Origin of the sequence: Pseudomonas palleroniana, assembly GCF_003031675.1 — a bacterium.
GTDB classification, from domain to species: Bacteria; Pseudomonadota; Gammaproteobacteria; order Pseudomonadales; family Pseudomonadaceae; genus Aquipseudomonas; species Aquipseudomonas palleroniana.
Window position 1 is genome coordinate 111498 of record NZ_PYWX01000071.1, and the last position, 56208, is coordinate 167705.

Below are 56208 nucleotides of genomic sequence, written 5' to 3' on the forward strand. Positions count from 1 at the left end.
TGAGCAGGAACACTGCCTGGCTTTCCTGCTCGCTGAAAATCGCCACAAGCACATTGGCGCCTGTGACTTCACGCTTACCGGAGCTCTGTACGTGGAAAACAGCACGCTGCAATACCCGCTGAAAGCCCAGGGTCGGCTGGGTTTCACGGTCCTCGTCATGCACGGGGATCAGTGGCGTGGTGGAGTCGATAAACTCCTGCAGGTCATGCTTGAGTTTGTCGAGGTTGGCGCCGCACGCACGCAGAACGGTGGCGGCAGCTTCATTATCCAAAAGTGCCAGCAGCAGGTGCTCGACGGTCATGAACTCATGACGTTTCGAGCGAGCCTCCTTGAAGGCAAGATTGAGGGTGACTTCGAGCTCGCGGTTTAACATAGCTTCACCTCATACCCAAGTGGTCGGCGTTAACCGTCCTTCTCGATTTCACAGAGTAGCGGATGCTGGCTTTCCCTGGCGTACTGGTTGACCTGCATGGCCTTTGTCTCGGCGATGTCGCGGGTAAACACTCCACATACTGCCCGTCCTTCTGTGTGAACGGCCAGCATTACCTTGGTCGCCAACTCGCGGTTCAGGTTAAAAAACACCTCGAGCACTTCGACGACGAAATCCATCGGTGTGTAGTCATCATTAAACAAAACCACCTTGTACATGGGCGGCGCCTGTAGAGCAGGCTTGGCCTCCTGAACAGCAATGCCTGCAGAGCCGTCCTCGTCATGTTCCTGATCCGGGCGATCCTGATTGAATGTTAGTCGAATCTGGCTATTTGCATGCATGGAAAGAAAGGTTCGTCAGTGGTTCAAATACAGTGGTGGGGGCGCCCTGCCAGAATTTCAACTCTGACCGATTGGTCGCCTTGACTATCGGAAAATCGGTGATACAACCAATAGAACCCACATTGGGTAAAAAAGGTCCGCGCAGTCAACCTTATTTATTCGGGTTAGGACGGATAAACTGGATGATACTCCAGTGATGGAGTCTGGTGCAGAGGGATATGGGCATGACTAGCGGTAAGGTCAAGTGGTTCAACAATGCCAAGGGTTTCGGCTTCATCATTGAAGACGACAAGGACGAAGACCTTTTTGCGCATTACTCGGCAATTAAAATGGATGGTTATAAAACACTGAAAGCGGGCCAAGCGGTGAGCTTTGAGATCATTCAGGGACCGAAAGGGCTGCACGCCGTGAACATCTGTGCAGTTGCGGCTGACGCCAGCACAAAAACCGCCACCCCCACCGCTCAAAAAGAAAAGAAATTAACGGTCTGAACGACCACGAGCGTGTGAGCAGCGATAAAAAACGGCCATCCCAATCAATTTGGAGTGGCCGTTTTTTTACCTCTTCTTACATATGCGAAATCAGCGCCTCACCAAAACCCGATGACGATACGAGTTTTGCGCCGCCCATCAGCCGCTCGAAGTCGTAGGTCACGGTCTTCGCCGAAATGGCGCCGTTGGTGCCCTTGATGATCAGGTCAGCCGCTTCGGTCCAGCCCATGTGGCGCAGCATCATCTCTGCCGAGAGGATCAGCGAGCCCGGGTTGACCTGGTCCTTGCCCGCATACTTGGGCGCCGTACCGTGGGTCGCCTCGAACATCGCCACGGTGTCGGACAGGTTGGCCCCCGGGGCAATGCCGATACCACCCACTTCGGCCGCCAATGCGTCGGAGAGGTAGTCGCCGTTCAGGTTGAGCGTGGCGATCACGTCATATTCAGCCGGGCGCAACAGGATCTGCTGGAGCATGGCGTCGGCAATGGCATCCTTGACCACTACATTCTTGCCGGTCTTGGGGTTCTTGAACTGCATCCAGGGACCACCATCCAGCAAGGTTGCGCCGAATTCTTCAGCCGCCACTTCGTAGGCCCACTCCTTGAAGGCCCCCTCAGTGAATTTCATGATGTTGCCTTTGTGCACGATGGTCAGCGAATCGCGGTCGTTATCCACCACATATTGCAGGGCCTTGCGCGCCAGGCGCCGGGTGCCTTCCCTGGAGACCGGCTTGACGCCAATCCCACAATCCTGATCGAAACGAATCTTGGTGACGCCCATTTCTTCCTTCAGGAACTTGATCACCTTGATCGCTTCCGGGGAACCGGCTTTCCACTCGATCCCCGCGTAAATGTCTTCGGAGTTTTCGCGGAAGATGGTCATGTCCACATCTCCCGGCTTCTTGACCGGGCTCGGTACACCCTCAAACCAGCGCACCGGACGCAGGCATACATAGAGGTCAAGTTGCTGACGCAGGGCCACGTTCAACGAACGGATGCCGCCACCGACCGGCGTGGTGAGCGGGCCTTTGATGGACACCACGTAATCCTTGACTGCATCCAGGGTTTCCTGGGGCAGCCAGGTGTCCTGGTCGTAGACTTGAGTTGCTTTTTCGCCGGCATAAACCTCCATCCAGGAGATTTTGCGCTTGCCGCCGTACGCCTTTTGAACAGCTGCATCGACAACCTTGATCATCACCGGGCTGATATCGACACCAATGCCGTCGCCTTCGATGTAGGGGATGATCGGGTTATCAGGAACATTGAGAGAATGGTCTGCATTGACGGTGATTTTGTCGCCGGCTGCCGGAACCTGAATCTTCTTGTATCCCATGCTGAACTCCATCTTTGGATTGAACATCTGGCTGCGTTCGAGCCTACTCCAGATAAATGACGACTGAAACCTCACGCCACGCTCATTTGCATCGAAAACAGCATATTTAGTCGCCTACAAGCTTGAAACAAAAGGCAAAATCGCCAATCTTGAGCACATCATGCGACTTAGGTCGCAACGCGGTACCTGCGACCTTTAGACCAATGGACGACACACCTTTTGTATGAAGGCTCGGCGTAAGCATAGCGACCTATGTATAATGCCGCCGCTGACCCAAGAGTCACGACAGCCGACCGCTCTGGAACAGGTGCCCTCGGCTCGCAAAGCAGGACTATTACAATAGTCCACCCGCTTGACGCTCGACTGATGCAACCCAACATCACCGCGAAGAAACCTCGACATTTCGCTCATGGATGGCTTTGAACGAACGCGCTCCACCCGGCGCATCTCGAGTTTCTGCGCACGCTTTCAGCAAAGAAGAGAGTTAATCCGAATATGCCCACCCGCTCGAAGATCATCTACACCTTCACCGACGAAGCCCCTGCCCTCGCCACCTATTCACTGCTGCCTATCGTAGAGGCCTTCACCGCTTCCGCTGATATTGCCGTGGAAACCCGCGACATCTCCCTGGCCGCGCGCATCCTGGCAAGCTTCCCCGAGCAACTGGGCACCAAGGCCGTCCCGGACCACCTCGCCGAACTGGGCGCCCTGGCCGTTACGCCTGAAGCCAACATCATCAAGCTGCCTAACATCAGCGCCTCGACCCCGCAGCTGCAAGCCGCGATCAAGGAACTGCAGGCCCAGGGCTATGCCTTGCCGGACTACCCGGAAACCGTAACCACCGACGCGGAAAAAGAAACCCGCGCACGTTACGACAAGGTCAAGGGCAGCGCCGTGAACCCGGTCCTGCGCGAAGGCAACTCCGATCGCCGCGCACCCCTGTCGGTCAAGAACTACGCACGCAAGCACCCGCACAAAATGGGCGCCTGGGCTGCCGACTCCAAGTCCCACGTTGCGCACATGAGCAACGGCGACTTCTACGGCAGCGAAAAAGCCGTACAGATCGAGGCCGCTGACGCCGTCAAAATCGCGCTGGTTGCTCAAGACGGCACCACCACCGTCCTGAAAGAAAAGACCAATGTGCAAGCCGGCGAGATCATCGACACCGCCGTGATGAGCAAAAGCGCCCTGCGCTCGTTCATCGCCGCCGAAATCGAAGACGCCAAGAAACAAGGCGTGCTGCTGTCGGTTCACCTCAAAGCCACCATGATGAAGGTCTCCGACCCGATCATGTTCGGCCAGATCGTTGCCGAGTTCTATAAAGACGCCCTGGCCAAGCACGCCACCGTGCTCGAGCAGATCGGCTTCAACCTGAACAACGGCATCGGCGACCTGTACGCCCGCATCAAGACCCTGCCGGCCGACCAGCAAGCCCAGATCGAAGCGGACATTCAGGCGGTCTACGCCGCTCGCCCTTCCCTGGCGATGGTCAACTCCGACAAAGGCATCACCAACCTGCACGTACCAAGCGACGTGATCGTCGACGCCTCGATGCCGGCCATGATCCGCGACTCCGGCAAGATGTGGGGCACCGACGGTCAACTGCACGACACCAAGGCAGTGATCCCGGATCGCTGCTACGCCACCATCTACCAGGCCGTCATCGAAGACTGCAAGGCCAATGGCGCCTTCGACCCGACCACCATGGGCAGCGTGCCGAACGTTGGCCTGATGGCGAATAAAGCCGAAGAGTACGGCTCCCACGACAAGACCTTCCAGATCAAGGCTGACGGCGTGGTTCGCGTCACCGACAGCAAGGGCAACCTGCTGATGGAACAGAAAGTCGAGGCCGGCGATATCTTCCGCATGTGCCAGACCAAAGACGCGCCGATCCAGGATTGGGTCAAGCTCGCCGTCAACCGCGCCCGTGCCAGCAATACCCCGGCAATCTTCTGGCTGGACCCCAAGCGTGCACACGACGGCGTCGTGGTCGAGAAAGTTCAGGCTTACCTGAAAGACCACAACACCGAAGGCCTGGACATCCGCATCATGTCGCCGGTCGACGCGATGAAGTTCACCCTGGAGCGTACCCGCAAGGGCCTGGACACCATCTCGGTGACCGGCAACGTACTGCGCGACTACCTGACCGACCTGTTCCCGATCATGGAACTGGGCACCAGCGCCAAGATGCTGTCGATCGTGCCGCTGATGAATGGCGGCGGCCTGTTCGAAACCGGCGCCGGCGGCTCGGCACCAAAACACGTGCAGCAACTGCTGGAAGAAAACTTCCTGCGCTGGGACTCCCTGGGCGAATTCCTGGCCCTGGCCGCCTCGCTTGAGCATTTGGGTGTGACATACAACAACCCGAAAGCCCTGGTATTGTCCAAGACCCTGGACCAGGCCACCGGCCAGTTCCTCGACAACAACAAGTCGCCATCACGCAAAGTCGGCAACATCGACAACCGTGGCAGCCACTTCTACCTGGCGCTGTACTGGGCACAAGCCCTGGCCGCCCAGACCGAAGACGCTGCACTGCAAGCGCAGTTTGGCGAACTGGCAAAAACCCTGGCCGAGAACGAAGCAACCATCGTTGCCGAGCTCAACGCAGTACAGGGCAAGCCAGTGGATATCGGCGGCTACTACGCGCCGAACCCAGAACTGACCAGCAAAGCCATGCGCCCAAGCAACACCCTCAACGCGGCGATTGCCAAGTTGAAGTAAGGTTGTAAGGATGCAAAGAAGCCCCGGCCCCGTGCCGGGGTTTCTGTTTCCAGCGTTTAACTGAAGAAACACAATCTCTGTGTGGGAGGGGGCTTGCTCCCGATGGCGGAGTATCAGTCAACAGACTCATTGACTGACCTACCGCCATCGCGAGCAAGCCCCCTCCCACACTGATCGAGCCACACTCTGAATCGAGAGGCCTCCCATGACCTGGCAACCCCACATCACCGTCGCCACCATCGTCGAAGACAACGGCCGCTTCCTCATGGTCGAAGAGCTCAAAGGCGGCCGCGCCGTGCTCAACCAGCCCGCCGGTCACCTCGACCCGCATGAGAGCCTGACCGAGGCCGCCATCCGCGAAACCCTCGAAGAAACCGGCTGGGACGTCGAAGCCACCGGCATTGTCGGGATCTACCTGTACACTGCCCCCAGCAATGGTGTGACCTATCAACGGGTCTGCTTCATCGCCAAGGCACTCAAACATCACCCGGACTATTCACTCGACGAAGGCATCCTCCGCGCCCGCTGGCTGACCCGCGACGAGCTGATGGCCTTGCGCGACGACTGGCGCAGCGAGTTGATCATCCGCTGCATCGATGATTATCTGGCCGGACAGCGCCACAGTCTCGAATTGATCCGCCCTTCCCTTTAGCCTTGCGCGCGCTAGCCTGTTAGAATCGCGTCCTTTTTCAAGACACCCGTTGAAACCCTATGCGTGATCCAGCCCCTTCTGACACACCAAAGAAGCGCGTCATCGTCGGCATGTCCGGCGGCGTGGACTCTTCCGTTTCCGCCGTTCTGCTCATGGAGCAGGGTTATGAGGTGGAAGGCCTGTTCATGAAGAACTGGGAAGAAGACGATGGCACGGAATATTGCACCGCCATGGACGACCTGGCGGACGCCCAGGCCGTGTGCGACAAGATCGGCATCAAGCTGCACACCGCCAACTTCGCCGCCGAGTACTGGGACAACGTGTTCGAGCACTTCCTGGCCGAATACAAGGCCGGCCGCACGCCGAACCCGGACATCCTGTGCAACCGTGAAATCAAGTTCAAGGCGTTCCTCGACTACGCCATGATGCTCGGCGCCGACCTGATCGCCACTGGCCACTACGTGCGCCGCCGCGATATCGATGGCCGCACCGAACTGCTCAAGGGCCTGGACCCGAACAAGGACCAGAGCTACTTCCTGCACGCCGTCGGCGGCGAACAGATCGCCAAGACCCTGTTCCCGGTGGGCGAGCTGGAAAAACCAGAAGTGCGCAAGATCGCCGAGAAACACGGCCTGGCCACTGCCAAGAAGAAGGACTCCACCGGCATCTGCTTTATCGGTGAGCGCCGCTTCAGCGACTTCCTCAAGCAATACCTGCCGGCGCAACCGGGCGAGATCAAGACCACCGACGGTGAAGTGATCGGCCGCCACCACGGCCTGATGTACCACACCATCGGCCAGCGCCAGGGCCTGGGCATCGGCGGGCTGAAAGATGCCGGGGAAGAGCCGTGGTACGTGCTGGTCAAGGACCTGGAACACAACGAACTGATCGTTGGCCAGGGCAATGAGCACCCGCTGCTGTTCTCCGGCGCCTTGCTGGCCTCCGAGATCTACTGGGTCAACCCGATCGACCTGAGCACCCCGCGCCGCCTGACGGCCAAGGTGCGCTATCGCCAGAGCGACCAGCCCTGCACCCTGGAAAAAACCGCCAACGGCTATCGCGCCACCTTCGATGACCCGCAGCGCGCAGTCACCCCCGGCCAGTCCGTCGTCTTCTATGACGGTGAAATCTGCCTGGGCGGTGGCGTGATTGAAGTCGCCGAAGCCTGGAGCAGCCCGGCATGAGCCCGACCCAGGAGCAATTGACGGCACTGGGCGGGGTTTTCCTCGCCGCGGTACTGGTGGACAAGATCGCCAAGACCGGCCAGGTCACCGAGGCCGGGCTGACCTGCATGCTTGGCAGCCTGCTGATCCGCGACCCAAAGGATACCCTGGAGGTCTACGGCGGCGATGACCTGGCGCTGCGTGAAGGTTATCGCGCACTGATCGGCGCCCTGGAACGCGACCCCAGCACCCTGCAACGCGAACCGCTGCGCTACGCCCTGTCGATGCTGGGCCTGGAGCGCCAATTGGCCAAGCGCGACGACATGCTGGAAACCATCGGCAAACGCTTGCCGCAGATCCAGTCCCAGGTGGAACACTTCGGCCCGGCCCACGAAAACGTGATCGCGGCCTGTGGCGCGCTGTACCAGGACACCTTGAGCACATTGCGTCAGCGCATCCAGGTGCACGGCGACATGCGCAACCTGCAGCAGCCGAACAACGCCTCGAAGATCCGCGCCCTGCTCCTGGCCGGTATTCGTTCGGCGCGGCTGTGGCGCCAATTGGGCGGTCATCGTTGGCAATTGGTGATCAGCCGGCGCAAATTGCTCAAAGAGCTTTACCCGTTGATGCGCAACGAATAAGTCGCAGCAACCCCAGTTTTGAAGCATTACGCGTAATACGCCGGTCAGTTGGCGACGGACCGGCGGATTTTTTCATGTATGATACGCGCCCCATTTCGTTGCCCGACTGTCCGAGAACACCCCATGCAGCTCTCTTCGCTCACTGCGGTTTCCCCTGTTGACGGCCGCTACGCCGGCAAAACCCAGGCCCTGCGCCCGATTTTCAGCGAATACGGTTTGATCCGTGCTCGCGTTCTGGTTGAAGTGCGCTGGCTCCAGCGCCTGGCCGCTCACCCCGCCATCAGCGAAGTGCCGGCGTTTTCCGCCGAAGCCAACGCTGTATTGAACACCCTGGCGGAAAACTTCTCCCTGGAGCACGCCGAGCGTGTCAAAGAGATCGAGCGCACCACCAACCACGACGTAAAAGCCATCGAGTACTTGCTCAAAGAGCAAGCGGCCAAGCTGCCGGAACTGGCCCAGGTCAGCGAATTCATCCACTTTGCCTGCACCAGCGAGGACATCAACAACCTGTCCCACGCCCTGATGCTGCGCGAAGGCCGTGATGACGTAATGCTGCCGCTGATGCGCCAGACCGCCAACGCCATCCGCGAACTGGCCATCCGCTTTGCCGACGTGCCGATGCTGTCGCGTACCCACGGCCAACCGGCTTCGCCGACCACCCTGGGCAAAGAACTGGCCAACGTGGTGTACCGCCTGGAGCGCCAGATCGCTCAAGTGGCGGCCGTACCGTTGCTGGGCAAGATCAACGGCGCCGTAGGCAACTACAACGCCCACCTGTCGGCCTACCCTGAGATCGACTGGGAAGCCAATGCCCGCGCCTTCATCGAAGACGAGCTGGGCCTGGGTTTCAACCCTTACACCACGCAGATCGAGCCGCACGACTACATCGCCGAGCTGTTCGACGCGATTGCACGCTTTAACACCATCCTGATCGACTTCGATCGCGATATCTGGGGCTACATCTCCCTGGGCTACTTCAAGCAGCGCACCATTGCCGGTGAAATCGGTTCGTCGACCATGCCGCACAAGGTCAACCCGATCGACTTCGAAAACTCCGAAGGCAACCTCGGCATCGCCAACGCCCTGTTCCAGCACCTGGCCAGCAAGTTGCCAATCTCCCGCTGGCAGCGCGACCTGACCGACTCTACCGTGCTGCGCAACCTCGGCGTGGGTTTCGCACACAGCGTGATCGCGTACGAAGCCAGCCTCAAGGGCATCAGCAAGCTGGAACTCAACGAGCAGAAAATTGCGGCCGACCTGGATGCTTGCTGGGAAGTCCTGGCCGAGCCAATCCAGACCGTGATGCGCCGCTACAACATCGAAAACCCTTACGAGAAGCTCAAGGAATTGACGCGCGGCAAGGGCATCAGCCCCGAAGCGCTGCAAACTTTCATCGACGGCCTGGACATGCCTGCCGCCGCCAAGGCCGAGCTGAAACTGCTCACTCCGGCCAACTACATCGGCAACGCTGTAGAGCAAGCCAAGCGCATCTGATCATCGCAAGACCCTTTGAGACGCCCGGCCGCGCCGGGCGTTTTTATTCCAGTCTGAAAAGTGCTTTTTTTCAATAGGTTACACATGAATCCTGATATCCCTCTTCAACTTTTGGGCGGCATCACAGCACGGGAATTCCTGCGCGACTACTGGCAGAAAAAGCCGCTGCTGATCCGCCAGGCCATCCCAGATTTCGAAAGCCCGATCGACGCCGACGAACTGGCCGGCCTGGCCCTGGAAGAAGAAGTCGAGTCGCGCCTGGTGATCGAACACGGTGAACGCCCGTGGGAGCTGCGTCGTGGCCCGTTCGCCGAAGATGCTTTCAGCACCTTGCCTGAACGCGAATGGACCCTGCTGGTGCAGGCCGTGGACCAGTTCGTGCCGGAAGTGGCCGAGCTGCTGGAGCAATTCCGTTTCCTGCCAAGCTGGCGCATCGACGATGTGATGATCAGCTTTGCTGCACCGGGAGGCAGCGTAGGCCCGCATTTCGATAACTACGACGTGTTCCTGCTGCAAGCCCAAGGCAAGCGCAACTGGAAGATCGGCCAGATGTGCAGCTCCGAAAGCGCGCTGTTGCAACACGCCGACCTGCGCATCCTCGCCGAATTCGAAGAGAGCGCCGAATGGGTACTGGAGCCGGGCGACATGCTCTACCTGCCACCCCGCCTGGCGCATTTCGGCATTGCCGAAGATGACTGCATGACCTATTCCGTCGGCTTCCGCGCCCCGAGCGCCGCCGAAGTGCTGACCCACTTCACCGACTTCCTCAGCCAATACCTGACTGACGAAGAGCGCTACACCGATGCCGACGCCCAACCGGCCAGCGACCCGCACCAGATCCAGGGCGACGCGCTGGACCGCCTCAAGAGCCTGTTGGCCGAGCACATGAGCGACGAGCGCATGCTGCTGACCTGGTTCGGCCAGTTCATGACCGAGCCACGCTACCCGGAACTGGTAGCCGGTGAGGACTTGGGTGAAGATGACTTTATCAACGCCCTTCAAGACGGTGCGATTTTGGTACGCAACCCGAGTGCGCGCCTGGCCTGGTCCGAAGTCGACGACGATGTGCTGCTGTTTGCCAGCGGCCAGAGCCGTTACCTGCCGGGTAAACTGCGCGAACTGCTGAAGCTGGTGTGCTCGGCTGACGCACTGCACAGCGAAAACCTCGGCGAATGGCTCGCCGACGAAGACGGTCGCGACCTGCTGTGCGAACTGGTCAAGCAAGGAAGCCTGGGGTTTGCCGATGAATAAGATTCACGTAAGTGTCGCGGACTGGCAAAAGGATATCGCTGAGATTCGGCGCATTCGTGAAGCGGTATTTATCGCCGAACAATCGGTTCCACCCGAGCTTGAATGGGACGCCGACGACGCCGGCGCGGTGCATTTCCTGGCATTCGAAGGCGACTTTCCGATCGGTACCGCCCGCCTGCTGCCCAGCGGCGAAATCGGGCGCGTATCGGTGCTCAAGGACTGGCGCGGACTTAAAGTCGGCGACAAGCTGATGGAAGCCGTGATCGGTGCGGCCGAGCAACGCGGCCAGCGCAAGCAGTTCCTCAGCGCACAGGTCTATGCCGCGCCGTTCTATGAGCGGCTGGGCTTCAAGATCGTCAGCGAAGAATTCCTGGAAGTCGGAATTCCGCATGTTGATATGGTGCGTGAGGGCTGATTCAGGATCGAGTCGCTGCCATCGGGAGCAAGCCCCCTCCCACACTTGACCGAGTCATTCTTCGGAGCGCGGTCAAAATGTGGGAGGGGGCTTGCTCCCGATAGCTATTTCAGCAACACCAGCAATACCCTGCCCTGCCAGGGCATTTGCCGTCTACGATTCAATTTGCGGCCTGCCGGGCCGACAAACTGGCACTATCACGCCTAATTGACTCGCAGAGATAACGGACATGTCCCTACGCACCCTGCTCATCGCACTCCTCCTGGCCGCCAGCGCCCCGGCCGTGGCCGACACCGAAGTCGTCAACCTGAGCAATCGCACCAGCGCCGACCTCCTGCCCGTGGCGCAGAATTTCATCGGCAAGGACGGCAGCGTCAGCGCCTACGGTAACCAGCTTATCGTCAAGGCCGACCCCGGCAAGATCCAGGACCTGCGCGCACTGCTCGCGCAATTGGACACGCCCGCCAAACGCCTGCTGATCACCGTCGATACCAACGAAAACAATCAGCAAAACACTGGCGACAGCCAGACTCGCATCATCAGCTACGGCACTGCCAGCCGCGACGGCGGTGTCCAGCAGATCCAGGCGAGCGAAGGCGTGCCCGCATTGATCCAGGTCGGTCAGAGCGTTCCGCTGACCACCACCCAGCAAGACAGCTACGGCCGCCTGCAAAACCAGACCCAGTATCGCAACGTCACCCAGGGCTTTTACGTCACCGCCAGCGTCACAGGCGAGACCGTACACCTGAGCATCAGTACCAACCGTGACCGCATGAGCCAGGAACGTCCCGATGTAGTGAACGTCCAGAGCACCGACACAACCGTCAGCGGGCGCCTGGGCGAGTGGATCCCCCTGGCCGGTATCAATCGCGAGACCCAGGCCGACAAATCCTCCACAACCCGCAGCTACTCTACCCAGGGCCGCGATGACCTGACTTTACGGGTCAAGGTCGACACCCTGAACTGAAGCACCGGAAACTGACTGATGAGTCGTATTAGACCAAAGATGTAGTGCTTTAAAAAAAGCACTACAAAACATTTGACGATCGAAAAAAGCCTGGGCATGATGGCCTCGCTCCCGCTAATCAGGGGCCCTGGCAAGGGCCTTCGGATCGCCGCTCCAAGCTACCCACCCGAGCCGATTCGTGTCTGTACCGCCCACAAGGTGTGTTTGACGAGGTTGCGACTGGAACGAAGTTGTCCCGAGGGACGGAAGCCAACCAGGTAACCCGGCTACACACTGATGGATCGTACCAAGGCCCACGACGCCCGAAGACCGTTCGCAGTTTGCCCCTACCTGCTCAACTCCATCCTTGAGCCAATCGTTCATCCCGTCGCCTTCCCCGCCAAGCCCGGCTTGACCACCTGAGCTTCTGGTCAGCGAGCAGCCAAAACCACGCACTTACTACGTGGCTGGCAAATGGAATTTTCCACCTAGACCTATGCGACGAGGTTTTTCCCCATGGCACTGACACGCGAACAGCAAATTGCAGCCCTTGAAAAAGACTGGGCTGAAAACCCACGCTGGAAAGGCGTAACCCGCGCTTATTCCGCTGCTGACGTCGTCCGCCTGCGTGGCTCGGTTCAACCTGAGCACACCTTTGCAAAACTCGGCGCCGAGAAGCTGTGGAAGCTGGTCACCCAAGGTGCCAAGCCTTCCTTCCGTCCCGACAAAGATTTCGTCAACTGCATGGGCGCCCTCACTGGCGGCCAGGCAGTCCAACAGGTAAAAGCCGGTATCCAGGCGATCTACCTGTCCGGCTGGCAAGTGGCAGCGGACAACAACTCCGCTGAATCCATGTACCCCGACCAATCGCTGTACCCGGTGGATTCGGTGCCGACCGTGGTCAAGCGCATCAACAACTCGTTCCGTCGTGCCGACCAGATCCAGTGGAAAGCCGGCAAGAACCCGGGCGACGAAGGCTACATCGACTACTTCGCACCGATCGTGGCCGACGCTGAAGCCGGTTTCGGCGGCGTACTGAACGCCTACGAGCTGATGAAGAGCATGATCGAGGCCGGCGCTGCCGGCGTGCACTTCGAAGATCAGCTGGCTTCGGTGAAGAAATGCGGCCACATGGGTGGCAAGGTGTTGGTACCGACCCAGGAAGCTGTGCAGAAGCTGACCGCTGCGCGCCTGGCCGCTGACGTCGCCGGCACGCCAACCATCATCCTGGCGCGCACCGATGCCAACGCCGCCGACTTGCTGACCTCGGACTGCGACCCGTACGACAAGCCGTTCGTCACTGGCGAGCGCACCCAGGAAGGCTTCTACAAAGTACGCGCCGGCCTCGACCAGGCCATTGCCCGCGGCCTGGCCTATGCGCCGTATGCGGACCTGATCTGGTGCGAAACCGCCAAGCCTGACCTGGAAGAAGCCCGTCGTTTCGCCGAAGCGATCAAGAAGGAATACCCGGACCAACTGCTGTCCTACAACTGCTCGCCTTCTTTCAACTGGAAGAAGAACCTGGACGACGCGACCATCGCCAAGTTCCAGCGCGAACTGTCAGCCATGGGCTACAAGCACCAGTTCATCACTCTGGCCGGCATTCACAACATGTGGCACAGCATGTTCAACCTGGCGCACGACTACGCCCGCAACGACATGACCGCCTACGTGAAGCTGCAGGAGCAGGAGTTCGCTGACGCCGCCAAAGGCTACACCTTCGTGGCGCACCAGCAGGAAGTGGGCACCGGCTACTTCGACGACATGACTACCGTGATCCAGGGCGGCACCTCGTCCGTGACCGCACTGACCGGTTCGACCGAAGAAGAGCAGTTCCACTAAGCACCGAGCAAACGGCCATTGCGGCCGCATGGAAGACCTAACCGCAATGCCGCAAAACAATCACGCCCCGACTGGTTCGGGGCGTTTTTTTTGCCTGCCCCCCCTCCCGACACCATGAAGATCACATTGTGGGAGGGGGCTTGCTCCCGATGGCGGTGTGTCAGCCGACACTTCTGAGGCTGATCCAGCGCAATCGGGAGCAAGCCCCCTCCCACAGGGAACGCAGGCTTTCTGAGGATTTTGCGCAAAACATTGATCCAGGGCGGTATCTGCGCAAGCCTGGTCGGTTATAAGGATCCGTTCAGGCAACTAAGCGGCACTCAAGCAAGTAACGGCAACTTCTGCGCCCCCACCACAAACATCCGCTTAAAACCCACCCAAACAATATTCATTATCATTTAGAGCATGAGAACTTCTTTACAGCTAAAACAAAACATAATTGGTGAAAAGCCGGCTAATCCCCGCCCCGCAAGGGCTACAGCCCCACAAAGGTGCACTATGTGCTTATTCCATCGAATAATTTCGCTATCGGAATTTTACTTGCCCGGTGTTTAGCCATAAAATCACCGCGATTGATTGCAGTGCGACATATCGTCACTGCATCGTTACTTTTTCGAGCTCAGAGACCTTTGCTCTCTGTTAAGGATTTCCAGCATGACCGAAGCGACAGGACTCATGGCCCACAACTGGGGCTTTGCCATTTTCCTCCTCGGTGTTGTCGGCCTTTGCGCCTTCATGCTCGGTGTTTCCAGCCTCCTCGGGTCAAAAGCCTGGGGCCGCAGCAAGAATGAACCGTTCGAGTCCGGCATGCTGCCTACAGGTGGCGCCCGCTTGCGGCTCTCAGCCAAATTCTATCTGGTCGCGATGCTGTTCGTGATCTTCGATATCGAAGCCCTCTTTCTCTTTGCCTGGTCTGTGTCCGTCCGCGAAAGCGGCTGGACCGGATTCGTCGAAGCCCTCGTTTTCATAGCAATTCTGTTGGCAGGCCTTGTCTACCTATTCCGAGTGGGCGCCCTTGACTGGGCTCCGGAAGCTCGTCGTAAGCGGCAAGCGAAGCTGAAACAATGAGGCTTTGGCGATGCAATACAATCTCACCAGGATCGACCCGGATGCTCCTAACGAGCAGTACCCCATCGGCGAACGGGAAACCGTTTCCGACCCGTTAGAAGACCAAGTCCACAAAAATATCTACATGGGCAAGCTGGAAGACGTGCTGAGTGGCGCGGTCAACTGGGGGCGTAAGAACTCCCTGTGGCCGTACAACTTCGGTCTTTCGTGCTGCTACGTGGAAATGACCACCGCCTTCACGGCGCCCCACGACATCGCGCGCTTCGGCGCCGAAGTTATCCGGGCATCGCCGCGCCAGGCGGACTTCATGGTTATCGCCGGCACCTGCTTCATCAAGATGGCGCCGATCATCCAGCGTCTCTACGAGCAAATGCTCGAACCGAAATGGGTTATCTCCATGGGTTCGTGCGCCAACTCCGGTGGCATGTACGACATCTACTCCGTTGTCCAGGGGGTGGACAAGTTCCTGCCCGTGGACGTCTACGTGCCTGGCTGCCCGCCTCGCCCTGAAGCGTTCCTGCAAGGCTTGATGCTATTGCAGGAATCGATCGGCAAGGAGCGTCGCCCACTGTCCTGGGTCGTCGGTGAACAAGGCGTTTATCGCGCCGAGATGCCGTCTCAAAAGGAACAGCGCCGCGAACAGCGAATCGCAGTCACCAACCTGCGCAGCCCTGACGAAGTCTGATCCAGCACCGCTTCTTTTATAGAACGAAAACCTGGCTTCATTCTTTACGTTGACCGAAAGCGATAAAAAACCATGACTACAGGCAGTGCTCTGTATATCCCGCCTTACAAGGCAGACGACCAGGATGTGGTCGTCGAACTCAACAACCGTTTCGGCCCTGACGCCTTCACCGCCCAGGCCACGCGCACCGGCATGCCGGTGCTGTGGGTGGCGCGTGCCAAGCTCGTCGAAGTCCTGACCTTCCTGCGCAACCTGCCCAAGCCGTACGTCATGCTCTATGACCTGCATGGCGTGGACGAGCGCCTGCGCACCAAGCGCCAAGGGCTGCCGAGCGGCGCCGATTTCACCGTGTTCTACCACCTGATGTCGCTGGAACGTAACAGCGATGTGATGATCAAGGTCGCGCTGTCTGAAACTGACCTGAGCATCCCGACCGTAACCGGTATCTGGCCGAACGCCAGCTGGTACGAGCGTGAAGTCTGGGACATGTTCGGCATCGACTTCCCGGGCCACCCGCACCTGTCGCGCATCATGATGCCGCCGACCTGGGAAGGTCACCCGCTGCGCAAGGACTTCCCTGCCCGCGCGACCGAATTCGACCCGTTCAGCCTCAACCTGGCCAAGCAACAGCTTGAAGAAGAGGCTGCCCGCTTCCGTCCGGAAGACTGGGGCATGAAGCGTTCCGGCACCAACGAGGACTACATGTTCCTCAACCTGGGCCCGAACCACCCTTCGGCGCACGGTGCCTTCCGTATCATCCTGCAACTGGACGGCGAAGAAATCGTCGACTGCGTGCCGGACATCGGCTACCACCACCGCGGTGCCGAGAAGATGGCTGAACGCCAGTCGTGGCACAGTTTCATCCCGTACACCGACCGTATCGACTACCTCGGCGGCGTGATGAACAACCTGCCGTACGTGCTGTCGGTCGAGAAGCTGGCCGGCATCAAGGTGCCGGACCGCGTCGACACCATCCGCATCATGATGGCCGAGTTCTTCCGAATCACCAGCCACCTGCTGTTTCTGGGTACTTATATCCAGGACGTCGGTGCCATGACCCCGGTGTTCTTCACCTTTACCGACCGCCAGCGCGCCTACAAGGTCATCGAAGCCGTCACCGGTTTCCGCCTGCACCCGGCCTGGTATCGCATCGGCGGTGTTGCCCACGACCTGCCGAACGGCTGGGAGCGCCTGGTCAAGGAATTCGTCGAGTGGATGCCCAAGCGTCTGGACGAGTACCAAAAGGCTGCGCTGGACAACAGCATCCTCAAGGGCCGCACCATCGGCGTCGCCCAGTACAACACCAAAGAGGCCCTGGAATGGGGCGTCACCGGTGCCGGCCTGCGTTCCACCGGCTGCGATTTCGACCTGCGTAAAGCGCGCCCGTACTCCGGCTACGAGAACTTCGAATTCGAAGTACCGCTGGGGGCCAATGGCGATGCCTACGACCGTTGCATCGTGCGCGTCGAAGAAATGCGCCAGAGCCTGAAGATCATCGAGCAGTGCATGCGCAACATGCCGGCAGGCCCGTACAAGGCGGACCACCCGCTGACCACGCCGCCGCCGAAAGAGCGCACGCTGCAGCACATCGAAACCCTGATCACGCACTTCCTGCAGGTTTCGTGGGGCCCGGTCATGCCGGCCAACGAATCCTTCCAGATGATCGAAGCGACCAAGGGTATCAACAGTTATTACCTGACGAGCGATGGCGGCACCATGAGCTACCGCACCCGGATCCGTACCCCGAGCTTCGCCCACTTGCAGCAGATCCCTTCGGTGATCAAAGGCGAGATGGTCGCGGACTTGATTGCGTACCTGGGTAGTATCGATTTCGTTATGGCCGACGTGGACCGCTAAGCATGAACAGCACGCTTATCCAGACAGACCGTTTCACCTTGAGTGAAACCGAGCGCTCGGCCATCGAGCACGAGCTGCATCACTACGAAGACCCGCGCGCGGCGTCGATCGAAGCCTTGAAGATCGTCCAGAAGGAACGTGGCTGGGTGCCGGACGGCGCGCTCTACGCCATCGGCGAGATCCTCGGCATCCCTGCCAGCGACGTTGAAGGCGTGGCCACGTTCTACAGCCAGATCTTCCGCCAGCCCGTGGGCCGCCACATCATTCGCGTGTGCGACAGCATGGTCTGCTACATCGGTGGCCACGAATCTGTGGTCAGCGAGATCCAGAACAAGCTGGGCATCGGCCTCGGCCAGACCACCCCGGATGGCCGCTTCACGCTGCTGCCGGTGTGCTGCCTGGGCAACTGCGACAAGGCGCCGGCGTTGATGATCGACGACGACACATTCGGTGACGTGCAGCCCGCTGGCGTGACCCAATTGCTTGAGGGCTACCCATGACCCTTACATCTTTCGGCCCGGCCAACCTGATCAAGCGTTCGCCCGAGACCCACCCGCTGACCTGGCGCCTGCGTGACGATGCCGAGCCGGTATGGTTCGACGAATACCAGGCCAAGAACGGCTACGCCGCTGCGCGCAAGGCCTTCGCCGACATGGCTCAGGACGATATCGTCCAGACCGTGAAGGACGCCGGCCTTAAAGGTCGCGGTGGTGCAGGCTTCCCCACGGGCGTGAAGTGGGGCCTGATGCCCAAGGACGAATCCATCAACATCCGCTACCTGCTGTGCAACGCGGATGAAATGGAGCCCAACACCTGGAAAGACCGCATGCTGATGGAGCAACTGCCCCATCTGCTGATCGAAGGCATGCTGATCAGCGCCCGCGCGCTGAAAACGTACCGTGGCTACATCTTCCTGCGTGGCGAGTACACCACCGCCGCCAAGCACCTCAACCGTGCCGTGGAAGAAGCCAAGGCCGCCGGCCTGCTGGGCAAGAACATCCTCGGTTCAGGCTTTGATTTCGAACTGTTCGTGCACACCGGCGCCGGGCGTTATATCTGCGGTGAAGAAACCGCACTGATCAACTCCCTCGAAGGCCGCCGCGCCAACCCGCGCTCCAAGCCGCCCTTCCCTGCCGCCGTGGGCGTGTGGGGCAAGCCGACGTGCGTGAACAACGTCGAGACCCTGTGCAACGTGCCGGCGATCATCGCCGACGGCGTGGACTGGTACAAATCCCTGGCCCGCGAAGGCAGCGAAGACATGGGCACCAAGCTCATGGGCTTCTCCGGCAAGGTCAAGAACCCGGGCCTGTGGGAACTGCCCTTCGGCGTCACCGCCCGCGAGCTGTTCGAGGACTACGCCGGCGGCATGCGCGACGGCTACACCTTGAAAGCCTGGCAGCCAGGCGGCGCCGGCACCGGCTTCCTGCTGCCCGAGCACCTCGACGCACAAATGTATGCCGGCGGCATCGGCAAGGTGGGCACCCGTATGGGTACTGGCCTGGCGATGGCGGTGGACAACACCGTGAACATGGTCTCGCTGCTGCGCAACATGGAGCAGTTCTTTGCCCGTGAATCCTGTGGCTTCTGCACCCCATGCCGCGACGGCCTGCCGTGGAGCGTGAAACTGCTGATGGCCCTGGAAAAAGGCGAAGGCCGCGAGGGTGACATCGAGACCCTGCTGGGTCTGGTCGGTTTCCTCGGCCCAGGCAAGACCTTCTGTGCTCACGCACCGGGCGCCGTGGAGCCATTGGGCAGCGCAATCAAATACTTCCGCTCGGAGTTCGAAGCCGGCATCGCGCCTGTCAGCGCCGCCGTCCCGCCTCTGGCAAAGCCGATCGTAGTCGGCGCGTAACGCTTAAAGAAGCGAAGGGTCCGTGCCCTTCGCTTTCTCATGTGCTGACGCCTTGATGGCTGTGTAGATGCACATGAATAACAAGATTCCATTAGCCACGCCCGCTGACAACGGGCCAACGAAGAACTTTGAACCATGGCCACTATCCACGTAGACGGCAAAGCGCTCGAAGTCGATGGGGCGGACAACCTGTTACAGGCCTGTCTGTCACTCGGTCTCGATATCCCGTATTTCTGCTGGCACCCCGCACTTGGTAGCGTCGGTGCCTGTCGCCAGTGTGCGGTCAAGCAGTACACCGACGAGAACGACACCCGTGGTCGTATCGTCATGTCGTGCATGACCCCAGCCACCGACAACACCTGGATCTCCATCGACGATGAAGAATCCAAGGCGTTCCGCGCCAGCGTCGTCGAATGGCTGATGACCAACCACCCCCACGACTGCCCGGTCTGTGAGGAAGGCGGTCACTGCCACCTGCAAGACATGACGGTGATGACCGGCCACAACGAGCGCCGTTATCGCTTCACCAAGCGTACCCACCAGAACCAGGACCTCGGCCCGTTCATTTCCCACGAAATGAACCGCTGCATCGCCTGCTATCGTTGCGTGCGCTTCTATAAGGACTACGCCGGCGGCACCGACCTGGGCGTATTCGGCGCCCACGACAACGTGTACTTCGGTCGCGTTGAAGACGGCGTGCTCGAAAGTGAGTTCTCCGGCAACCTCACCGAGGTCTGCCCGACCGGTGTGTTCACCGACAAGACCCACTCCGAGCGCTACAACCGTAAGTGGGACATGCAGTTCGCCCCGAGCATCTGCCATGGCTGCTCCAGCGGTTGCAACATCTCCCCGGGCGAGCGCTACGGTGAACTGCGTCGTATCGAAAACCGCTTCAACGGTTCGGTCAACCAGTACTTCCTGTGCGACCGTGGCCGTTTCGGCTACGGCTACGTCAACCGCGAAGACCGTCCGCGCCAGCCACTGTTGGCCGGTGGCGCCAAGCTGAGCCTGGACGAAGCGCTGGATAAAGCCGCCGACCTGCTGCGCGGTCGCAACATCGTCGGGATCGGTTCGCCCCGCGCCAGCCTCGAGAGCAACTTCGCGTTGCGCGAACTGGTCGGCGCCGAGCACTTCTACTCCGGTATCGAAGCCGCTGAGCTGGAGCGCATCCGCCTGGTCCTGCAGGTGCTGAACGACAGCCCGCTGCCGGTGCCGAACATGCGCGACATCGAAGACCACGACGCGATCTTCGTGCTCGGTGAAGACCTGACCCAGACCGCTGCGCGTATCGCCCTGTCCCTGCGCCAGTCGGTCAAAGGCAAGGCCGAAGCCATGGCCGACGCCATGCGCGTGCAGCCTTGGCTCGACGCCGCAGTGAAGAACATCGGCCAGCACGCGCTGAACCCGCTGTTTATCGCAAGCCTGGCTGAAACCAAACTCGACGACATCGCCGAAGAATGCGTCCACGCAGCGCCGGACGACCTGGCCCGCCTCGGTTTCGCCGTGGCCCACGCCCTCGACGCCAGCGCGCCTGCCGTCGAAGGCCTGGACACTGAGGCCGCTGCACTGGCCCAGCGTATCGCCGACGCCCTGCTGGCGGCCAAGCGCCCATTGATCATTGCCGGCACCTCGCTGGGTTCCAAGGCGCTGATCGAAGCCGCTGCCAACATCGCCAAGGCGTTGAAGCTGCGTGACAAGAACGGTTCCATCAGCCTGGTCGTGCCGGAAGCCAACAGCCTTGGCCTGGCCATGCTCGGTGGCGAGTCCGTGGACGCTGCCCTGCAGGCAGTCATCGACGGCAGCGCCGATGCCATCGTGGTGCTGGAGAACGACCTGTACACCCGCACCGATGCGGCCAAGGTTGACGCTGCGCTGAACGCCGCCAAGGTGTTGATCGTTGCCGACCACCAGAAGACCGCTACCAGCGAACGCGCCGACCTGATACTGCCGGCTGCCACCTTCGCTGAAGGCGACGGCACCCTGGTCAGCCAGGAAGGCCGTGCCCAGCGCTTCTTCCAGGTGTTCGATCCGAAGTACATGGACGCCAGCATCCTGGTTCACGAAGGCTGGCGCTGGCTGCATGCCCTGCGCGCCACCCTGCTGAACCAGCCGATCGACTGGACCCAGCTTGACCACGTCACCGCCGCTACCGCCGCAAGCGCACCGCAACTGGCGCGTATCGTCGATGCCGCGCCATCCGCCGCGTTCCGCATCAAGGGTTTGAAACTGGCCCGCGAACCGCTGCGTTACTCCGGTCGTACCGCCATGCGCGCCAACATCAGCGTGCACGAACCGCGTACCCCGCAAGACCCGGATACCGCGTTCAACTTCTCCATGGAAGGTTACTCGGGTTCGGCCGAGCCGCGTCAGCAAGTGCCGTTTGCCTGGTCTCCAGGCTGGAACTCGCCGCAGGCCTGGAACAAGTTCCAGGATGAAGTCGGTGGTCATATCCGCGCTGGCGACCCGGGCACCCGCCTGATCGAAAGCAGCGGTGATTCGCTGAACTGGTTCGCTGCCGTACCGCGTCCGTTCAACCCGGCCCAGGGCACCTGGCAGGTCGTACCGTTCTTCCACCTGTTCGGCAGCGAAGAGAACTCTTCCAAGGCCGCGCCGGTTCAGGAACGTATCCCGGCCGCCTACGTGTCGGTCGCCAAGTCAGAAGCCGATCGCCTGGGCGTCAACGACGGTGCCCTGCTCAGCCTGAACGTGGCCGGCCAGACCCTGCGTCTGCCGCTGCGCATCAACGATGAGTTGGGTGCCGGCCTGGTTGCACTGCCTAAAGGCCTCGCCGGTATTCCGCCGGCGATCTTTGGCAAAACCGTTGACGGTCTGCAGGAGGCAGCGCAATGACCTGGTTCACCCCTGAAGTGATCGACGTGATCATTGCGGTCCTCAAGGCTGTCGTGATCCTGTTGGCCGTGGTCGTCGCGGGCGCCCTGCTCAGCTTCGTCGAACGTCGCCTGCTGGGCTGGTGGCAGGACCGTTACGGTCCGAACCGCGTTGGCCCGTTCGGCATGTTCCAGATCGCCGCCGACATGCTGAAAATGTTCTTCAAGGAAGACTGGACCCCACCGTTTGCCGACAAGGTGATCTTCACCCTGGCACCGGTCGTGGCCATGAGCGCCTTGCTGATCGCCTTCGCGATCATTCCGATCACCCCGACCTGGGGCGTGGCGGACCTGAACATCGGCTTGCTGTTCTTCTTCGCCATGGCCGGCCTGTCGGTCTATGCGGTGCTGTTCGCCGGTTGGTCGAGCAACAACAAGTTCGCCCTGCTCGGCAGCTTGCGGGCTTCGGCCCAGACCGTGTCCTACGAAGTGTTCATGGGCCTGGCGCTGATGGGCATCGTGGTGCAGGTCGGCTCGTTCAACATGCGCGACATCGTCGAGTACCAGGCACAGAACCTGTGGTTCATCATTCCGCAGTTCTTCGGCTTCTGCACCTTCTTCATCGCCGGCGTCGCCGTGACTCACCGTCACCCGTTCGACCAGCCTGAAGCGGAACAGGAACTGGCCGACGGTTACCACATTGAATACGCCGGCATGAAATGGGGCATGTTCTTCGTTGGCGAGTACATCGGCATCATCTTGATCTCGGCCCTGTTGGTCACGCTGTTCTTCGGCGGCTGGCACGGTCCGTTCGGCATCCTGCCGCAGTTGGCGTTCTTCTGGTTCTTCCTGAAGACCGCGTTCTTCATCATGTTGTTCATCCTGCTGCGCGCTTCCATTCCGCGCCCACGCTATGACCAGGTGATGGATTTCAGCTGGCGCTTCTGCCTGCCGCTGACCCTGATCAATTTGCTGGTGACGGCTGCCGTTGTGTTGTTGAACACGCCAGCCGGCGCGGTTCAGTGAGGATTTGACCCATGTTCAAATATATTGGCGACATCGTTAAGGGTACCGGTACCCAGTTGCGAAGCCTGGTGATGGTGTTCGGTCACGGCTTCCGCAAACGCGACACCCTGCAATACCCGGAAGAAGCGGTGTACCTGCCGCCGCGCTATCGCGGCCGCATCGTGCTGACCCGCGACCCCGATGGCGAAGAGCGTTGCGTAGCCTGCAACCTGTGCGCCGTGGCGTGCCCGGTGGGTTGCATCTCCCTGCAGAAAGCTGAAACCGAAGACGGTCGCTGGTACCCGGACTTCTTCCGCATCAACTTCTCGCGCTGCATTTTCTGCGGCCTCTGCGAGGAAGCTTGCCCGACCACCGCGATCCAGCTGACACCGGATTTCGAGATGGCCGAGTTCAAACGTCAGGACCTGGTGTACGAGAAAGAAGATCTGCTGATCTCTGGTCCCGGTAAAAACCCTGATTACAACTTCTATCGTGTTGCAGGTATGGCCGTTGCCGGTAAGCCAAAAGGCGCCGCACAAAACGAAGCCGAGCCGATCAACGTGAAGAGCTTGCTGCCTTAAGGAAGAAAGATGGAATTCGCTTTCTATTTCGCATCGGGTATCGCGGTTGTGTCCACGCTTCGCGTGATCACCAACACCAACCCCGTGCACGCCCTGCTCTACCTGATCATTTCGCTGATCGCCGTGGCCATGACCTTCTTCAGCCTCGGCGCACCGTTCGCCGGTGTCCTGGAAGTGATCGCCTACGCCGGCGCCATCATGGTGCTGTTCGTGTTTGTGGTGATGATGCTCAACCTGGGGCCGGCTTCGGTCGCCCAGGAGCGCGTCTGGCTCAAACCCGGTATCTGGCTCGGCCCGGTTGTCCTCGCCGCCCTGCTGCTGGGTGAACTGCTGTATGTGCTGTTCGCTCACCAGAGCGGCCAGGCCATCGGCCACACCACCGTGGATGCAAAAGCCGTGGGCGTCAGCCTGTTCGGCCCGTACCTGCTGGTGGTCGAACTGGCGTCGATGCTGCTGCTCGCCGCAGCCGTCACCGCCTTCCACTTGGGCCGCAACGAAGCCAAGGAGCAATGACGATGCCTGCTATCCCCTTGGAGCATGGTCTGGCGGTCGCCGGCATCCTGTTCTGCCTTGGCCTGGTCGGCCTGATGGTCCGCCGTAACATTCTGTTCGTGTTGATGAGCCTGGAAATCATGATGAACGCCGCAGCACTGGCCTTCATCGTCGCGGGTGCACGTTGGGGCCAGCCGGATGGACAAGTCATGTTCATCCTGGTGATCAGCCTGGCAGCCGCCGAGGCCAGTATCGGCCTGGCGATCCTGCTGCAACTGTATCGTCGCTTCCACACGCTTGATATCGACGCTGCCAGTGAGATGCGCGGATGAACATGATCTTTCTGACTTTCGTATTTCCCCTGATCGGTTTCCTGCTGCTGTCGTTCTCCCGTGGACGCTGGTCGGAAAACCTCTCGGCCCTGGTGGGCGTGGGCTCGATTGGCCTGTCGGCGATCGTTGCCGCCTACGTCATCTGGCAATTCAACGTGGCCCCGCCGGAAGGCGGCCACTACACCCTGGTGCTGTGGCAGTGGATGTCGGTGGAGGGCTTCAAGCCCAACTTCGCCCTCTACATCGACGGCCTGTCGATCACCATGCTCGGCGTGGTGGTGGGCGTGGGTTTCCTGATCCACCTGTTCGCGTCCTGGTACATGCGCGGTGAAGCCGGTTACTCGCGCTTCTTCTCGTACACCAACCTGTTTATCGCCAGCATGCTGTTCCTGGTACTGGGCGATAACCTGTTGTTCCTGTACTTCGGCTGGGAAGGCGTGGGCCTGTGCTCGTACCTGCTGATCGGTTTCTACTACAGCAACCGCAACAACGGTAACGCGGCACTCAAGGCCTTTATCGTCACCCGTATCGGCGACGTGTTCATGGCAATCGGCCTGTTCATCCTGTTCCAACAGGTGGGCACGCTGAACATCCAGGAACTGCTGGTACTGGCACCGCAGAAATTCCAGGTCGGCGACTTCTGGATCACCCTGGCCACCCTGATGCTGCTGGGCGGTGCCGTGGGTAAATCCGCGCAACTGCCGCTGCAAACCTGGCTGGCGGATGCGATGGCCGGTCCTACCCCGGTTTCGGCACTGATCCACGCCGCAACCATGGTAACCGCTGGTGTCTACCTGATTGCGCGTACCCATGGCCTGTTCACCCTGGCGCCGGAAATCCTGCACCTGGTCGGCCTGGTCGGCGGCGTGACCCTGGTACTGGCCGGCTTCGCTGCGCTGGTACAGACCGACATCAAGCGCATCCTCGCCTACTCGACCATGAGCCAGATCGGCTACATGTTCCTGGCCCTGGGCGTCGGTGCCTGGGACGCGGCGATCTTCCACCTGATGACCCACGCCTTCTTCAAGGCCCTGCTGTTCCTCGCTTCCGGTGCGGTGATCGTTGCCTGCCACCACGAGCAGAACATCTTCAAGATGGGTGGCCTGTGGAAAAAACTGCCGTTGGCCTACGCCAGCTTCATCGTCGGTGGTGCCGCCCTGGCTGCCCTGCCGTTGGTGACCGCCGGTTTCTACTCGAAAGACGAGATCCTCTGGGAAGCCTTTGCCAGCGGTAACCAGAACCTGCTGTACGCAGGCCTGGTGGGTGCGTTCATGACCTCGCTGTACACCTTCCGCCTGATCTTCATCACCTTCCACGGTGAAGCCAAGACCGAAGCACACGCAGGCCACGGCATCTCGCACTGGCTGCCATTGTCGGTACTGATCGTGCTGTCGACCTTCGTCGGTGCCATGATCACGCCGCCACTGCACGGCGTATTGCCACAAAGCGTCGGCCATGCCGGCGGCGAAGCCCAGCACAGCCTGGAAATCGTCTCGGGCGCCATCGCCATTGCCGGTATCCTGCTGGCGGCCCTGCTGTTCCTCGGCAAGCGTCGCTTCGTGACCGCCGTTGCCAACAGTGGCATTGGCCGCTTCCTTTCGGCCTGGTGGTTCGCTGCCTGGGGCTTCGATTGGATCTACGACAAACTGTTCGTCAAGCCATACCTGGCCATCAGCCATGTACTGCGTAAAGACCCGCTCGACCAGACCATCGGTTTGATCCCGCGCGCCGCCAAGGCCGGTCACACCGCCCTGAGCCGCAGCGAGACTGGCCAACTGCGCTGGTATGCAGCTTCCATGGCGGCCGGTGCCGTGCTAGTGATCGGCGCCATCGTAGTGGTAGCGGTCTGATATGAACTTTGCGAACTTGCGAAAGGAAACGAGCCCGTCATGATTCTGCCCTGGCTAATCCTGATCCCCTTTATCGGCGGCCTGCTCTGCTGGATGGGTGAACGCTTCGGCGCCACCCTCCCCCGCTGGATTGCGTTGCTGACCATGTCCCTGGAACTCGCACTCGGCCTCTGGCTGTGGGCCCATGGTGACTATTCATTCGCTCCGGCACCGGGTGTCGATCCAACCTTCGCGCTTGAATTCAAGCACGTGTGGATCCAGCGCTTCGGCATCAACGTGCACCTGGCCCTCGACGGCCTGTCGCTGTTGATGATCCTGCTGACCGGCCTGCTGGGTATCCTCTCGGTACTCTGCTCCTGGAAAGAAATCCAGCGTCACGTGGGCTTCTTCCACCTGAACCTGATGTGGATCCTGGGCGGCGTCGTCGGCGTGTTCCTCGCCCTCGACCTGTTCATGTTCTTCTTCTTCTGGGAAATGATGCTGGTGCCGATGTACTTCCTCATCGCGCTCTGGGGTCACAGTTCTTCGGACGGCAAGAAAACCCGGATCTACGCGGCGACCAAGTTCTTCATCTTCACCCAGGCTTCCGGCCTGATCATGTTGGTGGCGATCCTGGGCCTGGTACTGGTCAACTTCAACAACACCGGCGTGATTACCTTCAACTACGCCGACCTGTTGAAAACCAAGATGTCCCTGACCACCGAGTACATCCTGATGCTGGGCTTCTTCATCGCATTCGCGGTGAAGCTGCCGGTGGTGCCGTTCCACTCCTGGCTGCCTGACGCTCACGCCCAGGCGCCAACAGCAGGTTCGGTCGACCTGGCCGGTATCCTGTTGAAGACCGCGGCGTATGGTCTGCTGCGTTTCGCCCTGCCGCTGTTCCCGAATGCCTCGGCCGAGTTCGCGCCGATCGCCATGACCCTGGGTCTGATCGGGATCTTCTACGGCGCGTTCCTGGCCTTCGCGCAAACCGACATCAAGCGTCTGATCGCGTTCTCGTCCGTTTCGCACATGGGTTTCGTACTGATCGGCATCTACTCCGGCAGCCAGCTGGCGTTGCAAGGCGCAGTGATCCAGATGCTGGCCCACGGTGTCTCGGCCGCTGCCCTCTTTATCCTGAGTGGCCAGTTGTACGAACGCCTGCACACCCGCGACATGCGTGAGATGGGTGGCGTGTGGTCGCGCATCGCCTACCTGCCGGCGATCAGCCTGTTCTTTGCCGCGGCGTCCCTGGGCCTGCCGGGCACCGGTAACTTCATCGGCGAATTCCTGATCCTGATGGGCTCGTTCGTACAGACACCGTGGATCAGCGCCATCGCTACATCCGGCCTGGTATTCGGCTCGGTCTACTCGCTGATCATGATCCACCGCGCCTACTTCGGCCCGGCCAAGTCCGACACTGTCCTGCAAGGGATGGATGCTCGCGAACTGATCATGGTGCTCGGCCTTGCGGTACTGCTGATCTACATCGGCGTGTACCCGCAACCGTTCCTGGACACTTCTGCCGCAACGATGCATGGCGTGCAGCAGTGGTTCGGCACCGCCTTCTCTCAACTCGCTTCGGCCCGGTAAGAGCGCTATGGAATTCACGATCCAACACTTTATCGCGCTTGCGCCGCTGCTGATCACCAGCCTCACCATCGTGGTGGTGATGCTGGCGATCGCCTGGCGCCGCAATCACTCGCAAACGTTCCTGCTGTCCTGTGCCGGCCTGAACCTGGCCTTGCTGTCGATCATTCCGGCCCTCAAGGTCGCGCCACTGGCGGTGACCCCGCTGATGATGGTCGATGACTTCGCGCTGCTGTACATCGCGTTGATCCTCGTAGCCACCCTGGCGTGCGTCACCCTCGCCCATGCCTACATGGGCGAAGGCGGCACCGGCTACCCGGGCAACAAGGAAGAGCTGTACCTGCTGATCCTGCTGGCTGCTGCCGGTGGTATCGTGCTGGTCAGCGCACAGCACCTGGCCGGCTTGTTCATCGGCCTGGAACTGCTGTCGATCCCGACCTACGGCCTGGTGGCCTACGCCTTCTTCAACAAGCGCTCCCTGGAAGCCGGCATCAAGTACATGGTGCTGTCGGCCGCCGGTTCCGCGTTCCTGTTGTTCGGTATGGCCCTGCTCTACGCCGAAGCCGGCAACCTGAGCTTCACCGGGATCGGCCACGCCCTGGCCACCACCAGCATGCCTGCGCCGATTGCCCAACTGGGCCTGGCGATGATGCTGATCGGCCTGGCGTTCAAGCTGTCGTTGGTGCCCTTCCACCTGTGGACCCCGGACGTGTACGAAGGCGCCCCGGCGCCGGTGGCTGCGTTCCTGGCCACGGCGTCGAAGGTGGCCGTATTCGCGGTGATGGTGCGTCTGTTCCAGATCTCGCCTGCCGCCAACACCGGCGTGCTGAGCACCGTGCTGACCGTGATCGCCATCGCGTCGATCCTGTTCGGTAACCTGCTTGCCCTGACCCAGAACAACCTCAAGCGCCTGCTGGGTTACTCGTCCATCGCGCACTTCGGCTACCTGCTGATCGCCCTGGTGGCGAGCAAAGGCCTGGCCGTGGAAGCCATGGGTGTGTACCTGGTCACCTACGTGATCACCAGCCTCGGCGCGTTCGGCGTGATCACCCTGATGTCCTCGCCGTTCAAAGGCCGTGACGCTGATGCCCTGTACGAATACCGCGGCCTGTTCTGGCGCCGTCCGTACCTGACCGCCGTACTGACCGTGATGATGCTGTCCCTGGCGGGTATCCCGCTGACGGCCGGTTTCATCGGCAAGTTCTACATCGTGGCGACCGGTGTTGAAGCGCACGAATGGTGGCTGGTGGCATCCCTGGTGCTGGGTAGCGCCATTGGCGTGTTCTACTACCTGCGCGTGATGGTCACCCTGTACCTGATCGAGCCAAACCTGCGTCGTGTGGATGCCGAGCTGCACTGGGAACAGAAAGCCGGTGGCGTAATGCTGCTGGCCATCGCCCTGCTCGCGTTCTTCCTGGGCGTGTACCCACAACCGTTGCTCACCCTGGTGCAGCACGCGGTGTTGGGCGTTTGATCGCTTAGGCACATGCAGTCAACAGAACGGCGCCTTCGGGCGCCGTTTTGCATTCTTGCCATTGTTTACATTTCCTGTGGCGAGGGAGCTTGCTCCCGTTGGGGCGCGAAGCGACCCCAGCACAGACACCGCATTACCCCTGAGAAATCTCAGTGTCAGGTTTCAGGGCCGCTACGCAGCCCAACGGGAGCAAGCTCCCTCGCCACGACAAACGCGCTCGCCAGAAATGCAAACTCGCAGCGCTGGGTTGAACCCATACCTTTAACGTCTCCACCCTCCCCCATCACCACAAAACGCTCCACACAGATAAACGGCGCAAAAAAAACGCCCCGAATCACTTCGGGGCGTTTTTCATTCACGTCGACGTGTCTGGCTCAATCGCAGCCTTAAAACGTGATACCCACCTTGAAACCGTACTCATCACGCTTGAGCTTGGTGTTGTCGGCGGTAAAGGAGTCTTCGTCGAGCTTGTATTCGGTGCGGGTGTAGTACAAGCCCGCCATCACCGGCAGATTGCCATTTTGGTTCATCAGCAGGCTGACTTCGGCGTAGGGGTTGGTGCGATCCTTGAGGTCTACAGTGTCACTGCCCACGCCATCCACTTTGAGTTTGGCGCGGCCGTCGATGGTCTGACGGGCACCGGCTTCAACGCGCAGGGTCATGTCATCGAACTGGTGGTTGTAGCCCAGTGCCAGCTTGGCGAATGGCGATTTATTGGTGAGCTTGACGTCATAGCCGTTGGTGTCGGGCTCATAGCGGGTCCAGGTGTAGCCACCGCCCACAATCACGTCGACGAAGTTGCGCGCATCCAGCGCGGCGCGCCAGCCGAGGTCCAGGTCAGCCTGACCTTCCTTGAGCTTGTCGTCGCTTTTTTCGCCGTACTTGGCTTCGATACCGGCTTGATAGATGAAGCCGGATTCGGCAGTCAGCTTGTTGCCGAAGTTGTAGAACAGCCCGGCTTCAGGCATGTGGCTCTTGTCGCTTGCGCTGCCGCCTTCGAATTTGAAATCGTTATAGCTACCCAGGATACCGAAGGTGGAAATAGGGCCGGTAGGCGGTGCCGCGAACACCACGGCAGGTGCAGCGACCAGCGCCAGCAGGGAGGAACCCTTGAAGATTTTTCCGAATAGCTTGGACATCGTTTTACATCTCCTTGTGAGTGAGCAAATTATTCAGGAACCGCTTCGAACCTCGGCCGTTGGCAAAGGTTCGAATTAATTTGCATCGTTTTGGAGGTAAAACGGTTCAGCGATGGCTCTAGCTCAAGGCTCTGCAGTGTTGGCCATTATTAAGCCACTGAGCGCTTCGCGAAGCTTGGGATCGGTTGGCAGGTGAATACCAAAGGTCTCTTGCAGCAGTGCCAGCAGTTCATCCGCACTGTCGATCACGCACTTTTCGCTGGGCCCATCCAGGCTGTGCACCGCATAGTGGGCATTGGCCAAGGTATAACGCTTACCCGGGGCCAACCGTGCCGCTTTCAACTGGCCGAGGAACACCGAGTCAGGGTGTGTAGAGACGTACCAGTTGCCGATTTCGTAGTCGATGGCGGCCTGCACTTGCAGGTCGAACACATACAAACCGCGCCACTCCCCGGCGACCAGCACCCACAGGGTGTAACTGCCCTGCCCGTCGAAGGTCAGCCGATAAGGTTCGTGGGCCGTGGCCTGCTGCGCTTGGGTGTCCAGTTGCAACGGGCTGCTGGGCACCATGCCGCCAAAGCCGACATCCGTGATATAGCGCACGCCCTCCAGGGTCACCAGGCTCAAGCGGTGGGTGCGCGCCGTGTGCGCATCCGCCGGACCACCCAGCACCACGCGGCCGGTGATGCCCCGTGCGTCGAAGCCGAGTTCCTGCAACAGCGCCAGGAACATCTGGTTCAGCTCATAGCAATACCCGCCGCGCCCATCCAACAGGATTTTTTGCTCGACACTGGGCAAGTCGATGGGTACCGGCCTGTGCAACAAGGTCGACACGCTCTCGAAGGCAAAGGTGCACACGTGGCGCAATTGCAGCGCTTGCAGGGTTTCAAGGGTCGGCGGTGGGGGCGAAGCGTAGCCCAGGCGTTGCAGATAAAGCTGGCTGTGAGTCAGGCGGCTGTCAGTGGGGTGGGACATGGCGCGATCCTTGAGCGCGTGGCGAAGGCGTCACTATGCCGCGCCAGCCAACGGCTTGTCATTTTGAATGAACCTTTCTCGGCGCCAACCTATCCATCTATAACAAGACAGGGAGGCAACATGAGTACCGCGAAGATTTACACCATTCACTATCAACTGCACGGTCAACCGAAGTCGTTTGTAGTGCGTGCCGAAGTGATGAACAACGCTGAGGCATGGCACTGGGCAGCGGTTGATGCCGACGTTGCGCACGTCAGTCGCGTGGGGCGCGTGGGGCATGAACAGGTGAAGAAAACCACCCGGCCCAAGGCGGAAAAATTCGGGATTACCGAGGTAACGTGGACAGCCCCCAAGTGAAAGAACAAGCCCCACCATAAAGGTGGGGCTTTTTTATAGATCAGACACAGGACAGACTGTTCAGCGCTCGACAAATGGCAGTGGTGCATCCGTATCACGGCGCACCGCGAACACATTCAGCGTCATCGCCACCAGCGCGTAGTAGCCAAAAACACCGACAAGCTCGACCACGGCCGGCTCTCCGAAAGCCGCTATCGCCTGTGCATAGAGCGCGTCATCGATACGCCGGGTTTCATAAAGCGTCTTGCCGAGGCGATAGACCAACGCCTCGTCCTCACGGGTAAAGGGCGGCGCTGCCTGCTGCTGTAACGCTTCGATGACCGCATCACTGACACCGGCTGAGCGCGCAATGGGCTCATGAATCTGCCACTCGGCCTGGGACTGCCACCAGGCTGCCGTAAACAGGATCGCCAACTCGGTAAGGCGCAGTTCCAGTTGCGTGCCATAACGACAAAAGGCCCCCAGCCGCTGTGCATGGTTCGCCAGTTGCGGGCTGTGGATCCAGGCCAGGAAAGGCCCATCCAGATTGCCACGCGGCCCTGCCAGGATCTCCTTGAGCACAGCGCGCTGGGCATCGCTCATCGACGCTTCGGTCAACTCGCTTAGACGCGATTGAATAGCCATTGCGCGCTCCCCTCAGCGGTTCTTCAACGTGGTCGTCACCGCAACCAGCAGTTTGTCGGCGATCTCATCAAGGTGATGATCCTCAAGAATGAACGGCGGTGCCAGAAGGATATGATCGCCCCGCTGCCCGTCGATGGTTCCGCCCATGGGGTAGCACATCAAGCCTTCAGCCATGGCCGCCTGCTTGAGTTTGGCGTGCAGCTTGAGAGCCGGGTCGAAAGGCGCCTTGCTGTTGCGGTCGGCGACCAGTTCGATGCCCTGGAACAGCCCACGGCCGCGGATATCACCAATGTGCGGATGCTCGGCGAAACGATCCAGCAAACGCTCACGCAGGCCCTCCCCCAAGCGGTTGACTTGGGCGAGCAACCCACGCGACTCGATGGCTTTCTGTACCGCCAGCGCGGCGGCGCAGGCGGTGGCGTGGCCGATATAGGTATGGCCGTGCTGAAAGAACCCCGAGCCCGAGGTGATCGCATCACGGATTTTCCGGCTCACCAGCGTTGCGCCGATGGGCTGGTAACCGGCGCCCAGCCCTTTGGCGATGGTGATCAGATCCGCCGTGATGCCTTCCTGCTCTGCAGCAAACAAACTGCCGGTACGGCCCATGCCGCACATGACTTCATCCAGAATCAACAAGACGCCATGGCGGTCGCACACGTCTCGGATGCGTTTGAAATAGCCCGGCACCGCAGTCACCGCGCCCAGCGTCGCGCCGACCACAGGCTCGGCGACAAACGCCATGACGTTTTCAGCCCCCAGACGCAGGATTTCCGCTTCCAGTTCGCCAGCCAGGCGCACGCCCAGCGCTTCGGCGGATTCACCGTCCTGTTGCTGGCGATAGGCATAGCATGGGCTGACATGACTGACGTCAATCAGCAGCGGTTCAAACTGCCTGCGCCGCCATTCATTACCACCGGTCGCCAGCGCACCCAGGGTATTGCCGTGATAGCTCTGGCGCCGTGCGATCAGGTGCTTGCGCTGGGGCTGGCCGATCTCGATGAAGTATTGGCGAGCGAGTTTCAGCGCCGCTTCTATCGCCTCCGAACCGCCTGAAACGAAGTACACCGAATCGATGCCCGCCGGGGCTCGTGCCACCAGGAAATCAGCCAGTTCCTCCATCACCTGCGTGGTAAAGAAGGAGGTGTGGGCGTAAGCCAACTGCCCCACCTGCCGACGCACCGCCTCGATCACGTCCGGGTCGCTGTGGCCCAGACACGACACCGCAGCGCCACCACTGGCGTCCAGGTAACGACGTTGATTGGCGTCGATCAGGTAAGGCCCTTCGCCCTTGACTGCAATGGGGTAGCTTTGTGTAAGGCTGCGATGAAAGACGTGGCTCATGGATGCCGCTCCGGTTTTTTGCAAATAATAGATGCAGATTTTTTAAATGCAATTATTTTTTGCATAACCATTCAGTGCCTCACCGCTCAAATAAACCCGCAAAACCCAGACTTTTATGGCTTAAAACCTTTTTTCGTGGCGCGCCAGCCATGCAAAATATAGTTGCACGCAAAATAAATGCATGTATATTTTGCTAAAAAGCAAATGTGTCGTGCGCCTCCTCTTTCGGGTGGCTAGCCGGGCCTATAACAAAAAAGTGGAGTGAATTCCTGTGGATCACTCAAAAAATTGACTGCCGCTATCCCCATCGCCCCAGGCTAGCCTCGGGCTTGTTTCCCCCTGAAGAGAAAATACCCATGAAGCACTTTCTGAAGGTCTCACTGGCGGCACTGGCACTGGTCACCACCTCAAGCAGCTTCGCTGCGAGCAAGGAACTGCTGGTCGCGACCGACACCGCGTTCGTACCGTTCGAGTTCAAGCAAGGCAACGAATACGTGGGCTTCGACATCGACCTGTGGGCCGCCATTGCCAAAGAAATGGGCGTCAGCTACCAGCTCAAGCCCATGGACTTCAACGGCATCATCCCTGCCCTGCAAACCCATAATGTCGACGTAGCGCTCGCCGGGATCACGATCAAGGAAGAGCGCAAGCAAGCCATCGACTTCTCCGATGGTTACTACAACAGCGGTTTCCTGTTGATGGTCAAAAGCGACAACAACACCATCAAAGGTGAAGCGGATATCGCCGGCAAGACCCTGGCGGTGAAAAGCGGTACCTCGGCAGCGGACTACGCCAAGGCCAACCTGAAAGCCAGCGAACTGCGCCAGTTCCCCAATATCGATAACGCCTACCTGGAACTGCGCACCGGCCGCGTCGATGCCGCCATGCACGACACGCCTAACGTCCTGTACTACATCAAGACGGCAGGCGAAGGCCAGGTGAAGGCCGTCGGCCAACAGATGCTCGCGCAGCAGTACGGCATCGGTTTCCCCAAAGGCAGCGAATTGCGCGAGCCGGTCAACGCGGCGCTGAAGAAGATTCGCGAGAACGGCACCTACACGCAGATCTATCGCAAGTGGTTCGGCACCGATCCGCAATAACTCCCGTCCTTCCTCAATAGAGAATTCAGCATGCATTTCCAATGGAGCGCCATTTGGGATGCGCTGCCGGTCCTGCTCGACGGCGCCAAGCTGACCTTGTGGATTTCGATCCTGGGTCTGATCGGTGGTGCCGTCATCGGCGTAGGTGCGGGTTTTGCCCGTGCCTACGGTGGTTTTATCAGCAGCCGTGTTGCGCTTGTTTTCATCGAACTGATCCGTGGCACACCGATCATGGTGCAGGTCATGTTCATCTACTTTGCGCTACCGATGATGATTCCGGTGCGCATCGATCCATTCTCGGCCGCCGTCGTGACCATCATGTTCAACTCCGGCGCCTACATCGCCGAGATCACCCGCGGCGCGGTGTTGTCGATCAACCGAGGTTTCCGCGAAGCCGGGTTGGCGCTGGGCCTGTCCAGGCGCGATACGCTGCGCTATGTGATCGCCCCGCTGGCGTTCCGCCGGATGATCCCGGCGCTGGGCAACCAATGGATCGTCAGCATCAAGGACACGTCGCTGTTCATCGTGATCGGTGTCGCCGAATTGACCCGCCAGGGCCAGGAAGTGATCGCCGGCAATTTCCGCGCGATGGAAATCTGGTCTGCGGTCGCCGTTATCTATCTGATCATTACGTTGGTGCTGAGCTATGTACTGCGACGTATGGAATCGAGGCTGAAAATCCTATGATCGAGTTCAAAGGTGTGTCCAAGCACTTCGGCAGCACTCAGGTGCTGCACGACATCAACCTCAAGATCGCCAGCGGTGAAGTGGTCGTCATCATCGGACCGTCGGGCTCGGGTAAATCCACCCTGCTGCGCTGCATCAACAAACTCGAAGAGATCACCGACGGCCAACTGATCGTCGATGGCCTGGAGGTCAACGATCCCAAGGTCGATGAGCGTCTGATCCGCCAGGAAGCGGGCATGGTGTTCCAGCAGTTTCATCTGTTCCCTCAGATGACGGCGCTGCAGAACGTCGCCTTCGGCCCGGTACGGGTACGCGGCGCCAGCCGTACTGAGGCCGAGCAACTGGCCGCCGAGCTGCTGGCAAAAGTCGGTTTGGCCGAACGTGCCAATCACTTCCCCTCCGAGCTGTCCGGCGGCCAGCAGCAACGCGTCGCCATCGCACGGGCATTGGCGGTCAAGCCCAAGCTCATGCTGTTTGACGAACCGACATCCGCGCTGGATCCGGAATTGCGCCACGAAGTGCTGACCGTGATGAAATCGCTGGCCGATGAAGGCATGACCATGGTGATCGTCACCCACGAAGTGGATTTCGCACGCAAGGTTGCCACGCGCCTGATCTTCATCGACAAGGGCCGCATCGCAGAGGACGGCCCGCCCGCCGAACTCATCGCCAACCCGCCAAGCCCGCGCCTGCGCGAGTTTCTGCAACATGTATCGTGAGGAGATGCAATGACACTGCCCTCTATTCATCTTGATGGAAGTGCCTATTCGATCGGCCGCGGGCTGGGGGTTTTCGGCCGCGACGCGGTGGCTACGCACTTGCGTCCCCTTGCTCTCTGGCAATACCTGGCGGCGCAGGCACACACCCCGGCGGCCTGGCAGATGCGCCAGCGGGTGCAAGACGAGTTCCCGCGTTACTGGCAGGAACTCGAAGGGCTGGCCGACGGCTTGCAGTTGCCGGTGGATGAGGTGTTCATGTGGAATTGCCGAGGCGACTACGTGCACCCCCACAGCGTGGATGGCTGCACGACCGTATTCGGCCCCACCCAAGGCGGTACGCTGATCGCCCATAACGAAGACGGCTTCCCGCAACTCAGAGGCCATTGCGCACTGCTGCATGCCACGCCGGATGCCGGCCTGGCGTTCACCAGCTTTGTTTACCCCGGCTCACTGCCCGGGCACACACTGGCGGTGAATGAGCGCGGGCTGGTGGCGACCGTCAACAATATCCGGCCCTTGCATATCCCCTCCGGCATCCCACGCCAGATCCTGGGGCGCGCGACGCTGGACGCGAGTACCCTTGATGAGGCGATCTCGATCGTGACACGCACCGACCGCGCCGGCGCGTTTCACCACACGTTCGGCCAGGCGGGGAGCCTGCGGGTGGTCAGCGTGGAAGCGTGCGCAGGCGCGAGCCACGTGCGTGAAGTCCAGGCGCCGGTCGGGCATTCCAACCATCTGGTTGCGCCAGCATTGAGCCAGGTGGCACAGCGCATTACCGACAGCTCCGGCGCCAGGCAACGCTGTATCAATATGCACCTGCTGCAATGGCCTGGCGCATTGCACGCGGAGGTTGCGCTGACGCTGCTGCGTGACACCTCCGGTGGGCATCTGCCGGTGTACCGCAGTGCGGCGGATGATCCGGACGATGAGAACACCTTGGCAACCGGCGTTTTTCGGATCAGCGCCAACACTGTAGAGTGGCGCATTTATACGCAGCCTGACACCGACCAAGCCGCTGCCGAAGGCGTGGTTCACCTGGGTGCGTAGCCACTCATTGACATGGACCCTGTGATGAATAAAGCCCTGACAGCCCTTCCCGACACGCTGGACGGCCTCAAGCAATTGCTCGCGGCTATCGAACGGCGCGACGTCGATATCGCGCTGGGCAGCAGTTCCAGGCGGGTGTTGATGGCGCTGATCGAGTCACCGCAACGCACGGCGGTGTCCTCGATCAGTGAGCTGGCGGAGCAACTGGACGTCAATGCCTCGACACTCTCGAGGCTGGCGCAACGCCTGGGCTACGGCGGCTTCAGCAAGTTGCAGGATGTGTTTCGGCGGGAAATTACCGAGGGCAAGCACTTCTACAGCGACCAGGCCTCACGGCTGGTGGTCAATCATGAAGACAAGGACATCCTCAACCAACTGACCCGCCTGGGCCGCCAGGAAAGCGCCAACATCGCCAGCATGATCGAACAGGTCGATCCCGAGGTGTTCGTACAGACCGTAGAACTGCTGGCCGAGGCGCGCCGAGTGCGGATTCATGGCATGCGGCAGTTCAATTCACTGGCGCTGTTCATGTCGTATGGCCTGGGCATGCTGCGCCCGGATGTGTCGGCCCTCGACTCCAGCCGCCAAGGCGTGGCGGATGCGCTGGCACAACTGGACATGGGGGACGTGTTGGTGGTTGCCAGCTGCTTCCCCTACACCCCCAGTGTGCTGGCCACCGCCGAGATTGCAGCACGCCATGGGATCAAAGTCATTGCGCTGACCGACTCCTCCAGCTCGCCACTGGCCAAAGTGGCACTGCACAGCTTCTATGTGCCCAATCACAGCCTGTTTTTCAGTAACAGCATGTGCGCCTTCATGTTGCTCGCCCAGGGCTTGTTGAGCGCGGTGGCAAGCAAGCTCGGCGATCGGTCGATCTCGGCGTTGAAGTACCGCGAGACACTGATCGATGAACTTAACGCTTCGCTGTGAGAACCGCGCTCAACTTCCTGTTCAAGGCTTCAGGTCGCCCAACGGGTCATAGGGCGGCTTGTTTTCATCCTGGTCTTTCTTGTCCTTATCCAACGGGGCGATAGCCGGACCGACAGGGTCCACCTGCGGGTCCGCCACGTCCGGCGAATCCGGGTCAAACCCCAACTCATCCTTGCCGCTGGCGTGCTCGCTCGAACGCGGGCCTTTGGGCGTGTCATTCACGGCAATCTCCTTGCTCAGAGCGGGCGGGCTTTGTCGTGGAGGTTGTCGAGGTCGTGCTCGACCCGTTCCACATCGTTGTCCTGACGCTCCGCCGGGTCGTTGGGACGCAACGCATCGTTGTCGCGCTCCTCTTCACCGGGTGTGCGGTCAGGGTTCGGGGTGCCGGGCGGCGGCTGTTTGTATTCGGGCATGATGGTTCACCTCAAAGGGTCTACACAGGGTTAGAGAAACCGCCGTGCGCCATCGTTCAACTTTTTGCCCGCCAGCAGAACACCGCGCTCAGCGCAATCGCCGCGCCGGCCAGGCCGAACACCCAGGGCGCCGCAGCTACCGGCAGCAACAGGCCCGCCAGCAACGGCCCCAGGCCCGCGCCGATATCCCGCCATACCGCGTTGGAAGCCAGTGCCGACACGCGCATCGAGCCCGGGTTGCGCTCCGCGACCAGGGTGGTCACCAATGGCAGTTGCAGTGCGCGCAGCACCAGCACCGCCGCCGCGCCGATGACCACCCAGTAACTGCCGAACGCCGCCAGGGCCAAGGCGCTCAGGAACGAAAACAGCAGCAACATCGAAGTGGCCCCGAAGCGTTGCGCCGCACGACCGCCGAGCGGGCTGAGGAGCATCTCCGAGGCATACCGCAGGGCCATCAGGCCACCGGCGATCAGCACTGCATCGCCCCCCAGCAGCTTCTGCGCCTGGATCGACAGGCCAAAGATAAAGAGTCCGTCCAGCGCCACGCCTTCGATAAATGACCAGGTCGCCACGCTGTCGGGCCATTTGAAACGGCGCCCCGCACTGTGCAAGTCATGGCCGACCCTGGGCAGGCCGTGCGCCGCCCACACCCCCAACAAGCAGCTGCCGGCCAGAATCAGAAAGATCGGCCGTGGCCCGGCCCATAAGGTCAGCCAGCCGCCCAGGGGCAAAGCCAGCATTGGCCCGAGCGCAATCATCGCCCGCGAGCGCCCGGCCCGGCGTGCCGCGCCGGCAGGCTCCGAAGTCGCCAGCACCTGGGTGGAGAGGTTCAACGCGGCAAAGCACAGGCCCCAGATCAGCCGCAACCCCAGCAACGCAGCGAACCCTGAGAGCATCGAGTTGCCCACGGCGCAGACGGTCGCCGCCCCCGCCGCGATCATGCAGGTCAACCGGTCGCCATGGCGCGCGTAGAAGTTCAGCACATGGCGATAGCCGAAAATCCGCACCAGCCGGTTAGCCGCCAGCAGCACGCCGGCCTGGGCCAGGGTGATGCCAAAGGCCTGGGACTCCATAGGCAGCAGCAGGTAGAGCAGTACATCGCTGGGCAGGCATAACGCGAGGGTCAGCGCGGCGCGGCGGGAAGACACATCAGCAGTGCGTTGAGCCTGGACCGACATAATGCTGAAACATTCCGAAATATTCAGGTCGCCACGGTAGCCTTCCCGACCGGCGTTTTACAACGATTTATCCGACCTTTTTGTCATAGGGCAACAGACGCAAGCCACTGGCCACGGCGCCGACCAAGGCAAACGCGCAACCCAGCCATAGCGCGTACTCAGGACCACTGCCCACAGACAGATGGAAACAGAACGCCACCAGCGACGCCCCCAGCGTCTGCCCCAATAAGCGCGAGATCGCCACGATGCCGCTGGCGCCGCCGCTGCGGGCCAAGGGGGCGCTGGTCATGATCGCCTTGAGGTTGGGCGACTGGAAAAAGCCGAACCCGGCACCACACAACGCCATGCGCCAGCCAATCTCAAAGGCCGATGCGCCGCTGCCCAGCGTGGCCAACGTCGCCATGCCCACACTGAGCATCAACAGCCCGATGCCGCACAACAGCGCCAGCGACACTCGATCCGCGAGGCGCCCCGCCACCAGCGCCATCACCGCGACGACCGCCGGCCACGGCGTCATCAAAAACCCGGTTTCCACCTGGCTATGCCCCAGCACCGCTTGCAACAGGAACGGCAGCGACACAAAGGCCAGCCCCTGGGCACTGAACGCACAGATGGCCGTGAGGGACGACAGGGCAAACACCGGGCGCTTGAACAGGTCCACCGCCAGCATCGGAGCCGGGTGTCCGACCTCGCGGCGCAGCAGCCAGGCACCGCAACCCAGCGCCAAGGCCAGCAGGCCCAGGGTCAATGCGCCCTGGGCGCCGTGCACGGCGGTGCCCAGCCCCAACACCAGCAAGGCGAACAGACCGGCACACAACAGCGCGGCAAGACGGTCGAAGGCATGCCCGGTCAACGGCAGTACCGGCAGCGCGCGCAACCCCAGGCCCAGTGCCAACAGCCCCAGGGGTACGTTGATCAGGTACAGCCAATGCCAGGTCGCCACCGACAGAATCGCCGACGCCGCGGTCGGCCCGAGGGTAAACGCCAGCCCCACCACCAGCGAGTTGTAGCCCAACCCGCGCCCAAGCATTTTGGATGGGTAGATATGCCGCAGCAACGCGGTATTCACGCTCATCAGCGCGGCCGCGCCGAGCCCTTGCGCCACGCGTGCGGCGGTCAGGGTCAATAGCGAACCGGCCAGCCCACACAACAGCGACGAGACAATGAACAGCAACAAGCCGCCCAGATAGACCCGCCGGTGCCCGAGCACATCGCTCAATGATGCAAAGGGCAGCACCGTGGCGATGATCGCCAACTGGTAAGCGTTGACCACCCAGATCACCGAGGCCGAATCGGTGCCGATACCCTCGGCCAACGTCGGCAACGCGGTGTTGACGATGGCCGTGTCGAGGGTTGCCATGCCGATCCCCAGCGACAGGGCAATCACCGCCGGCCAGCGTTTATGGGAGGGCAACCCATCGGCGACAGAAGACATGAACACTCCCCGCAGGAGACAAAGGCCTCTAGGTTACGGGCAGCGGGGATTTTTTTCAGTGGCCGATCGCCTGGCTGTCAATATTTTCATGTTCGCCAGTGTCCGGTCTTCGCCATCAGCCCCACCGCCTCGGCAAAACCGGGCTGGGGCGCGGTGTTCAAGGTGACCAGCCCGACGCAGCGACTCGGCTTCAATAGCGCAGCATGCGAAGCCACCCGCGCGCCCAATTCCACACCCGCCAGTACCGCCTCGGGGATATGCAGTGCATTCATCAGTTCCAGCACATCCTGGCCAAGCGCTGCGTCGTGCGCATCGCGCAAGTACGGCACAATCACCCGAAACCCTTGGGCGGCCAGAGCGGCTGTCACTGCGGCAAAGGCATTGGCGTCGGCCGCCAGCAGGATGATCGCACGGCCCTCCTCCGGCCCGGCCTGTTCATAGCGAATATCCTGCTCATCGGTGCTGACCTGTTGCACGGCAAACGCCGGCGCGGACAAGGTGACTGCCGCCAGCAGCAGAAAATCACGACGATCAAACATGGCCCACCTCCACAATCAACTCACTGCCCAGCCACCCGGCCAGGTACTCACCGGCCTGCATCACACCGGCCTCTTCCCCCAGGCGCTCGACCAGGCACTCACATAACCCGGCAAAACTGCCGTCGCCCTGCACCTGCAACAATGCGTGCAGTTCCAGCGCATCCACCTGGCGCAGGCGCGAGGTGAACTGCCGCCGCCACACCAGCACGCCGCCCGGGACATCAAGCATGACCGCTTCGGGGGCCGCGGCCTCTTGCCACAAGGCTGACCAGATCGCCTCGGCATTGGTGGTCAAGGCATGGCAACGCAGCGACGGCGTCAACCGCAGGTGGGCCGTGTCCCAGTCCACCCCGGCCAGCGCCTCCAACGGCACGGGTTGAGCATCGGCGGCCACAAAGGCTTCGCTCAGGGCCGACTCGATCCAGGCCAGTTCGTGCACATCGGGATTGTGGGCAAACGTGCTTTTCAAGCTGTGATAGAAGCCCTCGGGGTAGGCATCCAGGGTCCAGGCGTGGGGTGGCTGCTGGTCGATGTAAGTCATGCTGGCCGCCAGGAACGCCGTCTCACCCAGCCAACGGCGCAGGTTGGGAAACGCCTGCTCCAGGCACCCCACCAACTGGGCACGGTAGTTGTTCTGGTACACCGCAAGACCGGCGTGGTGATTGCCCAGCCGTTGAGCGGACTCATCCGACGCGCTCACCAGCCAGGTCCGAAAGGTTTGCTGCCACTCGGCCAGGTTCATGGCTGCGCTCCCAGCGTGCGGGCCATCGACAATTCCCGCAGTAACTCGGCCAATGGCGGAATCTCATCGTCACGTTCGATCATGGTCGCCACCGGGCCCAGTTTGGCCATGGCCTTGACATACAGCGCCCACACCCCGTCACACACCGGGCTGTCATGGCTGTCGATCAACAATTCGCGGCCCTGGCTATGCCCGGCCAAGTGCACCTGGCGTACCCGTTCGGCGGGGATGCCGTCGAGGAACGCGTCGGCATCGAAGCCGTGGTTGCTGGCGCTGACAAACACATTGTTGATGTCCAGCAGCAACTCACAGCCCGTGCGCTTGGTCATGGCGTCGATAAATGCCCACTCGCTCATGACGGCGCCATCAAAGGCCAGGTAACTCGACGGGTTTTCGAACAGCAGCGTGCGACCCAACGCCTCCTGGGCCTGATCGATATTGGCGCACACCCGGTCCAGTGCCTCTTCGGTGTAGGGCACCGGCAATAAATCGTGGGCATTGAAGTGACCGCTGCGTGACCAGCTCAGATGGTCGGAGACAAACAGCGGCTCGATCTCATCGACCAGCGACTTGAGGCGCCGCAGGTAGTGGGCGTCGAGCCCCTCGGCGGTGCCGATCGACATCGACACCCCGTGCAGCGCCACCGGGTGCCGCTCGCGAACCTGGCGCAAAATGTGCCGGGGCTGGCCGCCCGCGACCATAAAGTTTTCGGAGATCACTTCGACAAAGTCCACGGGGACCGAGGTTTCCAGAAAGTCGCAGTAATGCTCCTTGCGCAGCCCCAGGCCGTAGCCGGAAAAGTGAGGATTAGGTGTCGGCATGGCGGATCCCCGCAAAAAAAGTGGCGAGCCCGCGCAGGGCTCGCCGGGTGGATTACTTCGGTTCAGTCAAGGTGCCGCCGGCCTTGAGGCATTCAGACGGCGTCTTGACGATCACGCCTTCGCCTTTGCAGCTGTTGAGGCCTTTGCAGTCGTTCTTGGCGGTTGCGCACAGGCTGGTGCCCTTGCAGGTGTTGACGCCGTAGCAGCGGCCGGGCTTTTCCTGCGCGTCGGCGGCGCTGGCGGCAGTGGCGAATGAAGCCGAGGCCATGGCGATCAGTGCGGCGGCGGCAGCCAGGCTCAAGCGGGATTTGAGTGCAGTGTTCATGGGTGTTTCTCCAGGTGTCGTGGGTTATTGGATAACGGATGCAGCGTCTTCGATGACCTTCGCCACAGCCTCGGGCTGGGAGATGTACACCGCGTGGCTGGCTTTGATTTCGGTGACCTTGGAACCGGCGCGCTGGTACATCCAACGCTGCAGGTCGGGGCTCAGGGCGCGGTCTTCGGTGGACACCACCGCGTAGGTCGGCTTCTTGTGCCAAGCCGCAGCCCACACCGTGCCGCCAAACAGTGCGGTGGTGGCCGGCACTTGGGAGGCGGCCATGAAGTCAGTGCGGTTGGTGCTCAGGTCGGCGGCAAAGTCCGCGTTGAACTTGGCGCGGTCAAAGAACAGATGACCGTCGCGCTTCTGTTGGATGTCATCGCTGGGCGCCGGCATGGAGCCGATCAACTGGGCCATGTTCTCGCCCACCTCCGGCTGCAACGCTGAGACGTAGACCAGTGCCTTGACCTTGTCGCGGTCACCGGCAATCGAGATCACGCCACCCGCGGAACTGTGGCCCACCAGCACCACCGGGCCGACCTGTTGCTCCAGCACTTCACGGGCTTCGGCCACATCGGCTGCGAGGTTTTCGTGGCCCTGATGCACCACCGTGACCTTGTAGCCCTTGTGAATCAGGATGTCGTGCACCACCCGCCAACCGGAACCGTCAACAAATGATCCGGGCACGATCACCACGTTCTTACCGGTGCCGGGCTGTGGAGGCTGTGGGGCCTGCGCCGCCTGGGCCAGCATGGGAACGGTCAAGGCCATGGCAATGGCCAGAGAAGAAAGCATACGCATGGGAAAGCTCCATTCAGGTTGTAGAAAGTCAGCCACGTCTAGCCGCCAGCAGGCGGTCCAGCGACCAGGCTCCACCGCCATACGCCAGCAGCGGCAGCAACAGGCCCGCCCAGGTCAGGTGCACCGGCCAGGCATCGGGGTACACAAACACCTCGATCACCAGGGTCATGCCCAACAGTGCGGCAGCAGCCGGACGGGTCAGCAGGCCCAACACCAACAACAGCGGGAACAGGTGCTCGGCGTAGGTCGCCAGGTGCGCGGCCCAGTCCGGCGGGATCAGCGGCAAGGCGTATTCCGAGCGAAACAGCGTGTAGGTCGACGGCTTGAGTTCAAGCACACCGGTGACCTTGGTACGCCCCGACAGGAAGAACACCGCCGCGATGCCCAGACGGGCCACCAGCAACAGCAGGGCCTGGGGCAGCAGGCGCTGGATCACCACCGCCGGGGCCGCTCGGCTCATGGTTGCTCCGTGAGGCTGCCGTAGCCTTTGGGGGTCTTGATCTGGGTGCAGGTGCCTTTGTCCACCAGCACCCAGGCGTTGCCCTGGTAGTCGGTGGTGGCGGTGCCGGCACATGAGGTGCCTTTGCCTGCGGCGCAATCGTTGGCACCCGCGAGGGCCACGCCGAAGCATTTCTCCTGGGGCTTGGGCTCATCGGCATGGGCCACGGCCGCGAAGGCACTGAGGGACAGGGCGAGGGTTGCCGCAAGGGCTGCGTAAGAACGCTTCATGGGTGAATCTCCTGGCTTGACTGAGTGTGGCCAGGGCGCCTTGGGGTCGATGACCGCCTGCGCCAGCTGGTGAACAGAGTTAAAGCCAGGCGTGTATCCGCTCTGTGTCGCGAACGCGATAGAACGTCATGCCGGTGTATCAGGAGGGTGCTCAGATACAGCGTGATACACAGCCACAAAAAAAAGCGCCCTGACCGTTCGGGTCAGGGCGCTTTTCAGGCAGCGGTTCGCGCAGTCGATCAGCGTGCCAGCGCGCTCAGGTCCAGACGTCCGTCCTGGATCGGCGGGCACCAGTAGTAACCGCCGGTCAACGGCGTGCTGATGCGGTACAGCCCATCGACAATTCCATCTTCCAGGCCGCTCATGCGCCGCAGTTGCGCCTCGAACGCGTCGAAGGAGTGGCCAAACGCGAGGAACATCAACCCGGCCTGGCCGTTCTCGGCCCATGGCATCGAGCGGCGTACCACGAAGGCTTCCGGGGTGAAGCTTTCCTGCGCGGTGCGCTTGGTGTGGGCGGACGCGGGGGCATCGTCCAGCTCTTCGTTGTCGCCATGCCGGCGACCGATGATGTGGTCGCGCTCCAGGGCCGGCAAGGCGGCGAAGCCGTCGAGGTCATGTTGCCATTGCTGGAGGGCGGCGAAGCTGGCGCCGCTGTCGGTCAGTGCAGCTTCGACCGCAGCATCATCGTGGGGGTTTTCGGTGCCGTCTTCATAATCGGTGAGGTCGAAGCCGGTCTTGTAGCGGAACCCTTCGGTCATCTGCACCAGGCGAAAGGCCGGGGCCAGGGCTTTTTCGAAGGCGCGGCTGCGTAACAGCAACTCCCCCCGATCCACGCCATGCAACCATACCCACAGCGCCTGTTGAGTCGAGGGGTTGTGTGCGCCCGGGCCGCTGACGGCGGGGAATGCACGCAGCCCGTCGATATGCGCGCCCAATGCCGCGACCAGCGGTTCACCCAAGCCGACCACCGCCGCCGAATCGGCCAATTGCACCAGTGCGTCCAGTGCGGCCGGTACGCCGCCCAGGGAGTCCACGGCAAAAAACAGATGGCGTGCCTGCAATGGCACCGGTGCGGCAAGAATGCCCGGCTGGTACTGACTCATGTGAACTCCTTCCAGAAAGTCGCGCAGTTTAACCGCCGCGCACTGCCATGCGTACAAGAAAGCGCGCAAGCCTTGCCATAGAGCCCTGTGTTGGGTGACTCTCTAGTCATGTCCCAGTCATGTTTTGTAACTTTTCCAGGGGTAGCGATATGACCACCAGCAACCTGCTCACCGAGCTGTTTCCCGCCTCCGCCACCGAGATTCCCGAACCCTTCCGCCTGGGCGCGCCCATTGAACAGCGTGACTACCTGGTGGACGGCCAGTTGCACGTGTGGAACGGCCCGCTCGCCAAGGTGCAGAGCCCGGTACAGTTCGGCGAAGAACGCGTGCACATCGGCAGCACCCCGCTGCTCGACGCCGACACCGCCCTCACCGCCCTCGACGCCGCCGTGCGCGCCTACGACCGTGGCCAGGGCGAATGGCCGACGATGCGCGTGGTTGATCGCATCAGGCACGTCGAAGCCTTCTTACGCCGTATGCGCGAACAGCGCGACGCGGTGGTCAAGCTGCTGATGTGGGAGATCGGCAAGAACCTCAAGGACTCGCAGAAAGAGTTCGACCGCACCTGCGACTACATCACCGACACCATCAATGCGCTCAAGGAACTCGACCGCCGCTCCAGCCGCTTCGAACTGGAGCAGGACACGCTCGGCCAGATCCGCCGCGTACCGCTGGGCGTAGCGCTGTGCATGGGACCGTATAACTACCCGCTGAACGAAACCTTCACCACGCTGATCCCGGCGTTGATCATGGGCAACACCGTGGTGTTCAAGCCGGCCAAGCTCGGCGTGCTGTTGATCCGCCCATTGCTGGAAGCCTTCCGCGACAGCTTCCCGGCCGGGGTGATCAACGTGATCTACGGCAGTGGCCGCGAAACCGTCAGCGCGCTGATGGCCAGCGGCAAGATCGATATCTTTGCGTTTATCGGCACCAACAAGGCCGCCAGTGACCTGAAAAAGCTGCACCCCAAGCCCCACCGTCTGCGCGCAGCGCTGGGCCTGGATGCGAAAAACCCCGGTATCGTGTTGCCCGAGGTAGACCTGGACAATGCGGTGAGCGAAGCCGTCACCGGTTCGCTGTCGTTCAACGGCCAGCGCTGCACCGCACTGAAAATCCTGTTTGTGCATGAGGATGTGGTCGAGCGCTTTATCGAGAAATTCAACCAGAAACTCGCCACCCTCAAGCCCGGCATGCCCTGGGAAGACGGGGTTGCGCTGACACCCTTGCCCGAAGTGGGCAAGGTGGATTACCTCAACGGCCTGGTGGCCGATGCCGCAGCGCACGGGGCCCACGTGGTGAACCCCAACGGCGGTGTCAGTCGCGGCTCGTTCTTCTACCCCGCAGTGCTCTACCCGGTGAACCCGCAGATGCGCGTGTACCACGAGGAACAGTTCGGCCCCGTGGTGCCGATCGTGCCTTACCGTGACCTGGAAACCGTGATCGACTATGTGCTGGATTCGGATTTCGGCCAGCAACTGAGCCTCTTCGGCACCAACCCCGAGGCCGTCGGCACGCTGGTGGACACCTTCGCCAACCAGGTTGGACGCATCAACATCAATGCCCAATGCCAGCGTGGGCCGGACACCTTCCCGTTCAACGGGCGCAAGAACTCGGCCGAGGGCACGCTGTCGGTGCATGACGCGTTGCGCGTGTTCTCGATCCGTACCCTGGTGGCGACCAAGTTCCAGGAAAGCAACAAGGCGCTGGTCAGTGACATCTTGCGTAATCGTGACTCAAGCTTCCTGACAACCGACTACATCTTCTAAGAAGCATGCTGATTTAAATGTGGGAGGGGGCTTGCTCCCGATAGCGGTGGGTCAGTCAGCCTATCTGTTACTGAGAGACTGCTATCGGGGGCAAGCCCCCTCCCACACTTGAACCGCGTACGCCCTGACTTTTGAGGCCACTTTAGTACCGATGAACCTGCCCCTGTTCGCCCGGCGCCTGCTGCGCCCGTTGCTCGACCCGTATCGGCGCTATCGCCATGCCAAGCTGATCCACGCCGTGCGCGTGTCCATCGGCTTGCTGGCAACCATCCTGCTCACCACGGGCATCAACCTGCCCCACGGTGAGTGGGCGTCGGTGACCATGCTGATCGTGATCGGCGGGTTGCAGCACCACGGCAATATCGGCAAAAAAGCCGTGGAGCGGGCCTATGGCACCTTGATCGGCGCGAGTGTCGGCCTGGCCTTGGTGGTGCAACAGGCTTGGCTGGGCCAGCCGCTGCTGACCTACCTGCTGATGTCGGTGGTGTGCGGGTTCTTTTCTTATCACGCCATCGGCAAGGGTGGTTATATCGCGCTGCTGTCGGCGATCACGGTATTCATCGTCGCCGGCCACGGCGACAACCCGATCTCCGATGGTTTGTGGCGCACCGTGGATATCCTGATCGGGATTGTATTGGCGCTGGCATTCTCCTTCGCCCTGCCGCTGTATGCCGTGTACTCCTGGCGCTACAACCTGGCCAGTGCGTTGCGCGACTGCGCGGCTATTTACAGCCGGATCATCAATGGCCAATCGGTCACCGATGATGAACACCTCAAACTGCTCAATCGCCTGAATGCCGCGATGGTGCAACTGCGCTCGCTGATGCCATCGGTGTCCAAGGAAGTGCGGATCTCCATGACCGAGCTGGACGCGATCCAGCGGCATCTGCGCATGTGCATCAGCACGTTGGAAATCTTGGGCAATACGCGGCCGGACCCACGGGATGAACAGGCGATGGCGCGGATGCAAATGATGTTGAAGGCCGAACACCGGCAGATCCGGGTGCAGTTGGTGGGGATGGCGCGGGCGTTGAAATCCGGGGTGACGGAGCGGTTGGAGCGGCCAAGCCATATCAGCGGCAGCGAACCCACTATGGACGCACCGGTCTACAGCGCCCTGGATGGTTACCGTTTGTTGACCGTGCAACTAGCGACCAACGTGGACGCCATGCGCCAACGCCTGGCAAAAAGTGCGGGCGATTGGAGAATATAAGAAAGCGCCCGTTGACAAGTTTATGCAGGTCAGAACTTTAACGCTTTCCCTCACATGTTTTTCACGTTTTATTCACATCTCGGCCCGTAGTGTGAAGCCTCATCCGTTACAAATGTTGCATATCAAGCCCGCCGCCCCAGCGGGCTTTTTTTGCCTCGGATTTGACCTAGCCCGATGCCTTGGCGGCGGGGGTTGCCGCTTGTTCGCGGATGGCCCGCTGGGTATCCAGTACCTTGGCCAGCGCGGTTTCCGCTTCCGGGCTCTGCTGCGGTACCCGAATCGCCGCCGACACCAGCGTGATCAACTTAGCCATCACTTCCGCATCCGTGGCCGGGCGACCCAGGCTCATGGAGTTCATCAGCAGGCGCAGTTCAGTGCCGGCCATCACCCCGGAAATCGCCTTGAGCGCAAATTGCAGGCGCACGCCCAGTTCGTTGCGCGGCAGGTCCGGCAAGGCCAGGGCAAAGGCTTCGAAGAAGCGCTGGAACACCGGCTGGTAATGCACCTTGAGGTATTCCTGGATAAACGGCGAAGTATCGCTGTAGACCCGGCCCAGGAAACGAATGAACGAGCGCCCTTCCCCGCTGGCCGGATCGCTGCGCTCCAGGCCCATGGCCGGCGCGAACAGCACGCCGAGCAAGGTGTCGCAGTCCAGCGGCCCGTCGGATTCGGCCTCACAGCGCGCCAGCAATTCCAGGCGCTGCTCGTTGAGCGGCTCCAGGCGTTGCTTGAGCAGGGTCTGCATCAGGGAATCCTTGTCCCCGAAGTGGTAGTTCACGGCAGCCAGGTTGACCTGGGCACGCTCGGTAATCTGCCGCAACAAGACCGCGTCATAACCGTATTTGATGAAGAGAGCCTCTGTCGCATCCAGCAGTCGAGTCTTGGTAACGTTTGGAGCGCTGAGTTTCTTCGCGACCATAAGAGTTCCACGGGGGAAATATTGTTTTAAAAAATAATTTGATTTTTTATACCGGGGCGGCCAATCGAATGCAAGCAGCGACACTGCGTAATGCTATCAAAAGCCTGTATAAATGGGGCTATCGGGGCGAGTCCAAGGTATTTTCAAAAGGCTGGACCAGCCCACCAACAAGTCATTTCAAAGCGTTAAACCGCTCTATATCCATGGCTGGCGGAGCCGCAGGAAGGCGGTTACTATTCAAACAATATTTTAAAAACAAGAAATAAAACCAGTCCGTGACGCGTACCAGACAGCTCCCGAACTTGTTACAAAGATTTACGGGCGCATGGCGGCACCGTCGAGACTGCAGGCGTAGTCATGATGACACAGACCCCCGCGCACCCAGGCTTGATTTCCCTGCAAGGCATCGGCAAACGCTATCAGCTCGCCGGGCAGGAACTGTCCATTCTCAATGATGTGTGCCTGTCCATCGCCAGCGGTGACAGCTGCGGCATCCTCGGTGCTTCCGGCTCTGGCAAAAGCACCCTGCTCAATATTCTGGGCCTGCTCGACTTGCCCAACGGCGGCCAATACCACTTTGCCGGCCACGATATTTTCAGCGCCACGCCCGATGAGCTGGCCGCCCTGCGCAACCGGCAAATCGGTTTCGTGTTCCAGAGCTTCAACCTGCTGCCACGCCTCAGCGCCGTCGACAACGTCGCCCTGCCCCTGAGTTACCGGGGCATATCACGTCATGAGTCGCTGGAACGCGCCCTGCACATGCTCGAACAAGTCGGCCTGGCCGAACGCGCTCACCATCGCCCCGCCGACCTCTCCGGCGGCCAGCGCCAACGGGTGGCGATTGCGCGGGCGCTGGTCGGCAAACCCTCAGTGATTCTTGCGGACGAACCCACCGGCAACCTCGACAGCACCACGGCCCAGGAGATCATGGACCTGCTCCTGGCGCTCAACCGCCAACAACAGGTGACGCTGATCATCGTCACCCACGACGCCCACATCGCCGAACGCCTGGAGCGCAAGATCCTGGTGCGCAACGGTACGGTGCATGAGGCCGGGCGCCTATGAGCCTGCGGGTCGAACAGAGCGTGAGCCAACTGCTGCATGAAGCCTTCGTCAGCCTGCGCACCTTGGGCAAACGCTCGATCCTGGCCTTGCTGGGCATCGTTATCGGCAGCTCGTCGGTGGTGGCGCTGATCAACATCGGCCATAACGCCGCCACCGACGCGGCGATGATTTTCAAGGACATGGGCACCGACACCCTGGTCGCCCAGTTCCCGCCCAAAGGCAACAGCAACGCAGCCATGCGCGCCAGCCTCGACCTCGAGGCGGTGCGCCAGGCAGTGCCAGGCATTGCCCATATCGGCGCGCTCACCTTGTTCAGTGGGCTGCTTGTGTTCCAGGGGCATGCCGTGAACGCCAACTTCGTCGGCATTACCCCCGACATCCAGGACGCCATGCGCCTGGCCGTGCGCGACGGGCGCTTCCTGTCGAGTTTCGACACCAATGAAACCTACGCCGTGATCGGCGACTCGTTGGCCCAGGCCCTCAGCCAACCCGGCAGCCCGTTGAAACTGGGCGACCGCGTACGCATAAACGACTACCTGTTCCTGATCGTCGGCATGTTGCACAGCCAGCCTCGCGCCATGCTGATCCCGGTTCAGGCCAATGAATCGCTGTTCATCCCCGCCGAAGGCATGCGCCGCATCTATGCCACCCCGCAGATCGGCAGCGTGATCATCCGCGCCGCCGCCGGCCAGGATATGGAGCGCATTGCGCACGACGCCGCCACCGCCTTGCAACGCCAACTGGTCGACCACGACGTCGACATCCAGGTGCCCCAGCAAATGATCGATGGCATGACCCGGCAAAGCCGCACCTTTGCTTATCTGTTGCTGGCGTTGGGGGCTATCTCCCTGGTGGGCGGCGGCGTGGGCGTGATGAACGTGATGCTGATGAATGTGTCGGAGCGCCGCCGCGAGATCGGCATCCGCATGGCCTTGGGCGCACGGCAGCGGGATATCCGCAACCTGTTCCTGCTGGAGGCCGTGACCTTGACGGCCGTCGGCGCACTCTGCGGTGCGGTGCTGGGCATGACTGCCGCCTGGCTCTACGCCTGGCTGTCGGGCTGGGCATTTTCCCTGGCGGTCGCCGCCCTGCCCCTGGGGGTCGGCAGCACCTTGCTGGTGGGGTTGTTCTTTGGCATCTACCCGGCGGTGTCGGCCTCGCGGCTGCAGCCAGTGGAGGCCTTGCGCGATGAGTAAATGGCTATGGCTACTGGCACTGGTGAGCCTGCCGGTGATGGCCGCCGACGTGGTGATCAACCCCTCGGCGCCCAGCACCACCCGCAGCGGTTACGATCGCGGTGTGTCACTCAAGGCCCAGGTCACCGACATCACCCTGGGCGACGCCGTGTACCTGGGCCTGCGCAATAACCCGGCAATCCGCAGCGCCTACCTGCAACGGGTGGCGCAGAAGTTCGACTTGCGCGTGGCCGAAGACACCTTCAACCCCAAGCTCACGCTCAACAGCTATTACCGCGCCACCCGGGGTTCGGCGGACAACGCCCGCAACGCCAACCTGGCCCCCAATGCAACCTTGCTCGGTGAGTACGGCACCCGGTTGAGCATGAACTGGACCCAACAACTGAACAACGCCGATCGCGCCGGCCGCTACCGCCGTGACGGCCTGGACCTGTCGATCATCCAGCCGCTGATGCGCGGCGCCGGCTGGGACGCCACCACCGCACCGTTGCGCCTGTCGCGCCTGGCGGAACAGGCCAACCGCCTGAACCTCAAGGCCACCGTGGCGCAGACCATCAGCCAGATCATCGCCACTTACCGCGACCTGCTGCGCGCCCAGGAGCAATTGAGCATCGTGCAGGACGCGCTCAAGCGTTCCGGCACGCTGCTGGAGGTGAACAAGGCGTTGATCAGCGCCGGGCGCATGGCCGAATTCGAAATCGTGCAGACCGAAGCCGATATCGCCACCCAACAACTGGGCGTGGAAGAGGCGCAAAACCAACTCGACACCAGCCGCCTCGCCTTGCTGCGCCTACTGGCCCTGGACCTGTCCACGCCGATCCGTGCCAGTGAAGCCCTGGAAGCCAAACCGATGAGCATCGACCGGCGCCAGGCGTTCAACCTGGCGCAAACCCAGCAACCGGAATACCTCGCCGCCTTGCTGGGCAGCCAGCAGGCGGACTTGAACCTGGTCATCGCCAAGGACTCCGGGCGCTGGCAGGTCGACCTGGTCGCCGGGGCCAACCAGATACGCGACGCCTACAATAATAGTGACAACGGCAATACCAACCAGCGTACCTGGGACAGCTACGCCGGAGTGCAGGTGCAGATCCCTATCGGCGATATCAGCACGCGCCAGGCCGAAGTGCGGGCGCGGGTGAACGTGGAAGACCAGGAGATTCGTATCGCCGACGCCCGCCAGGAACTGGAGCGCAGCGTCAACGACGTGGTGCGCGACCTCGGTACCCGCTGGCGCCAATATGAAATCTCCCAGCGCGCCGTGGAACTGTCACGACGCAAGATCGAGATCGAGCGGGAAAAACTCAGCGCCGGGCGCTCCACCAACTTCCAGGTGCTGAGTTTCGAGACCGACCTGCGCAATGCCGAAAATGCGCAACTCAACGCCCTGATCGCTTATTTGAACGCCCAGACCCAGCTCGACTTGACCCTGGGCATGACGCTGGAAAGTTGGGAAATCGCCCTCAATGACTACTAACAAGAAGTACCTGATCGGCGCCGTACTGGTGCTGCTCCTGGCCGGTGCCGGGGTGGCGCTGCGCAGCCCGGGCGCCGACTCGCCAGCGCCCACCGAGCAGTGGCTGGCGGTAAAGCCGGACCCGTTGGTGCACCAGATTGGCCTGGTGGGCAAGATCGAGCCTGACACCACCGTCACCCTGACGGCGCCCTTCGATGGCAATGTCCTGGCCAACCTGGTTGAGCAAGGCCAGCGCGTCGAAGCCGGCCAGGTGCTGCTACGCATGGACCCGGCCACCCTCGAAGTGCAACTGCGCGATGCCCTCTCCCTCCAGCTCAAGGCGCGGCGCACCGTGCAGGAAATGCAGGACTGGGACAGCAGCCCCACCGTCAGCCGCGCCCGTCGCAGCCTGCGCACCGCCGAAATGACGGCCGGCAACACCCAGCGCAAACTCACGGAAAGCGAGAACCTGTTCAAGCGCGGCATCATCCCGCGCAACGAGCTCGATGACCTCAAGCAACAGGCTCAACAGCAGCAGTTGGACCTGGTCGCCGCGCGCAGCGAATTGCAACAAGCGCTGGACCAGGGCAAAGGCGCCTACCGCCAGATCGCGGACATGGAGTTGACCAACGCCACGGTGAAATACGAGGCCCTGCACACGTTGCTCGACGGCCAGGAGGTCAGGGCACCGTTCTCCGGCATCGTGGTGCCGGCGCCGGGCAACAACAGTTCACCCCAGGGTGGCAACACCAACAATACCCCGGTGCAGGCGGGCAGCAAGGTCAGCCAGGGCCAGGTGCTGTTCGGCCTGGCCAATATCGAGCGACTGAAAATCGTCGCCAAGGTCTCCGAGCTGGACATCAACCAACTGCACCAGGGCCAGGCGGTGGAAGTGATGGGAGACGGCTTCGATGGCGAGCGGTTGACGGGGTCCGTCAGCGTGGTCAGCGGGTTGGCGATTGCCAGTGATAACCAGGGCAGCGCGCAGTTTCCGGTGACCTTGTCGATTCCCAAGCTGACGCCGCAGCAACTGCAGCGTGTGCGCTTGGGGATGAGCGCACGGTTGACCATCGTGACTTACAACAATGACCAGGCGATGGTGATTCCAAGCCAGGCGATCGAACCGGACATGACCGTGGCGTATCGGGCGGCGATGGATAAGCCGGTGGAGCGGGTGGCAGTGAAGACGGGGCAATCGACACCGCAAGGTGTGGAGGTGTTCGGGCTCAAGCCTGGATTCGTGAAGATCCCAAAATAAATGAAGATCTACTGTGGGAGGGGGCTTGCTCCCGATAGCGGTGTGTCAGTCACAGAGTTTAATCCGAACCACCGCTATCGGGAGCAAGCCCCCTCCCACACTTTTAGAGCTTTGCCAATTTATAAGCCAAGGCTTTAGCCTGAATCGCCACATCCGTCACCGCCGTGCTCTCCCACCACATGCCGCGTAACGGTGGCCCCATGGCGAACAAGCGCCGGCTGACGTGGCCCTGGGCATCCAGCACCGCGCCCGACGCATCCGCCGCAATCCCCAAGGCCAGCGGCCCGGGGCGGATCAATCCGCGTTTGAGCAACTGCTGGGGCAGCGGCCGGGCCACGCGGCGCCAGTCGTACTCGATGCCGCTGGAGTTGATCAACGCAGCGCCCGAGACCTGGGTGATCCCCTGCTCACCCCGGCGGCGCACCGCAATGGTCACGCGCTCATCCACAGTCACCAAGCCCTTGAACGACGCAGCCTGAATGCGCAACCGCCCCTCGCCTTGCAAGCGCGCCACCAACTGCGCGCTCAATGGCGGCGAGCGGTGGTGATGGCTTTCCCACCAAGGCCGCACATGCCGCACGAACTGCCGTTTCTCGCGCTCGCTGGCCTGGCTCCACAACCGACCGATATGCGCCCGCACCGTGTCCAACGGGGCTTGCCAATCGATGCCCTCGTGCAGTGCGATCCGGCATTGACGACGCACCTCGCGCAGCAACTGCCGAGGGCTGCGCAGGCCGGGGTCGGCCGCCAGGAAGTCGACCCAACTCGGCGGCTGCCGGCGCACATGGGGCAGCAGCCCATGGCGCGAGAAAATCTCGATCGGCCCACGATGGCCGGCCTGTTCCAGAGACACCACAGCATCCACCATGGTCAGCCCGGAACCGATGATCAGCACCGTCGCTTGTGGGTCGATGTGGGTCATGGCCTGCACGTCCCAAGGGTCCACCGCCGCCGCGTTCAAGCCGCTGGACTCGGTCTGCGGTGTGCGCGCCGCCGGGAACATGCCGGTGGCGAGGACCGCGA

57 protein-coding genes (2 of these 57 running past the window's edge) are annotated in these 56208 nt (G+C 61.2%); 35 read left to right on the forward strand and 22 right to left on the reverse strand.

Features of this window, described 5'->3' with window-relative positions; translation table 11 throughout:
• Both clpA and clpS read right to left on the reverse strand, forming a co-directional pair.
• Window positions 1–373, reverse strand: the 5' end (the start) of a protein-coding gene (clpA, locus tag C9383_RS24965; RefSeq protein WP_060755655.1) for an ATP-dependent Clp protease ATP-binding subunit ClpA. Its footprint begins 1898 nt before the window's first position; only the first 373 of its 2271 coding nucleotides appear in the window; the start codon lies at window positions 371–373; its stop codon lies beyond the left edge, outside the window.
• Window positions 374–402: 29 nt separating this feature from the next.
• Entirely contained in the window at window positions 403–771 is a 369-nt protein-coding gene (gene clpS / locus C9383_RS24970) for an ATP-dependent Clp protease adapter ClpS (RefSeq protein WP_060755656.1), read from the reverse strand.
• Window positions 772–995: 224 nt separating this feature from the next.
• Here clpS and cspD point away from each other — a divergent pair, with 224 nt between their 5' ends.
• Window positions 996–1262: a cold shock domain-containing protein CspD gene (cspD, locus tag C9383_RS24975; RefSeq protein WP_162843526.1), complete on the forward strand. Its 267-nt coding sequence runs from the start codon at window positions 996–998 to the stop codon at window positions 1260–1262.
• 76 nt (window positions 1263–1338) lie between these two features.
• Here the strand turns inward: cspD and icd are convergent, their stop codons facing one another.
• Window positions 1339–2595 carry an NADP-dependent isocitrate dehydrogenase gene (gene icd, locus C9383_RS24980; protein ID WP_090372371.1) on the reverse strand — a complete coding sequence of 419 codons (1257 nt, stop codon included), beginning with the start codon at window positions 2593–2595 and terminating at the stop codon, window positions 1339–1341.
• A gap of 495 nt (window positions 2596–3090) precedes the next feature.
• Here icd and C9383_RS24985 point away from each other — a divergent pair, with 495 nt between their 5' ends.
• The 22 genes from C9383_RS24985 (at window position 3091) to nuoN (ending at window position 29313) form a co-directional block, all read left to right on the forward strand.
• Window positions 3091–5316, forward strand: a complete 2226-nt coding sequence (locus C9383_RS24985; RefSeq protein WP_060755658.1) for an NADP-dependent isocitrate dehydrogenase — start codon at window positions 3091–3093, stop codon at window positions 5314–5316.
• 205 nt (window positions 5317–5521) lie between these two features.
• Entirely contained in the window at window positions 5522–5968 is a 447-nt protein-coding gene (locus C9383_RS24990; protein WP_090370268.1) for an NUDIX hydrolase, read from the forward strand.
• 59 nt (window positions 5969–6027) lie between these two features.
• A complete protein-coding gene (gene mnmA, locus C9383_RS24995; protein ID WP_090370265.1) occupies window positions 6028–7152 on the forward strand; it encodes a tRNA 2-thiouridine(34) synthase MnmA in 1125 nt (374 codons plus the stop codon).
• Window positions 7149–7772: a high frequency lysogenization protein HflD gene (hflD, locus tag C9383_RS25000; protein WP_046068637.1), complete on the forward strand. Its 624-nt coding sequence runs from the start codon at window positions 7149–7151 to the stop codon at window positions 7770–7772. The genes mnmA and hflD overlap by 4 nt, the downstream gene beginning before the upstream one ends.
• A 123-nt stretch (window positions 7773–7895) precedes the next feature.
• Window positions 7896–9266 carry an adenylosuccinate lyase gene (gene purB / locus C9383_RS25005; RefSeq protein ID WP_010209589.1) on the forward strand — a complete coding sequence of 457 codons (1371 nt, stop codon included), beginning with the start codon at window positions 7896–7898 and terminating at the stop codon, window positions 9264–9266.
• Window positions 9267–9350: 84 nt separating this feature from the next.
• A complete protein-coding gene (locus C9383_RS25010; RefSeq protein WP_090370263.1) occupies window positions 9351–10517 on the forward strand; it encodes a ribosomal protein uL16 3-hydroxylase in 1167 nt (388 codons plus the stop codon).
• Window positions 10510–10932, forward strand: a complete 423-nt coding sequence (locus C9383_RS25015) for a GNAT family N-acetyltransferase (protein WP_060755662.1) — start codon at window positions 10510–10512, stop codon at window positions 10930–10932. Before C9383_RS25010 ends, C9383_RS25015 begins: the two co-directional genes overlap by 8 nt.
• 229 nt (window positions 10933–11161) lie before the next feature.
• Window positions 11162–11899, forward strand: coding sequence for a secretin N-terminal domain-containing protein (locus C9383_RS25020; protein WP_090370261.1), 738 nt, complete (start codon window positions 11162–11164; stop codon window positions 11897–11899).
• 495 nt (window positions 11900–12394) lie between these two features.
• On the forward strand, window positions 12395–13720 hold the full coding sequence (gene aceA, locus C9383_RS25030; RefSeq protein ID WP_060755664.1) for an isocitrate lyase: 1326 nt from the start codon (window positions 12395–12397) through the stop codon (window positions 13718–13720).
• Window positions 13721–14374: 654 nt separating this feature from the next.
• Window positions 14375–14788 (forward strand): NADH-quinone oxidoreductase subunit A, encoded by a 414-nt coding sequence (locus tag C9383_RS25035; RefSeq protein ID WP_003219575.1) that lies wholly within the window; start codon window positions 14375–14377, stop codon window positions 14786–14788.
• A 10-nt stretch (window positions 14789–14798) separates the two neighbouring features.
• Window positions 14799–15473 (forward strand): NuoB/complex I 20 kDa subunit family protein, encoded by a 675-nt coding sequence (locus C9383_RS25040; protein WP_060755665.1) that lies wholly within the window; start codon window positions 14799–14801, stop codon window positions 15471–15473.
• A gap of 72 nt (window positions 15474–15545) precedes the next feature.
• Window positions 15546–17330 (forward strand): NADH-quinone oxidoreductase subunit C/D, encoded by a 1785-nt coding sequence (nuoC, locus tag C9383_RS25045; RefSeq protein WP_060755666.1) that lies wholly within the window; start codon window positions 15546–15548, stop codon window positions 17328–17330.
• Window positions 17331–17332: 2 nt separating this feature from the next.
• Window positions 17333–17830: an NADH-quinone oxidoreductase subunit NuoE gene (gene nuoE / locus C9383_RS25050; protein ID WP_003174721.1), complete on the forward strand. Its 498-nt coding sequence runs from the start codon at window positions 17333–17335 to the stop codon at window positions 17828–17830.
• A complete protein-coding gene (gene nuoF, locus C9383_RS25055) occupies window positions 17827–19182 on the forward strand; it encodes an NADH-quinone oxidoreductase subunit NuoF (protein ID WP_060755667.1) in 1356 nt (451 codons plus the stop codon). The genes nuoE and nuoF overlap by 4 nt, the downstream gene beginning before the upstream one ends.
• A 135-nt stretch (window positions 19183–19317) precedes the next feature.
• Window positions 19318–22032 (forward strand): NADH-quinone oxidoreductase subunit NuoG, encoded by a 2715-nt coding sequence (gene nuoG, locus C9383_RS25060; RefSeq protein WP_090370258.1) that lies wholly within the window; start codon window positions 19318–19320, stop codon window positions 22030–22032.
• Window positions 22029–23036 (forward strand): NADH-quinone oxidoreductase subunit NuoH, encoded by a 1008-nt coding sequence (gene nuoH, locus C9383_RS25065; protein WP_060755669.1) that lies wholly within the window; start codon window positions 22029–22031, stop codon window positions 23034–23036. Before nuoG ends, nuoH begins: the two co-directional genes overlap by 4 nt.
• 11 nt (window positions 23037–23047) lie before the next feature.
• A complete protein-coding gene (nuoI, locus tag C9383_RS25070; protein WP_003174725.1) occupies window positions 23048–23596 on the forward strand; it encodes an NADH-quinone oxidoreductase subunit NuoI in 549 nt (182 codons plus the stop codon).
• Window positions 23597–23605: 9 nt separating this feature from the next.
• Complete coding sequence (nuoJ, locus tag C9383_RS25075; protein WP_060755670.1) at window positions 23606–24109, forward strand: NADH-quinone oxidoreductase subunit J; 504 nt, start codon at window positions 23606–23608, stop codon at window positions 24107–24109.
• A 2-nt stretch (window positions 24110–24111) separates the two neighbouring features.
• Window positions 24112–24420 (forward strand): NADH-quinone oxidoreductase subunit NuoK, encoded by a 309-nt coding sequence (gene nuoK, locus C9383_RS25080; RefSeq protein WP_003174727.1) that lies wholly within the window; start codon window positions 24112–24114, stop codon window positions 24418–24420.
• Window positions 24417–26270 (forward strand): NADH-quinone oxidoreductase subunit L, encoded by a 1854-nt coding sequence (gene nuoL / locus C9383_RS25085; protein WP_090370255.1) that lies wholly within the window; start codon window positions 24417–24419, stop codon window positions 26268–26270. The genes nuoK and nuoL overlap by 4 nt, the downstream gene beginning before the upstream one ends.
• A 39-nt stretch (window positions 26271–26309) precedes the next feature.
• Window positions 26310–27842 (forward strand): NADH-quinone oxidoreductase subunit M, encoded by a 1533-nt coding sequence (nuoM, locus tag C9383_RS25090; protein ID WP_016974046.1) that lies wholly within the window; start codon window positions 26310–26312, stop codon window positions 27840–27842.
• A gap of 7 nt (window positions 27843–27849) precedes the next feature.
• The gene (nuoN, locus tag C9383_RS25095) at window positions 27850–29313 is read left to right on the forward strand and encodes an NADH-quinone oxidoreductase subunit NuoN (protein WP_060755672.1); all 1464 of its coding nucleotides are present in this window, start codon (window positions 27850–27852) and stop codon (window positions 29311–29313) included.
• A gap of 155 nt (window positions 29314–29468) precedes the next feature.
• Here the strand turns inward: nuoN and C9383_RS28275 are convergent, their stop codons facing one another.
• The 3 genes from C9383_RS28275 to C9383_RS25105 form a co-directional block, all read right to left on the reverse strand.
• Window positions 29469–29672, reverse strand: a complete 204-nt coding sequence (locus C9383_RS28275; RefSeq protein WP_159438933.1) for a hypothetical protein — start codon at window positions 29670–29672, stop codon at window positions 29469–29471.
• A gap of 27 nt (window positions 29673–29699) precedes the next feature.
• Window positions 29700–30452 (reverse strand): outer membrane beta-barrel protein, encoded by a 753-nt coding sequence (locus tag C9383_RS25100; protein WP_090370253.1) that lies wholly within the window; start codon window positions 30450–30452, stop codon window positions 29700–29702.
• Window positions 30453–30575: 123 nt separating this feature from the next.
• Window positions 30576–31427, reverse strand: a complete 852-nt coding sequence (locus C9383_RS25105; protein ID WP_090370251.1) for an arylamine N-acetyltransferase family protein — start codon at window positions 31425–31427, stop codon at window positions 30576–30578.
• 120 nt (window positions 31428–31547) lie between these two features.
• Here C9383_RS25105 and C9383_RS25110 point away from each other — a divergent pair, with 120 nt between their 5' ends.
• The gene (locus C9383_RS25110; protein WP_060755676.1) at window positions 31548–31784 is read left to right on the forward strand and encodes a DUF6555 family protein; all 237 of its coding nucleotides are present in this window, start codon (window positions 31548–31550) and stop codon (window positions 31782–31784) included.
• A gap of 60 nt (window positions 31785–31844) precedes the next feature.
• Here C9383_RS25110 and C9383_RS25115 read toward each other — a convergent pair whose 3' ends face one another.
• Window positions 31845–32408, reverse strand: coding sequence for a carboxymuconolactone decarboxylase family protein (locus C9383_RS25115; protein ID WP_090370248.1), 564 nt, complete (start codon window positions 32406–32408; stop codon window positions 31845–31847).
• Between the two features lie 12 nt (window positions 32409–32420).
• Window positions 32421–33749 (reverse strand): aspartate aminotransferase family protein, encoded by a 1329-nt coding sequence (locus tag C9383_RS25120; RefSeq protein ID WP_090370247.1) that lies wholly within the window; start codon window positions 33747–33749, stop codon window positions 32421–32423.
• 356 nt (window positions 33750–34105) lie between these two features.
• Between C9383_RS25120 and glnH the strand changes: the two genes are divergently transcribed.
• Genes glnH through C9383_RS25145 form a run of 5 tightly spaced genes read left to right on the forward strand, consistent with a single transcriptional unit; the run spans window position 34106 to window position 38235 of the window.
• Complete coding sequence (gene glnH, locus C9383_RS25125) at window positions 34106–34849, forward strand: glutamine ABC transporter substrate-binding protein GlnH (protein WP_090370245.1); 744 nt, start codon at window positions 34106–34108, stop codon at window positions 34847–34849.
• Window positions 34850–34879: 30 nt separating this feature from the next.
• Window positions 34880–35536, forward strand: coding sequence for a glutamine ABC transporter permease GlnP (glnP, locus tag C9383_RS25130; RefSeq protein ID WP_060755680.1), 657 nt, complete (start codon window positions 34880–34882; stop codon window positions 35534–35536).
• A complete protein-coding gene (gene glnQ, locus C9383_RS25135; protein WP_060755681.1) occupies window positions 35533–36255 on the forward strand; it encodes a glutamine ABC transporter ATP-binding protein GlnQ in 723 nt (240 codons plus the stop codon). The genes glnP and glnQ overlap by 4 nt, the downstream gene beginning before the upstream one ends.
• Before the next feature lie 9 nt (window positions 36256–36264).
• Window positions 36265–37305, forward strand: a complete 1041-nt coding sequence (locus C9383_RS25140) for a C45 family autoproteolytic acyltransferase/hydrolase (RefSeq protein WP_090370242.1) — start codon at window positions 36265–36267, stop codon at window positions 37303–37305.
• A 24-nt stretch (window positions 37306–37329) separates the two neighbouring features.
• Window positions 37330–38235 (forward strand): MurR/RpiR family transcriptional regulator, encoded by a 906-nt coding sequence (locus C9383_RS25145; protein WP_090370240.1) that lies wholly within the window; start codon window positions 37330–37332, stop codon window positions 38233–38235.
• 21 nt (window positions 38236–38256) lie between these two features.
• Here C9383_RS25145 and C9383_RS25150 read toward each other — a convergent pair whose 3' ends face one another.
• The 12 genes from C9383_RS25150 to C9383_RS25200 all read right to left on the reverse strand — a co-directional run bounded on the left by C9383_RS25150 (window position 38257) and on the right by C9383_RS25200 (window position 46315).
• Window positions 38257–38457: a DUF6021 family protein gene (locus C9383_RS25150; protein WP_090370237.1), complete on the reverse strand. Its 201-nt coding sequence runs from the start codon at window positions 38455–38457 to the stop codon at window positions 38257–38259.
• A gap of 14 nt (window positions 38458–38471) precedes the next feature.
• Window positions 38472–38648 (reverse strand): hypothetical protein, encoded by a 177-nt coding sequence (locus C9383_RS28280; protein ID WP_162843525.1) that lies wholly within the window; start codon window positions 38646–38648, stop codon window positions 38472–38474.
• Window positions 38649–38704: 56 nt separating this feature from the next.
• Window positions 38705–39826, reverse strand: a complete 1122-nt coding sequence (locus C9383_RS25155; protein ID WP_090370235.1) for an MFS transporter — start codon at window positions 39824–39826, stop codon at window positions 38705–38707.
• A 67-nt stretch (window positions 39827–39893) separates the two neighbouring features.
• The gene (locus C9383_RS25160; protein WP_090370233.1) at window positions 39894–41261 is read right to left on the reverse strand and encodes an MFS transporter; all 1368 of its coding nucleotides are present in this window, start codon (window positions 41259–41261) and stop codon (window positions 39894–39896) included.
• Window positions 41262–41347: 86 nt separating this feature from the next.
• Entirely contained in the window at window positions 41348–41800 is a 453-nt protein-coding gene (locus C9383_RS25165; RefSeq protein WP_090370231.1) for an alpha/beta fold hydrolase, read from the reverse strand.
• Window positions 41793–42542 carry an HvfC/BufC N-terminal domain-containing protein gene (locus C9383_RS25170; protein WP_060755688.1) on the reverse strand — a complete coding sequence of 250 codons (750 nt, stop codon included), beginning with the start codon at window positions 42540–42542 and terminating at the stop codon, window positions 41793–41795. Before C9383_RS25170 ends, C9383_RS25165 begins: the two co-directional genes overlap by 8 nt.
• Window positions 42539–43363, reverse strand: coding sequence for an MNIO family bufferin maturase (gene bufB / locus C9383_RS25175; RefSeq protein WP_090370229.1), 825 nt, complete (start codon window positions 43361–43363; stop codon window positions 42539–42541). The genes C9383_RS25170 and bufB overlap by 4 nt, the downstream gene beginning before the upstream one ends.
• 52 nt (window positions 43364–43415) lie before the next feature.
• Window positions 43416–43688 carry a BufA2 family periplasmic bufferin-type metallophore gene (gene bufA2, locus C9383_RS25180; protein ID WP_060755690.1) on the reverse strand — a complete coding sequence of 91 codons (273 nt, stop codon included), beginning with the start codon at window positions 43686–43688 and terminating at the stop codon, window positions 43416–43418.
• 24 nt (window positions 43689–43712) lie between these two features.
• Window positions 43713–44483 (reverse strand): alpha/beta fold hydrolase, encoded by a 771-nt coding sequence (locus C9383_RS25185; RefSeq protein WP_060755691.1) that lies wholly within the window; start codon window positions 44481–44483, stop codon window positions 43713–43715.
• 28 nt (window positions 44484–44511) lie between these two features.
• Entirely contained in the window at window positions 44512–44943 is a 432-nt protein-coding gene (locus C9383_RS25190; RefSeq protein ID WP_090370227.1) for a DoxX family protein, read from the reverse strand.
• A complete protein-coding gene (locus C9383_RS25195; protein ID WP_060755693.1) occupies window positions 44940–45212 on the reverse strand; it encodes a BufA1 family periplasmic bufferin-type metallophore in 273 nt (90 codons plus the stop codon). Before C9383_RS25195 ends, C9383_RS25190 begins: the two co-directional genes overlap by 4 nt.
• A 239-nt stretch (window positions 45213–45451) precedes the next feature.
• Window positions 45452–46315: a Dyp-type peroxidase gene (locus C9383_RS25200; RefSeq protein WP_090370225.1), complete on the reverse strand. Its 864-nt coding sequence runs from the start codon at window positions 46313–46315 to the stop codon at window positions 45452–45454.
• A 149-nt stretch (window positions 46316–46464) separates the two neighbouring features.
• On the opposite strand from C9383_RS25200, the gene C9383_RS25205 reads away from it, so the two are divergent.
• On the forward strand, window positions 46465–48081 hold the full coding sequence (locus C9383_RS25205) for an NADP-dependent glyceraldehyde-3-phosphate dehydrogenase (RefSeq protein ID WP_090370222.1): 1617 nt from the start codon (window positions 46465–46467) through the stop codon (window positions 48079–48081).
• 151 nt (window positions 48082–48232) lie between these two features.
• Complete coding sequence (locus C9383_RS25210) at window positions 48233–49294, forward strand: FUSC family protein (protein ID WP_090370220.1); 1062 nt, start codon at window positions 48233–48235, stop codon at window positions 49292–49294.
• Window positions 49295–49460: 166 nt separating this feature from the next.
• On the opposite strand, the gene C9383_RS25215 is transcribed toward C9383_RS25210, so the two are convergent.
• On the reverse strand, window positions 49461–50213 hold the full coding sequence (locus C9383_RS25215; protein WP_090370218.1) for a TetR/AcrR family transcriptional regulator: 753 nt from the start codon (window positions 50211–50213) through the stop codon (window positions 49461–49463).
• A gap of 357 nt (window positions 50214–50570) precedes the next feature.
• Here C9383_RS25215 and C9383_RS25220 point away from each other — a divergent pair, with 357 nt between their 5' ends.
• The 4 genes from C9383_RS25220 to C9383_RS25235 are packed head-to-tail and all read left to right on the forward strand — an operon-like array spanning window position 50571 to window position 55185.
• Window positions 50571–51278, forward strand: a complete 708-nt coding sequence (locus tag C9383_RS25220) for an ABC transporter ATP-binding protein (protein WP_090370216.1) — start codon at window positions 50571–50573, stop codon at window positions 51276–51278.
• On the forward strand, window positions 51275–52474 hold the full coding sequence (locus tag C9383_RS25225; RefSeq protein WP_090370214.1) for an ABC transporter permease: 1200 nt from the start codon (window positions 51275–51277) through the stop codon (window positions 52472–52474). The genes C9383_RS25220 and C9383_RS25225 overlap by 4 nt, the downstream gene beginning before the upstream one ends.
• A complete protein-coding gene (locus C9383_RS25230; protein ID WP_090370212.1) occupies window positions 52467–53948 on the forward strand; it encodes a TolC family protein in 1482 nt (493 codons plus the stop codon). Before C9383_RS25225 ends, C9383_RS25230 begins: the two co-directional genes overlap by 8 nt.
• A complete protein-coding gene (locus C9383_RS25235) occupies window positions 53938–55185 on the forward strand; it encodes an efflux RND transporter periplasmic adaptor subunit (protein ID WP_090370210.1) in 1248 nt (415 codons plus the stop codon). The genes C9383_RS25230 and C9383_RS25235 overlap by 11 nt, the downstream gene beginning before the upstream one ends.
• A 103-nt stretch (window positions 55186–55288) precedes the next feature.
• Here C9383_RS25235 and C9383_RS25240 read toward each other — a convergent pair whose 3' ends face one another.
• A protein-coding gene (locus C9383_RS25240; protein WP_090372369.1) for an FAD/NAD(P)-binding protein crosses the window boundary here: on the reverse strand, window positions 55289–56208 show its 3' portion. The gene runs 475 nt beyond the window's last position; 920 of the gene's 1395 nt are visible here — the last part of the coding sequence; the start codon falls outside the window, past its right edge; its stop codon occupies window positions 55289–55291.

Excerpts from the sequence above, each read along its gene's own strand:
- clpS (WP_060755656.1), bottom strand. The coding sequence starts at position 771 with ATGCATGCAAATAGCCAGATTCGACTAACATTCAATCAGGATCGCCCG.
- cspD (WP_162843526.1), top strand. The coding sequence starts at position 996 with ATGACTAGCGGTAAGGTCAAGTGGTTCAACAATGCCAAGGGTTTCGGC.
- icd (WP_090372371.1), bottom strand. The coding sequence starts at position 2,595 with ATGGGATACAAGAAGATTCAGGTTCCGGCAGCCGGCGACAAAATCACC.
- C9383_RS24985 (WP_060755658.1), top strand. The coding sequence starts at position 3,091 with ATGCCCACCCGCTCGAAGATCATCTACACCTTCACCGACGAAGCCCCT.
- C9383_RS24990 (WP_090370268.1), top strand. The coding sequence starts at position 5,522 with ATGACCTGGCAACCCCACATCACCGTCGCCACCATCGTCGAAGACAAC.
- mnmA (WP_090370265.1), top strand. The coding sequence starts at position 6,028 with ATGCGTGATCCAGCCCCTTCTGACACACCAAAGAAGCGCGTCATCGTC.
- hflD (WP_046068637.1), top strand. The coding sequence starts at position 7,149 with ATGAGCCCGACCCAGGAGCAATTGACGGCACTGGGCGGGGTTTTCCTC.
- purB (WP_010209589.1), top strand. The coding sequence starts at position 7,896 with ATGCAGCTCTCTTCGCTCACTGCGGTTTCCCCTGTTGACGGCCGCTAC.
- C9383_RS25010 (WP_090370263.1), top strand. The coding sequence starts at position 9,351 with ATGAATCCTGATATCCCTCTTCAACTTTTGGGCGGCATCACAGCACGG.
- C9383_RS25015 (WP_060755662.1), top strand. The coding sequence starts at position 10,510 with ATGAATAAGATTCACGTAAGTGTCGCGGACTGGCAAAAGGATATCGCT.
- C9383_RS25020 (WP_090370261.1), top strand. The coding sequence starts at position 11,162 with ATGTCCCTACGCACCCTGCTCATCGCACTCCTCCTGGCCGCCAGCGCC.
- aceA (WP_060755664.1), top strand. The coding sequence starts at position 12,395 with ATGGCACTGACACGCGAACAGCAAATTGCAGCCCTTGAAAAAGACTGG.
- C9383_RS25035 (WP_003219575.1), top strand. The coding sequence starts at position 14,375 with ATGACCGAAGCGACAGGACTCATGGCCCACAACTGGGGCTTTGCCATT.
- C9383_RS25040 (WP_060755665.1), top strand. The coding sequence starts at position 14,799 with ATGCAATACAATCTCACCAGGATCGACCCGGATGCTCCTAACGAGCAG.
- nuoC (WP_060755666.1), top strand. The coding sequence starts at position 15,546 with ATGACTACAGGCAGTGCTCTGTATATCCCGCCTTACAAGGCAGACGAC.
- nuoE (WP_003174721.1), top strand. The coding sequence starts at position 17,333 with ATGAACAGCACGCTTATCCAGACAGACCGTTTCACCTTGAGTGAAACC.
- nuoF (WP_060755667.1), top strand. The coding sequence starts at position 17,827 with ATGACCCTTACATCTTTCGGCCCGGCCAACCTGATCAAGCGTTCGCCC.
- nuoG (WP_090370258.1), top strand. The coding sequence starts at position 19,318 with ATGGCCACTATCCACGTAGACGGCAAAGCGCTCGAAGTCGATGGGGCG.
- nuoH (WP_060755669.1), top strand. The coding sequence starts at position 22,029 with ATGACCTGGTTCACCCCTGAAGTGATCGACGTGATCATTGCGGTCCTC.
- nuoI (WP_003174725.1), top strand. The coding sequence starts at position 23,048 with ATGTTCAAATATATTGGCGACATCGTTAAGGGTACCGGTACCCAGTTG.
- nuoJ (WP_060755670.1), top strand. The coding sequence starts at position 23,606 with ATGGAATTCGCTTTCTATTTCGCATCGGGTATCGCGGTTGTGTCCACG.
- nuoK (WP_003174727.1), top strand. The coding sequence starts at position 24,112 with ATGCCTGCTATCCCCTTGGAGCATGGTCTGGCGGTCGCCGGCATCCTG.
- nuoL (WP_090370255.1), top strand. The coding sequence starts at position 24,417 with ATGAACATGATCTTTCTGACTTTCGTATTTCCCCTGATCGGTTTCCTG.
- nuoM (WP_016974046.1), top strand. The coding sequence starts at position 26,310 with ATGATTCTGCCCTGGCTAATCCTGATCCCCTTTATCGGCGGCCTGCTC.
- nuoN (WP_060755672.1), top strand. The coding sequence starts at position 27,850 with ATGGAATTCACGATCCAACACTTTATCGCGCTTGCGCCGCTGCTGATC.
- C9383_RS25100 (WP_090370253.1), bottom strand. The coding sequence starts at position 30,452 with ATGTCCAAGCTATTCGGAAAAATCTTCAAGGGTTCCTCCCTGCTGGCG.
- C9383_RS25105 (WP_090370251.1), bottom strand. The coding sequence starts at position 31,427 with ATGTCCCACCCCACTGACAGCCGCCTGACTCACAGCCAGCTTTATCTG.
- C9383_RS25110 (WP_060755676.1), top strand. The coding sequence starts at position 31,548 with ATGAGTACCGCGAAGATTTACACCATTCACTATCAACTGCACGGTCAA.
- C9383_RS25115 (WP_090370248.1), bottom strand. The coding sequence starts at position 32,408 with ATGGCTATTCAATCGCGTCTAAGCGAGTTGACCGAAGCGTCGATGAGC.
- C9383_RS25120 (WP_090370247.1), bottom strand. The coding sequence starts at position 33,749 with ATGAGCCACGTCTTTCATCGCAGCCTTACACAAAGCTACCCCATTGCA.
- glnH (WP_090370245.1), top strand. The coding sequence starts at position 34,106 with ATGAAGCACTTTCTGAAGGTCTCACTGGCGGCACTGGCACTGGTCACC.
- glnP (WP_060755680.1), top strand. The coding sequence starts at position 34,880 with ATGCATTTCCAATGGAGCGCCATTTGGGATGCGCTGCCGGTCCTGCTC.
- glnQ (WP_060755681.1), top strand. The coding sequence starts at position 35,533 with ATGATCGAGTTCAAAGGTGTGTCCAAGCACTTCGGCAGCACTCAGGTG.
- C9383_RS25140 (WP_090370242.1), top strand. The coding sequence starts at position 36,265 with ATGACACTGCCCTCTATTCATCTTGATGGAAGTGCCTATTCGATCGGC.
- C9383_RS25145 (WP_090370240.1), top strand. The coding sequence starts at position 37,330 with ATGAATAAAGCCCTGACAGCCCTTCCCGACACGCTGGACGGCCTCAAG.
- C9383_RS28280 (WP_162843525.1), bottom strand. The coding sequence starts at position 38,648 with ATGCCCGAATACAAACAGCCGCCGCCCGGCACCCCGAACCCTGACCGC.
- C9383_RS25155 (WP_090370235.1), bottom strand. The coding sequence starts at position 39,826 with ATGTCGGTCCAGGCTCAACGCACTGCTGATGTGTCTTCCCGCCGCGCC.
- C9383_RS25160 (WP_090370233.1), bottom strand. The coding sequence starts at position 41,261 with ATGTCTTCTGTCGCCGATGGGTTGCCCTCCCATAAACGCTGGCCGGCG.
- C9383_RS25165 (WP_090370231.1), bottom strand. The coding sequence starts at position 41,800 with ATGTTTGATCGTCGTGATTTTCTGCTGCTGGCGGCAGTCACCTTGTCC.
- C9383_RS25170 (WP_060755688.1), bottom strand. The coding sequence starts at position 42,542 with ATGAACCTGGCCGAGTGGCAGCAAACCTTTCGGACCTGGCTGGTGAGC.
- bufB (WP_090370229.1), bottom strand. The coding sequence starts at position 43,363 with ATGCCGACACCTAATCCTCACTTTTCCGGCTACGGCCTGGGGCTGCGC.
- bufA2 (WP_060755690.1), bottom strand. The coding sequence starts at position 43,688 with ATGAACACTGCACTCAAATCCCGCTTGAGCCTGGCTGCCGCCGCCGCA.
- C9383_RS25185 (WP_060755691.1), bottom strand. The coding sequence starts at position 44,483 with ATGCGTATGCTTTCTTCTCTGGCCATTGCCATGGCCTTGACCGTTCCC.
- C9383_RS25190 (WP_090370227.1), bottom strand. The coding sequence starts at position 44,943 with ATGAGCCGAGCGGCCCCGGCGGTGGTGATCCAGCGCCTGCTGCCCCAG.
- C9383_RS25195 (WP_060755693.1), bottom strand. The coding sequence starts at position 45,212 with ATGAAGCGTTCTTACGCAGCCCTTGCGGCAACCCTCGCCCTGTCCCTC.
- C9383_RS25200 (WP_090370225.1), bottom strand. The coding sequence starts at position 46,315 with ATGAGTCAGTACCAGCCGGGCATTCTTGCCGCACCGGTGCCATTGCAG.
- C9383_RS25205 (WP_090370222.1), top strand. The coding sequence starts at position 46,465 with ATGACCACCAGCAACCTGCTCACCGAGCTGTTTCCCGCCTCCGCCACC.
- C9383_RS25210 (WP_090370220.1), top strand. The coding sequence starts at position 48,233 with ATGAACCTGCCCCTGTTCGCCCGGCGCCTGCTGCGCCCGTTGCTCGAC.
- C9383_RS25215 (WP_090370218.1), bottom strand. The coding sequence starts at position 50,213 with ATGGTCGCGAAGAAACTCAGCGCTCCAAACGTTACCAAGACTCGACTG.
- C9383_RS25220 (WP_090370216.1), top strand. The coding sequence starts at position 50,571 with ATGATGACACAGACCCCCGCGCACCCAGGCTTGATTTCCCTGCAAGGC.
- C9383_RS25225 (WP_090370214.1), top strand. The coding sequence starts at position 51,275 with ATGAGCCTGCGGGTCGAACAGAGCGTGAGCCAACTGCTGCATGAAGCC.
- C9383_RS25230 (WP_090370212.1), top strand. The coding sequence starts at position 52,467 with ATGAGTAAATGGCTATGGCTACTGGCACTGGTGAGCCTGCCGGTGATG.
- C9383_RS25235 (WP_090370210.1), top strand. The coding sequence starts at position 53,938 with ATGACTACTAACAAGAAGTACCTGATCGGCGCCGTACTGGTGCTGCTC.